The organism is Rhodococcus sp. MEB032 (genome assembly GCF_030208925.1).
Taxonomy (GTDB): Bacteria; Actinomycetota; Actinomycetes; order Mycobacteriales; family Mycobacteriaceae; genus Rhodococcus_F; species Rhodococcus_F qingshengii.
Genome location: NZ_JARVSY010000025.1, coordinates 115,343 through 173,013, shown reverse-complemented (window position 1 = coordinate 173,013; position 57,671 = coordinate 115,343). Strand labels below are relative to the sequence as shown.

General features: G+C 63.5%; 52 protein-coding genes (2 of these 52 running past the window's edge). 17 read left to right on the top strand and 35 right to left on the bottom strand.

From position 1 onward, the window contains the following. The 3 genes from QRN54_RS23600 to QRN54_RS23595 form a co-directional block, all read right to left on the bottom strand. Positions 1–729, bottom strand: the 5' portion of a protein-coding gene (locus QRN54_RS23600) for a sulfate ABC transporter substrate-binding protein (protein ID WP_003944569.1). 303 nt of this gene lie to the left of the window's left edge; the window shows 729 of its 1,032 coding nt (coding positions 1–729); its start codon is at positions 727–729; its stop codon lies off the left edge, out of view. Between the two features lie 196 nt (positions 730–925). Then, on the bottom strand, positions 926–1,015 hold the full coding sequence (locus QRN54_RS33650; RefSeq protein ID WP_309599318.1) for an Ms4533A family Cys-rich leader peptide: 90 nt from the start codon (positions 1,013–1,015) through the stop codon (positions 926–928). 123 nt (positions 1,016–1,138) lie between these two features. After that, a complete protein-coding gene (locus tag QRN54_RS23595) occupies positions 1,139–1,345 on the bottom strand; it encodes a hypothetical protein (RefSeq protein ID WP_003944489.1) in 207 nt (68 codons plus the stop codon). Between the two features lie 82 nt (positions 1,346–1,427). Between QRN54_RS23595 and QRN54_RS23590 the strand changes: the two genes are divergently transcribed. Then, complete coding sequence (locus QRN54_RS23590; RefSeq protein WP_003944557.1) at positions 1,428–3,386, top strand: glycoside hydrolase family 15 protein; 1,959 nt, start codon at positions 1,428–1,430, stop codon at positions 3,384–3,386. 56 nt (positions 3,387–3,442) lie between these two features. Here the strand turns inward: QRN54_RS23590 and QRN54_RS23585 are convergent, their stop codons facing one another. The 3 genes from QRN54_RS23585 to lepA form a co-directional block, all read right to left on the bottom strand. Continuing rightward, complete coding sequence (locus tag QRN54_RS23585; RefSeq protein WP_230587579.1) at positions 3,443–4,423, bottom strand: ABC transporter substrate-binding protein; 981 nt, start codon at positions 4,421–4,423, stop codon at positions 3,443–3,445. A gap of 80 nt (positions 4,424–4,503) precedes the next feature. Then, positions 4,504–5,433 (bottom strand): NAD(P)H-dependent flavin oxidoreductase, encoded by a 930-nt coding sequence (locus QRN54_RS23580; RefSeq protein ID WP_234551436.1) that lies wholly within the window; start codon positions 5,431–5,433, stop codon positions 4,504–4,506. A gap of 6 nt (positions 5,434–5,439) precedes the next feature. Beyond that, positions 5,440–7,332: a translation elongation factor 4 gene (gene lepA / locus QRN54_RS23575; RefSeq protein WP_003944564.1), complete on the bottom strand. Its 1,893-nt coding sequence runs from the start codon at positions 7,330–7,332 to the stop codon at positions 5,440–5,442. A gap of 72 nt (positions 7,333–7,404) precedes the next feature. On the opposite strand from lepA, the gene QRN54_RS23570 reads away from it, so the two are divergent. Further along, entirely contained in the window at positions 7,405–7,938 is a 534-nt protein-coding gene (locus QRN54_RS23570) for a type II toxin-antitoxin system PemK/MazF family toxin (protein WP_007731034.1), read from the top strand. A gap of 30 nt (positions 7,939–7,968) precedes the next feature. On the opposite strand, the gene QRN54_RS23565 is transcribed toward QRN54_RS23570, so the two are convergent. The 4 genes from QRN54_RS23565 to QRN54_RS23550 are packed head-to-tail and all read right to left on the bottom strand — an operon-like array spanning position 7,969 to position 12,294. Continuing rightward, the gene (locus QRN54_RS23565) at positions 7,969–8,742 is read right to left on the bottom strand and encodes an aquaporin (RefSeq protein WP_003944482.1); all 774 of its coding nucleotides are present in this window, start codon (positions 8,740–8,742) and stop codon (positions 7,969–7,971) included. 59 nt (positions 8,743–8,801) lie between these two features. Beyond that, complete coding sequence (locus QRN54_RS23560; protein WP_007731033.1) at positions 8,802–9,632, bottom strand: transglutaminase family protein; 831 nt, start codon at positions 9,630–9,632, stop codon at positions 8,802–8,804. Between the two features lie 8 nt (positions 9,633–9,640). Beyond that, positions 9,641–10,612, bottom strand: coding sequence for an alpha-E domain-containing protein (locus QRN54_RS23555; RefSeq protein WP_003944483.1), 972 nt, complete (start codon positions 10,610–10,612; stop codon positions 9,641–9,643). Between the two features lie 56 nt (positions 10,613–10,668). Next, positions 10,669–12,294 (bottom strand): circularly permuted type 2 ATP-grasp protein, encoded by a 1,626-nt coding sequence (locus tag QRN54_RS23550; protein ID WP_047270788.1) that lies wholly within the window; start codon positions 12,292–12,294, stop codon positions 10,669–10,671. A gap of 197 nt (positions 12,295–12,491) precedes the next feature. On the opposite strand from QRN54_RS23550, the gene rpsT reads away from it, so the two are divergent. Both rpsT and QRN54_RS23540 read left to right on the top strand, forming a co-directional pair. Beyond that, positions 12,492–12,752, top strand: coding sequence for a 30S ribosomal protein S20 (gene rpsT / locus QRN54_RS23545; protein ID WP_003944567.1), 261 nt, complete (start codon positions 12,492–12,494; stop codon positions 12,750–12,752). Positions 12,753–12,910: 158 nt separating this feature from the next. Beyond that, positions 12,911–13,336 carry a hypothetical protein gene (locus QRN54_RS23540; protein ID WP_285183146.1) on the top strand — a complete coding sequence of 142 codons (426 nt, stop codon included), beginning with the start codon at positions 12,911–12,913 and terminating at the stop codon, positions 13,334–13,336. 87 nt (positions 13,337–13,423) lie between these two features. On the opposite strand, the gene holA is transcribed toward QRN54_RS23540, so the two are convergent. The 11 genes from holA to QRN54_RS23485 form a co-directional block, all read right to left on the bottom strand. Further along, on the bottom strand, positions 13,424–14,401 hold the full coding sequence (gene holA / locus QRN54_RS23535; protein WP_003944476.1) for a DNA polymerase III subunit delta: 978 nt from the start codon (positions 14,399–14,401) through the stop codon (positions 13,424–13,426). Then, the gene (locus tag QRN54_RS23530) at positions 14,398–16,758 is read right to left on the bottom strand and encodes a ComEC/Rec2 family competence protein (RefSeq protein ID WP_064689235.1); all 2,361 of its coding nucleotides are present in this window, start codon (positions 16,756–16,758) and stop codon (positions 14,398–14,400) included. The genes holA and QRN54_RS23530 overlap by 4 nt, the downstream gene beginning before the upstream one ends. Beyond that, complete coding sequence (locus QRN54_RS23525) at positions 16,755–17,633, bottom strand: ComEA family DNA-binding protein (protein WP_050654644.1); 879 nt, start codon at positions 17,631–17,633, stop codon at positions 16,755–16,757. The genes QRN54_RS23530 and QRN54_RS23525 overlap by 4 nt, the downstream gene beginning before the upstream one ends. Positions 17,634–17,714: 81 nt before the next feature. After that, positions 17,715–18,557, bottom strand: a complete 843-nt coding sequence (locus tag QRN54_RS23520) for a DegV family protein (protein ID WP_209447729.1) — start codon at positions 18,555–18,557, stop codon at positions 17,715–17,717. A 4-nt stretch (positions 18,558–18,561) separates the two neighbouring features. Further along, positions 18,562–19,359: a diglucosylglycerate octanoyltransferase gene (gene octT / locus QRN54_RS23515; protein WP_124569244.1), complete on the bottom strand. Its 798-nt coding sequence runs from the start codon at positions 19,357–19,359 to the stop codon at positions 18,562–18,564. Beyond that, positions 19,346–20,020: a histidine phosphatase family protein gene (locus QRN54_RS23510; RefSeq protein WP_075833651.1), complete on the bottom strand. Its 675-nt coding sequence runs from the start codon at positions 20,018–20,020 to the stop codon at positions 19,346–19,348. The genes octT and QRN54_RS23510 overlap by 14 nt, the downstream gene beginning before the upstream one ends. Next, positions 20,017–20,463, bottom strand: a complete 447-nt coding sequence (gene rsfS / locus QRN54_RS23505; protein WP_003944502.1) for a ribosome silencing factor — start codon at positions 20,461–20,463, stop codon at positions 20,017–20,019. Before rsfS ends, QRN54_RS23510 begins: the two co-directional genes overlap by 4 nt. A gap of 46 nt (positions 20,464–20,509) precedes the next feature. Next, positions 20,510–21,226, bottom strand: coding sequence for a nicotinate-nucleotide adenylyltransferase (nadD, locus tag QRN54_RS23500; RefSeq protein ID WP_003944462.1), 717 nt, complete (start codon positions 21,224–21,226; stop codon positions 20,510–20,512). A gap of 18 nt (positions 21,227–21,244) precedes the next feature. Then, positions 21,245–22,708, bottom strand: a complete 1,464-nt coding sequence (locus tag QRN54_RS23495) for a vWA domain-containing protein (protein WP_064689238.1) — start codon at positions 22,706–22,708, stop codon at positions 21,245–21,247. Positions 22,709–22,716: 8 nt separating this feature from the next. After that, positions 22,717–23,628 carry an AAA family ATPase gene (locus QRN54_RS23490; protein ID WP_003944506.1) on the bottom strand — a complete coding sequence of 304 codons (912 nt, stop codon included), beginning with the start codon at positions 23,626–23,628 and terminating at the stop codon, positions 22,717–22,719. 39 nt (positions 23,629–23,667) lie between these two features. Further along, positions 23,668–24,954: a glutamate-5-semialdehyde dehydrogenase gene (locus QRN54_RS23485; RefSeq protein WP_285183145.1), complete on the bottom strand. Its 1,287-nt coding sequence runs from the start codon at positions 24,952–24,954 to the stop codon at positions 23,668–23,670. Between the two features lie 149 nt (positions 24,955–25,103). Between QRN54_RS23485 and QRN54_RS23480 the strand changes: the two genes are divergently transcribed. The 9 genes from QRN54_RS23480 to QRN54_RS23440 all read left to right on the top strand — a co-directional run bounded on the left by QRN54_RS23480 (position 25,104) and on the right by QRN54_RS23440 (position 35,128). After that, complete coding sequence (locus tag QRN54_RS23480; RefSeq protein ID WP_070161359.1) at positions 25,104–26,207, top strand: NADH:flavin oxidoreductase/NADH oxidase; 1,104 nt, start codon at positions 25,104–25,106, stop codon at positions 26,205–26,207. A gap of 243 nt (positions 26,208–26,450) precedes the next feature. Further along, positions 26,451–27,893, top strand: a complete 1,443-nt coding sequence (locus tag QRN54_RS23475) for an MFS transporter (protein ID WP_003944479.1) — start codon at positions 26,451–26,453, stop codon at positions 27,891–27,893. Beyond that, positions 27,890–28,771: a ribokinase gene (locus tag QRN54_RS23470; RefSeq protein ID WP_030536629.1), complete on the top strand. Its 882-nt coding sequence runs from the start codon at positions 27,890–27,892 to the stop codon at positions 28,769–28,771. Before QRN54_RS23475 ends, QRN54_RS23470 begins: the two co-directional genes overlap by 4 nt. A gap of 53 nt (positions 28,772–28,824) precedes the next feature. Next, positions 28,825–29,646 (top strand): MerR family transcriptional regulator, encoded by an 822-nt coding sequence (locus QRN54_RS23465; protein ID WP_007731010.1) that lies wholly within the window; start codon positions 28,825–28,827, stop codon positions 29,644–29,646. Between the two features lie 39 nt (positions 29,647–29,685). After that, the gene (locus QRN54_RS23460) at positions 29,686–31,785 is read left to right on the top strand and encodes a RecQ family ATP-dependent DNA helicase (RefSeq protein ID WP_030536630.1); all 2,100 of its coding nucleotides are present in this window, start codon (positions 29,686–29,688) and stop codon (positions 31,783–31,785) included. 160 nt (positions 31,786–31,945) lie between these two features. Continuing rightward, positions 31,946–32,461 (top strand): diaminobutyrate acetyltransferase, encoded by a 516-nt coding sequence (gene ectA / locus QRN54_RS23455; RefSeq protein WP_003944572.1) that lies wholly within the window; start codon positions 31,946–31,948, stop codon positions 32,459–32,461. Between the two features lie 48 nt (positions 32,462–32,509). Next, on the top strand, positions 32,510–33,772 hold the full coding sequence (ectB, locus tag QRN54_RS23450; protein ID WP_003944528.1) for a diaminobutyrate--2-oxoglutarate transaminase: 1,263 nt from the start codon (positions 32,510–32,512) through the stop codon (positions 33,770–33,772). Positions 33,773–33,787: 15 nt separating this feature from the next. Beyond that, complete coding sequence (locus tag QRN54_RS23445) at positions 33,788–34,186, top strand: ectoine synthase (RefSeq protein WP_003944463.1); 399 nt, start codon at positions 33,788–33,790, stop codon at positions 34,184–34,186. Between the two features lie 9 nt (positions 34,187–34,195). Next, positions 34,196–35,128: a D-isomer specific 2-hydroxyacid dehydrogenase family protein gene (locus QRN54_RS23440; protein ID WP_285183144.1), complete on the top strand. Its 933-nt coding sequence runs from the start codon at positions 34,196–34,198 to the stop codon at positions 35,126–35,128. A gap of 44 nt (positions 35,129–35,172) precedes the next feature. On the opposite strand, the gene QRN54_RS23435 is transcribed toward QRN54_RS23440, so the two are convergent. Then, a complete protein-coding gene (locus tag QRN54_RS23435; RefSeq protein ID WP_317829761.1) occupies positions 35,173–35,694 on the bottom strand; it encodes a VOC family protein in 522 nt (173 codons plus the stop codon). A 50-nt stretch (positions 35,695–35,744) separates the two neighbouring features. Here QRN54_RS23435 and QRN54_RS23430 point away from each other — a divergent pair, with 50 nt between their 5' ends. Then, complete coding sequence (locus QRN54_RS23430; RefSeq protein ID WP_042450219.1) at positions 35,745–36,602, top strand: NAD-dependent protein deacetylase; 858 nt, start codon at positions 35,745–35,747, stop codon at positions 36,600–36,602. On the opposite strand, the gene proB is transcribed toward QRN54_RS23430, so the two are convergent. The 9 genes from proB to QRN54_RS23385 form a co-directional block, all read right to left on the bottom strand. Then, positions 36,575–37,678: a glutamate 5-kinase gene (proB, locus tag QRN54_RS23425; protein ID WP_003944552.1), complete on the bottom strand. Its 1,104-nt coding sequence runs from the start codon at positions 37,676–37,678 to the stop codon at positions 36,575–36,577. The two genes, QRN54_RS23430 and proB, sit on opposite strands and share 28 nt — an antisense overlap. A gap of 44 nt (positions 37,679–37,722) precedes the next feature. Further along, the gene (obgE, locus tag QRN54_RS23420; protein ID WP_003944579.1) at positions 37,723–39,174 is read right to left on the bottom strand and encodes a GTPase ObgE; all 1,452 of its coding nucleotides are present in this window, start codon (positions 39,172–39,174) and stop codon (positions 37,723–37,725) included. 231 nt (positions 39,175–39,405) lie between these two features. Beyond that, positions 39,406–39,675 carry a 50S ribosomal protein L27 gene (gene rpmA / locus QRN54_RS23415; RefSeq protein WP_003944532.1) on the bottom strand — a complete coding sequence of 90 codons (270 nt, stop codon included), beginning with the start codon at positions 39,673–39,675 and terminating at the stop codon, positions 39,406–39,408. Between the two features lie 42 nt (positions 39,676–39,717). Beyond that, on the bottom strand, positions 39,718–40,029 hold the full coding sequence (gene rplU / locus QRN54_RS23410; RefSeq protein ID WP_003944533.1) for a 50S ribosomal protein L21: 312 nt from the start codon (positions 40,027–40,029) through the stop codon (positions 39,718–39,720). Positions 40,030–40,348: 319 nt separating this feature from the next. Beyond that, positions 40,349–43,594: a translation initiation factor IF-2 N-terminal domain-containing protein gene (locus QRN54_RS23405; RefSeq protein ID WP_285183142.1), complete on the bottom strand. Its 3,246-nt coding sequence runs from the start codon at positions 43,592–43,594 to the stop codon at positions 40,349–40,351. 448 nt (positions 43,595–44,042) lie between these two features. Next, positions 44,043–44,462, bottom strand: coding sequence for a nucleoside-diphosphate kinase (ndk, locus tag QRN54_RS23400; protein ID WP_003944527.1), 420 nt, complete (start codon positions 44,460–44,462; stop codon positions 44,043–44,045). A gap of 18 nt (positions 44,463–44,480) precedes the next feature. Further along, the gene (locus QRN54_RS23395) at positions 44,481–44,921 is read right to left on the bottom strand and encodes a DUF4233 domain-containing protein (protein ID WP_285183141.1); all 441 of its coding nucleotides are present in this window, start codon (positions 44,919–44,921) and stop codon (positions 44,481–44,483) included. Beyond that, positions 44,918–46,357 (bottom strand): bifunctional tetrahydrofolate synthase/dihydrofolate synthase, encoded by a 1,440-nt coding sequence (gene folC, locus QRN54_RS23390; protein WP_285183140.1) that lies wholly within the window; start codon positions 46,355–46,357, stop codon positions 44,918–44,920. Before folC ends, QRN54_RS23395 begins: the two co-directional genes overlap by 4 nt. Further along, complete coding sequence (locus tag QRN54_RS23385) at positions 46,354–49,035, bottom strand: valine--tRNA ligase (RefSeq protein WP_285183139.1); 2,682 nt, start codon at positions 49,033–49,035, stop codon at positions 46,354–46,356. The genes folC and QRN54_RS23385 overlap by 4 nt, the downstream gene beginning before the upstream one ends. A 172-nt stretch (positions 49,036–49,207) precedes the next feature. On the opposite strand from QRN54_RS23385, the gene QRN54_RS23380 reads away from it, so the two are divergent. After that, entirely contained in the window at positions 49,208–49,909 is a 702-nt protein-coding gene (locus QRN54_RS23380) for a hypothetical protein (protein ID WP_007730988.1), read from the top strand. A 71-nt stretch (positions 49,910–49,980) separates the two neighbouring features. On the opposite strand, the gene QRN54_RS23375 is transcribed toward QRN54_RS23380, so the two are convergent. From QRN54_RS23375 to QRN54_RS23365, 3 genes are all read right to left on the bottom strand, one after another. Continuing rightward, complete coding sequence (locus tag QRN54_RS23375) at positions 49,981–52,014, bottom strand: S9 family peptidase (RefSeq protein ID WP_285183138.1); 2,034 nt, start codon at positions 52,012–52,014, stop codon at positions 49,981–49,983. A 12-nt stretch (positions 52,015–52,026) separates the two neighbouring features. Then, positions 52,027–52,641 (bottom strand): GNAT family N-acetyltransferase, encoded by a 615-nt coding sequence (locus QRN54_RS23370; RefSeq protein WP_042450225.1) that lies wholly within the window; start codon positions 52,639–52,641, stop codon positions 52,027–52,029. Between the two features lie 63 nt (positions 52,642–52,704). Next, positions 52,705–53,712, bottom strand: coding sequence for an iron-siderophore ABC transporter substrate-binding protein (locus QRN54_RS23365; RefSeq protein WP_030536639.1), 1,008 nt, complete (start codon positions 53,710–53,712; stop codon positions 52,705–52,707). Between the two features lie 121 nt (positions 53,713–53,833). Here QRN54_RS23365 and QRN54_RS23360 point away from each other — a divergent pair, with 121 nt between their 5' ends. After that, entirely contained in the window at positions 53,834–56,143 is a 2,310-nt protein-coding gene (locus tag QRN54_RS23360; protein WP_285183137.1) for an FdhF/YdeP family oxidoreductase, read from the top strand. A 1-nt stretch (position 56,144) separates the two neighbouring features. Next, a complete protein-coding gene (gene fdhD / locus QRN54_RS23355; RefSeq protein WP_003944453.1) occupies positions 56,145–57,014 on the top strand; it encodes a formate dehydrogenase accessory sulfurtransferase FdhD in 870 nt (289 codons plus the stop codon). On the opposite strand, the gene QRN54_RS23350 is transcribed toward fdhD, so the two are convergent. Further along, positions 56,965–57,671, bottom strand: the final stretch of a protein-coding gene (locus QRN54_RS23350; protein WP_030536642.1) for a sugar phosphate isomerase/epimerase and 4-hydroxyphenylpyruvate domain-containing protein. The gene runs 1,207 nt beyond the window's last position; 707 of the gene's 1,914 nt are visible here — the last part of the coding sequence; the start codon falls outside the window, past its right edge — the gene reads right to left on this strand; its stop codon occupies positions 56,965–56,967. The two genes, fdhD and QRN54_RS23350, sit on opposite strands and share 50 nt — an antisense overlap.

Genomic DNA, 57,671 nt, shown 5'->3' with positions numbered 1-57,671 from the left:
GTGCTCGACCGGGTCGCCGTTGCCTTCGATGAACAGTGCCTCGTTCTCGTAACTGATCAGAACGTCACCGCTACCCTGCAGGAAGGCTTCCGAAGCCTCGCGTCCCGACTTGGGCTGGATCTTGACGTGGTCGTTGACCAAGGCGGTGACGTAGTCGAGACCCGCCTGCGGGTTCTTGCCACCGTCGCTCTTCGCGGCGTACGGCGCCAAGAGGTTCCATTTGGCCGAGCCGGAGCTGAACGGGTTCGGCGTGACGACCTCGAGGCCGGGCTGAAGCAGGTCGTCCCAGTCTTTGATGCCCTTCGGGTTGCCCGGACGCGTCACGATGGTGACTACCGATCCGAACGGAATTCCGTTGTAGGCGTCCTGGTTCCAGTTCTGATCGACCAGACCGGCATCGACCAGGCGGGTGATGTCGGGCTCGACGGAGAAGTTGACGAAGTCTGCCTCGGCGCCGTCCTTCACCTTGCGCGACTGGTCGCCCGAGGCGCCGTAGGAAGGATTGAAGTTGACGTTCTTGCCCTCGTCGGTCGCCTGGAAAGCTGCGGTGAGCTTGTCGAAGCCAGGCTTCGGCACGGCGTAGGCGAACAGGTTGATCGTGCCGGCGCTACCGTCGCTGGCGGCGCTGTCACCACCCACGGTGTCGCTCGAGCCACCACTGCACGCTGTGAGTACCACGGCCCCCATGGTCGCGATAGCAGTGAGAAGTGTGCGGGAACGGCGTTTCATTGCAGATACCTTCCTGAAAGGACTGACAAACGAGGGTTGGTCAAACGACAAGTCCGAGACCTCTGGGGCTGATTCCATCGGGATGTTCAGACATGGAGAGCCGACGGGCGATGAGCCCTGAATCGGGGGCGCGAGTTACGCGCAGAGAAGTTCGAGTGGGGTGCGCAGCACCACCGGAGAGGTCGAACTCAGGAAATCAACAACAGGCGACGTCAGCGACGTCGAGCATGCCGACAGCAATCAACGCCAACTGGTGGCGGATTACGGGAGCTGTTGCTTCGGACACGCGGTGGACTTTAGCAGAGCACCGGCGCCCGCTCTAATCGGGAGAACTAACGGGTGAGAAGCCACGCGACGATCACGAGGAGAATCAGGGCTATCAGGGCGAGAGTGACCCGTGAGCGGGGCATCAGCTTTCCTCTACTTCTCGAGAATTCCTACGCAACCAGCCGAAGAGCGGCAGAGCGAGAACGGCGGCCAACGCGCGATCCAGACCGATGGCCACCAGGCGGCACAGCGGAACGACGACGATCAGGACCAACGCGACCTGCGGGATGAACGGGAGCCCCGCCATCCACAGCTCGAAGCTGTCCCACCAATCCGCAATCCGATCCACGCCAACACCCTATCCTTCGGACGACGCGGTCCCGACAGCGTGTGGATTGGACGTGTGCCGATTCTGGCCGGATGATGGCCGAATGAGTGCTGACGACGAAGTGGTGCAGACGATTCCTCCCGCCTCCACGGGTCACCATCGAAGCAACTTTCCCCCGATCGACGACTATGCGTTTCTTTCCGATTGCGAAACCTCGTGCCTGATTGCCCGTAACGGATCTGTCGAGTGGATGTGCGTTCCCCGCCCGGACTCCCCCAGCGTGTTCGGTGCCATCCTCGACCGCAGCGCAGGCCATTTCCGTATCGGCCCCTACGGCCAGAACGTGCCGGCCGCTCGGCGCTATCTGCCGGGTGGACTCATTCTCGAGACCACCTGGCAGACCGAGACCGGCTGGCTCGTCGTCCGCGACGCCCTGGTTCTCGGTCCCTGGCACAACGTCGACAAGCGATCGAACACGCACAAGCGCACACCGACCGACTGGGATGCCGAACACACCCTTCTCCGTACGGTCAAATGCGTCAGCGGCACCGTCGAACTCGAGATGAGCTGTGAGCCCGCGTTCGACTATCACCGTGGCACGGCGAATTGGGAGTACACCGGAAAGGTCTACGAGGAAGCAACGGCAACGTGTCGCTCCGCCAAGCCCGGAGACCATCCCACTCTGCGCTTGACCACCGACCTACGACTGGGTCTGGAAGGTCGTGAAGCACGAGCGCGGACGCGACTGGTCGAAGGCGACAACGTGTACGTCGCGCTCTCGTGGTCGGATCTTCCCGCGCCGCAGACGTTCGACGAGGCCGCCGACAAGATGTGGCAGACGTCCAAGTCGTGGCGTGAGTGGGTGACGATCGGCAAGTTCCCCGATCACCCGTGGCGCGGATACCTGCAGCGCAGTGCGCTCACACTCAAGGGGCTCACCTACGCACCGACCGGAGCCCTGCTTGCGGCTTCGACGACCTCGCTACCGGAAACACCAGGCGGAGAACGTAACTGGGACTACCGCTACGCGTGGGTTCGCGATTCCACCTTCGCACTGTGGGGCCTCTACACGCTGGGGTTGGACCGTGAGGCCAACGACTTCTTCAACTTCATCTACGACGTGTCGAGTTCGGACAACGGTCAGCCGCATCCCTTGCAGGTGATGTACGGCATCGGCGGCGAGCGCACGCTCGAGGAATCCGAACTCAACCATCTGTCCGGCTACGACGGCGCCCGTCCGGTGCGTATCGGCAACGGGGCGTTCGATCAACAGCAGCACGACATCTGGGGCACCATGCTCGACTCGGTGTACCTCCACATCCGTACCCGCGAGCGCGTCCCCGAGGCGTTGTGGCCGCTGCTCAAGAAGCAGGTCGAGGAAGCGATCAAGCATTGGCGCCAGCCCGACCGCGGGATCTGGGAGGTGCGCGGTGAACCGCAGCACTTCACGTCGTCGAAGATCATGTGCTGGGTCGCTCTCGATCGCGGCGCCAAGCTGGCAGAGATGCAGGGCGAGAAGAGCTTTGCACAGCAATGGACGGCCATCGCGGACGAGATCAAGGCCGACATCCTCGCGCACGGTGTCGACTCGCGCGGAGTTCTGACACAGCGGTACGGCCACGATTCACTCGACGCGTCCCTCTTGTTGGCACCGCTGCTGCGCTTCCTGCCGGCCGACGATCCGCGCATCCGGGCGACGGTGCTGGCGATCGCCGACGAGCTCACCGAAGAGGGGTTGGTCCTGCGCTATCGCGTCGACACCACCGACGACGGATTGAGCGGAGAAGAGGGCACGTTCACCATCTGCTCCTTCTGGCTCGTCTCCGCCCTCGTCGAGATCGGCGAACTGGATCGGGCAAAGCATCTCTGCGAGCGTCTGCTCGGGTTCGCGAGCCCGCTCAAGCTGTACGCGGAGGAGATCGACGCGCACACCGGTCGCCATCTGGGTAACTTCCCGCAGGCGTTCACACACCTGGCGCTGATCAACGCCGTGGTCCACGTGATCCGCGCCGAGGAAGCTGCCGAAGCCGGAGCTTTCCAGCCCGCGCACAACGCGACCTAGACCCCTGCTGTGCGCCTTTATTAACCGCCCGCGGTTAATAAAGGCGCACAGCAGGTCTAGCCGGCCACCGCTTCGAGCTGCGGCGTGATCGATTCGAGCGAGTACTTCAGCGACAGCGACGACGGAGTGTTCAGGCCGGCAACAGTCGGATAGTCGACGATGGCCAATCCGCCACCCTTGACTGCAGGCAGGTCGGCAAACCCCGGCAGCTTCATCATGTCGTCGAGCGACCCGCCGTTGGGCAGCAGCACCACGACGTCGGCGCTGAGAGCGTCGACCCGTTCCGGGCTGAGTATCAGCCGGCCACCGGTCACACCGGCCTCGTCGACCAGCTTGGGCGGCAACGACATTCCCAGACGCGTGAACAGTCCCGAAGCACCGTCCTTGGGATCAGCGACGATCACCAACTGCGACGTCGGGAAGACGTACTGCGACAAAAGAGCGGTCTTACCCTTCAGCCCCGGCAACCGCTGTGCGAGCGCATCGATCTGCCCGTTTGTCGCCTCGACGATCTCGTCGGCTCGCGACTCCTTGTCGAGAACCCGGCCGAGAATCTCCACCTGGTCCTGCCACGGATCGACCTGGACGTCGGACAGACCGGCAATTGTCGGAGCGATCTTGCTCAACTGGTCGAAATCGTCCTGATCGGCGACGGAGAACCCGCCGAGAATCAGATCGGGATCCAAGGCTGCAATTTCTTCAGCTTTGAGCGGGACACCGAACTGCTGGATCGCCGAGCGATCGAGTTCCTTCGCCGACGCGTCCACGCCACTCTCCCACGGGAACAGACCACGCTCGTCGCCCATCGGGCCGGCAGCCAGGTACCCCACCGGCTGGATTCCGAGTTCGAGCAGAGCGTCGAGCCACTGGGTGTCGGCCGCGACGATGCGCGTCGGCGTCCCGGTGATCGTGGTGGCGCCGAACTTGTGGTCGATCGTGGTCACCCGACCGTCCGCGATCTCGTCGGCGTCCGAGGACGAACATCCGCTGATACCTACGACCAGCGCTCCCAAGAGAGCCACCGCCGAAAACTTCATCGCACGCACGAAAATACTCCTCCACTAGTTAGCAGAGGCTTACCTTCTCATATGGGACCCGGCTGTGTCCGACCTTGCTTTCAGGCGAAACGAGAGAGCAGACGCTCCGCATCGGCGCCGATGCGTCGAACCACGTCGCCGGCCGGATGGATTCCGTGTACGAGTCCGACAGCTTCTCCGGCGTAGACGACTCCGCTGTGGGGATCCGACGGGTCGTACGCCTTTGCCAGCATTTCCTCATCGGCGTCGACTCCGTGCCAGGCGGCAGTGAACTCGTTGGCCACCGCGCGGCCACCCCACCGCTGCGGCCACGGTTGACTGCGCGCTCGGTCGAACACCGAGGTGTAAATCGTGTCGGCACTTCCGGCTTCGACGACGCGGTCGCGGGCATAGTCCGGCCCGACCGTCTCCGGGCTGGCGAGCAGCGCCGTTCCGATCATCACGCCTTCCCCGCCGGCCGCCAGGACTGCGGCCAAACCGCGGCCGGTCCCGATTCCGCCGGCCGCCAGTACTGGAAGTGATGTCGTTTCGAGGATCTCCTGCAGCAGCGGCAAGGTTCCGATTCGGCCCGTGTGACCGCCTGCCTCACCGCCTTGCGCGATCACGCCGTCGACACCCGCGGCCTCGACAATGCGAAGATCTTCGAGCGTATTGATCTGTGACACAACGGGAATGCCCGCATCGTGGATTCGTCCGACATACGAGGCGGGATCACCGAACGACAAGGTGATCATGGTCGGCTCGACGGCAATCGCGGCGTCGAGCATCAACTCGTTCTCGGGCAGCGACCACGTCATCAGGCCGACTCCGAATTTTCCGCCGATCGAGCGGGCCACTTCGGCTTCGGCCTCGATCCACTCCGGTGTGTTGTACCGGGCCGCGCCGAGCAGACCCAACCCGCCGGCCGCCGATACAGCTCCGGCGAGCGCGCCGCCCGCGCGGCCACCCATGGGCGCCCCGAGAACCGGGATTTCGATTCCGAACTCTCGGGACAACCAGGTGGTGACCATGCGCTCCTACTTCTTGGGCTTCTCGCCGACCGATTCCGACGTCAGGGCCGCCACGAATGCTTCCTGCGGCACCTCGACGCGACCGATGGTCTTCATGCGCTTCTTGCCTTCCTTCTGCTTCTCGAGCAGCTTGCGCTTACGGCTGATGTCGCCGCCGTAGCACTTGGCGAGAACGTCCTTGCGGATTGCGCGAATGTTCTCGCGCGAGATGATCTTCGCGCCGATCGCGGCCTGGATCGGAACCTCGAACTGCTGGCGAGGAATCAGCTCACGAAGCTTCGACGTCATGCGTCCGCCGTAAGCGCCGGCGTTGGAACGGTGCACGATCGAGGAGAACGCGTCGACGGCCTCGCCCTGCAGCAAGATGTCGACCTTCACCAGATCGGCCTGCTGCTCACCGGCCTCCTCGTAATCGAGGCTGGCATAACCCTTGGTGCGGGACTTGAGGGCGTCGAAGAAGTCGAACATGATCTCGCCCATGGGCAGTTCGTAGCGCAGTTCGACGCGAGTCTCGGAGAGGTAGTCCATGCCGCCGAGCTCACCGCGACGGGACTGGCACAGCTCCATGATGGCGCCGACGTACTCACTCGGGGCGATGACGGTGCATTTGGCGACGGGCTCGTAGACCTCGCGAACCTTGCCTTCCGGCCAGTACGACGGGTTGGTGACGATGACCTCGGCCCCGTCCTCCATCACGACGCGGTAGACGACGTTGGGCGCGGTGGAAATCAGTTCGAGGCCGAACTCACGCTCGAGGCGGTCGCGGGTGATCTCCATGTGGAGCAGGCCGAGGAAGCCGCAGCGGAAGCCGAATCCGAGGGCAACCGACGTCTCGGGTTCATACGCCAGCGCCGCGTCGTTGAGACGGAGCTTGTCGAGGGCATCGCGCAGCACGGGGTAGTCCGAGCCGTCCATCGGGTAGAGGCCCGAGTAGACCATCGGCTTGGGATCGCGGTAGCCGACCAGCGGTTCGGTCGCGCCGTTGCGGGTGGTGGTGACAGTGTCACCGACGCGCGACTGGCGGACGTCCTTCACACCCGTGATGAGGTAGCCCACCTCGCCGACGCCCAGACCGATACTGGCCTTCGGCTCGGGCGAGATGATGCCGACCTCGAGCAGTTCGTGTGTGGTGCCCGTGGACATCATCGTGATCTTCTCGCGGGGACGGATCCGACCGTCGACCACACGCACGTAGGTGACCACGCCGCGGTAGGCGTCGTAGACAGAGTCGAAGATCATCGCGCGGGCGGGACCGTCAGCATCGCCGACAGGCGCAGGTACCTGCTTGATCACCTCGTCGAGCAGTTCCTTGACGCCCATACCGGTCTTACCCGAGACGCGCAGGACATCACCGGGCTCGCAGCCCGTGATGTGCGCGATCTCTTCGGCATAGCGGTCGGGATCCGCGGCCGGGAGGTCGATCTTGTTGAGGACGGGAATGATCTTGAGATCCTTCTCCATCGCCAGGTAGAGGTTCGCCAGCGTCTGAGCTTCGATGCCCTGAGCTGCGTCGACCAGCAGAATTGCACCCTCACATGCTTCGAGCGCGCGGGAGACCTCGTACGTGAAGTCGACGTGGCCGGGTGTGTCGATGAGGTGGAGGACGAACTCTTCGCCGTCGACGGTCCAGGGCAGACGAACGTTCTGGGCCTTGATGGTGATGCCGCGTTCACGCTCGATGTCCATGCGGTCCAGGTACTGCGCACGCATCGCCCGCTCTTCGACCACACCGGTGAGCTGAAGCATGCGATCTGCCAGCGTCGACTTACCGTGGTCGATGTGCGCGATGATGCAGAAGTTCCGGATCTGCGCAGGATCCGTGAACGTCTTGTCGGCGAAGCTGCTGATGGGAGACCCCTTAGTCGGACCGGCACCGGCCCGGATCCGGGCCACTGTCAACCCTCAGGATATCCAAGTCTCGGCGCCGCCGTACCAGGGGTTCCCACGGGTGGGTGATTATGCTCGAACGCTATGGCAAGCATGTGGAAGCAGATCGGCAGAACCCTCGGCGCCCTCGCGGTGGAGAAGGGCCCTGCGTTGCTGCGCCAGCTGCAGTCGTCCACGTCCCAGTCGTCTGCCTCGAAGCCGGGTCCGACCGGCCGCCCGATCGCCGCGCGAACGTCTCCGACCGCACATCGCGCCCGCAAGGTCGAGTACTCCCCCGACCTCGACGGCAAGGCCGATCCGGGCGAGATCGTCTGGACCTGGGTTGCCTACGAGGAGGATCCGACCCAGGGCAAAGACCGCCCGGTGCTGGTTGTCGGCCGCGACGGCGACACGCTGCTCGGCCTGATGTTGTCTTCGCAGAGTAAACGCGAGGGTGAGCGCGATTGGCTCGCAATCGGTTCGGGTCCATGGGACGGCGAGGGAAGGCCCAGCTGGGTCCGGCTCGACCGGGTGCTCGACGTTCCCGAGAGCGGGATCCGGCGCGAGGGCGCCGTCATGGATCACAAGAAGTTCGACGCGGTCGCGGCAAAACTTCGGGCCGACTTCAGCTGGAGCTGAAGCCGACCCGGACGATGGAAACAGTGTCGATCAGCTGTCCATACGGTTGAACCGTCCGAAGAGTGCTCGATAGATGAGTGCACCGAGCGCACCGCCGATGAGCGGGAACACGATGAACAACCACACCTGGCCGAGTGCACCGTCCTGGAACGGCGCGACAGCGAGGCTTCGAGCGGGGTTGACGGAGGTGTTGTCGATCGGGATCGAGATCAGGTGAATGACGGCCAGGGTGAAGCCGATGGACACCCCGGCGAGAGGCACGTCGGAGATCTGGTCGGTCGACGCGAGAACGACGAATACCAGCAGTGCTGTCAGCAGGATCTCGATGATCATGGCGGCACCGATGCCGTAGCCGTCGGAAACCACGTTTCCGAGAAGATTCTTCTCGGCAGACGGACTGTGTGCGCCCCAACCGTTTGCGCCCAAACCGTCAGCAGCACGGTTGTACGCCGGGAGACTGTTGGCCACCGTGTAGATCACGACGCCTGCGACCAAGCCGCCGATCACTTGCGCGACAACGTAAATCGCCGCATTGACGGCTGAGATTCGCCCGATCACGAATTGGCCGAGAGTCACGGCTGGGTTGACGTGGCAACCGGAAATCGGGCCGATCGCATATACGAGGAACAGCAGGGTCAGGCCGAATGCGAAGGCAACTCCGAGGTTGCCGACTTTCGCACCTGCAAAGACGGCAGTTCCGACTGCGGAGAACACGAGCACGAATGTTCCCACCGCTTCGGCCGCATACTTCTTCACATCCGAGATCGGTTCGATCTCAGTCAATTCCTGTGCAGTTGGAGACATATTCCCACCTTCTTCTCATCGAACGGTAGTAATGCTCACGCGCCTAGATTTGCCGGACTTTACGCAAGCCTGGTGATCTCCACAACAACTTCGAGATCTGTGGAGCGTCCACCGGAAAAGATTCCCTTCAATGGCGGCACATCCGAATAGTCCCTTCCTATTCCGACCGAGACATGCTGTTCATTCACAGCTATCGCATTGGTCGGGTCGTATCCCCACCACGCGCCGGTCCACGCTTCGATCCACGCGTGCGATTCGCCGACCACCGTGTCCCCGACTGCCGCATCACGTTTGGGGTGGAGATAGCCGGAAACGTATCGACACGGTATTCCCATCGTTCGAAGCAATACCAAGGTCAGATGCGCATAGTCCTGGCAGACGCCTTTCCGTGCCGACCACGCCTCGACCGCCGACGTATGCACTCCGGTCGTACCCGGAACATATGACATTTCGCCGTAAACCCATTGCGACGCAGCCACTACTGCATCTTCAGGTGATTTATCTTTGCGCAATTCCTTGGCAATTGTCGCCAGCTTACGATCACGCGGAACATATCTCGTGAAACTCAGTTGTTCGTTGAATCGATCTTTAATCGCGTTTCCCGACAATTCATCCCAGTCGACGGTTTCCTCGGGCTGAACGAACGGTTCGGTCTCCACCACCGACAGTCCGGTCACTTCGAGTTCCGTATGCGGGGCGTGCAAGTCGAAGGCGGTCACCGCGGTGCCCCAGTAATCGGTGTATCGGTAGGAACGCGTTGCCGGCTGGGTTTCGACGCGCGTGAGTATCACCGTCTGCCTGGTGTCGCCGCGAGGTGTCAATCGCGCTTCGTTGTACGACGACGTCACCGGGGCGTCGTACGCATATCCCGTGGTGTGCACGACCCTCATCCGCCAGCTCACAGCTCTCCCTCCACCGTCGACTCCGCATACGCGGCGCCGGCATCCGTCCACGCGACCCACGGCGCAGCGTGGAAGTACTGCAATGCAATTGCCTCACCCAGTTCGCGGCAGGTCTCCTGCCAACCGAGCAACCGTCCCTGCAGATCCTCGAGCAACACGCCCTGCGGCAGGAACTCGAGTTCGCTGCGTGCGCGGCCCAGAAGCCGCGGCGCCTCCGCCCGGATTCCGACGCGACTGCCCGGCTGCGGGTCGAGCTCCTGCAGGCACTTCTCGGCCTGCCTGATCGAGTGGAACACCGAGCGCGGAAAGAGCCTGTCCAACAAGATGAACTCGACGACGCGATTGGCGTCGAGTGCTCCGCGATACGTACGCAGATACGTGTCATGTGCGCCCGCCGAGCGAAGAACGCTGACCCATGCCGGCGACGACGGGCGGTCACCGGCGCGCGCCAGAAGCATCCGCACGATCATGTCGACACGTTCGATCGACCTGCCCAGCAGAAGGAACCGATAGCCGTCGTCGCGACTGAGCGTGGAATCCGCCAGGCCCGCGAACATCGCTGCGCGTTCCTCCACATAGCGGAAGAACTCGTGTGGCCCCAGCCTGCGTGAGGCACGTTCACGCTCGGCCAGTCCGTTGTACGTGGTGTTCAGGCACTCCCACATCTCACTCGACGTGACCTCACGCGCCCCGCGAGCATTCTCACGAGCACTTGCCAGCGAGTCCACGATCGAACCAACCTGGTTGCGGCTGAACGCAACCAGATCGGTGAGCGAGCGCACGTCGAGCTTGCCCTCCGGCGCCTCGATGCCGAGGACACGCAGGAGCAGACGCGACGTGCGGTCCGGGTCGACGGTGGCGTCGTCGAGCAATTGATGGACGGCGACGTCGAGGATCCGAGCAGTGTCGTCGGCGCGCTCGACGTAGCGGCCGATCCAGTAGAGGGACTCTGCGTTGCGAGCAAGCATCGGTCACCACGCTCCGTTCACTGATAGTTCTTGGTAGCTGGGCACTTCCGAGGTGTTCACTGTTGCTGCTGCTGTTGTTGCTGCGAGGTGCTCAGTTCGGGACCCTGCACCGGCTCCGCGGATTCCGGGGGCTCGGACACCAGTTCCTCGCCTGACAACTCTGGGTCTTCGTCAGAGGTGCGACTCGCAAGCACCCACGTGTCCTTGCTTCCGCCGCCCTGGCTGGAGTTGACCACCAGCGAACCTTCCGGAAGTGCCACCCGGGTCAGGCCGCCGGGCAACACCCACACGTCCTCACCGTCGTTGACGGCAAAGGGCCGCAAGTCCACGTGGCGCGGCGAGAGAACATCGTCGATCTTGGTCGGCACCGTGGACAACTGCACGAGTGGCTGCGCAATCCACCCGCGCGGGTCTGCCTTGATCTTGCGGGTGATCGCGGCCAGTTCCTTGGGGCTCGCGTCGGGTCCGAAGACGATTCCGTAGCCGCCGGACCCTTCCACCGGCTTGATGACCAGTTCGGCGACGCGGTCGAGGACTTGCTCGCACTCCTCGTCCAACCAACAGCGGAACGTGTCGACGTTCTGCAAGAGCGGCTTCTCACCGAGGTAGTAGTCGATGATCTGCGGAACGTAGGTATAGACGAGTTTGTCGTCACCGACTCCGTTGCCGACGGCGCTCGAGATCACCACGTTGCCCGCCCGCGCCGCATTCAGTAGGCCTGCGACGCCGAGAATCGAATCCGGACGGAAGTGCATCGGGTCGAGATACTCGTCGTCGATGCGGCGATAGATGACGTCGACCTGGCGCTCGCCTTCCGTAGTGCGCATGTACACCATGTTGTCGCGGCAGAACAGGTCGCGACCTTCGACGAGTTCCACACCCATCTGACGAGCGAGCAACGAATGCTCGAAATAGGCGGAATTGGCGATACCCGGTGTGAGAACAACCACTGTCGGGTCCGCTTCGTTGAGTGCAGCACCCGCACGCAGCGCCCTCAGCAGGTGTGTTGCGTAATCACCGACCGCCCGCACCTTGTGGGACATGAACAGATCCGGGAACACCCGAGTCATGGTGCGACGGTTTTCCATCACATAGGAGACACCGGACGGAGATCGCAGATTGTCCTCGAGAACTCGGAACTCTCCAGCCTCGTCTCGGACCAGGTCGATACCCGCGACGTGAATTCGCACACCGTTGGGCGGCACGATGCCTGCCGCTTCACGGTGGAAGTGCTCGCACGAGGTGACCAGGCGGCGCGGCAACACGTGATCGCGCAGGATTCGCTGCTCGCCGTAGATGTCCGCGAGAAACAACTCGAGCGCCTTCACCCGCTGTTTGATGCCCTTTTCCAGCCGCGACCACTCCTGGGCGGCGATGACGCGTGGCACCAGATCCAACGGGAAGGGTCGTTCCTGCCCGGACAGCGAAAACGTCACACCTTGGTCGATGAATGCGCGTCCGAGTGCGTCGGCACGCGCGGCGAGGTCGGCGCTGCTCGTCGGCGCCAGGGCTTTGTACACACCCTTGTACGGACCACGCACCGAGCCGTCGGGCTCGAACATCTCGTCGAAAGCCAACTCGTAGCGACCGATGTCTGAATATCCGTCGAACACTGCGGCAGGACGCGCTCGGGTGGTGGTCGAACCTGTTTTACTCGAACTTTTCGAAGGCGACGGCGTCATAGGGCAACATGCTGCTACAAGTGGGGCTATTCGGCAGCGCGGCGAGCAATCGGGCGCTCGGTGTACCCTTCTCGACAGACGCAACGTGCGACGGTTTGGGTTCTTGGGCCCTCGGCTGGTAATCTTGCCAGTCGGTGCATCAGTGCGCCCACAGCTTTCTCGACCGTAACCAGCTAAAGACGACAAGGATTTTACGCGTGGCCAACATCAAGTCCCAGGTGAAGCGAATCCGTACCAACGAGGCGGCCCGACTCCGTAACCAGTCGGTGAAGTCCTCGCTGCGTACCGCGATCCGTTCATTCCGCGAGGCTGCGGCAGCCGGTGACAAGGACAAGGCCAACGAGCTCCTCGTCTCCACCAGCCGCAAGCTCGACAAGGCAGCCAGCAAGGGCGTCATTCACGCCAACCAGGCTGCCAACAAGAAGTCTGCACTCTCGCAGGCTGCCAACAAGCTCTGACGTTTCCACTGTGACGGTTCGCCGTCACACTGGTTCGTCTCGATAGCCGCCAGGTCGAAAGACCAGGCGGCTATTTTGCGTATTCAATCGGGTCAGTGCGAAGACCCGCCATCCATGTCTTGCAGCGAATATGTGGAGCGGGCTGCAACCATCTGATGATGGCGATCAACGGGCACGGGAAGCGCCCTCGCAGCTGGTTGTTCACGACTGTCTTCTGGGCGGTCGTCGCTTTCGGCGTAGTGGCCGCCCTGGGAATCCCTCGTCGGTGGGAATCATTGACGGTTGCAGTCGTCGGAGGTGCCGCAAGCTACGGATGGTGTAAGCGCAGGCAACGTAGCGAATTCCGGATCTTCCTCGGCGTGATGTGTTCACTCGTTGCGATTCTGGCGTTTCTCGCCGTTGGACGAGCGCTACTCACCACCGTGAAGGTGCCGGTGGACAGCATCGGCCAAGAAACCATTGTCTGCGGCAGTGTGGTGAATCCGGTGTCGCACGACTCACTACGGGTGACCGACATCAGAACAGGTGAACCAACGACACGGCCTCAGGCCATTCCGCTACTCAGTTGGAGCAAGCCTGCGTGAAACGCCTCGACTACCGGGCGGGTGAGGCCACGGCCGCCACTGTCGTCGGACTACTTCTGGCCGGACGCGCAGTAGGCCACGTTGTACTCAGTTCTTCCGCAACGCGCACACTTTCCGCACTGCCATCTCCAGGGCGAAGGACGAGTCGACTGCGGCACCCTTCACGTCGGCATTGAGGGCGGCGACGATCTGCATCGCAGCGCCGATCGACGTGGGATCCCAGCCGCCGACCTCCTTGATCGCCTTCTTGACCTTCCACGGCGGCATTCCGAGATCCGACGCCAACCGGAACGGGTCACCGCCCCGTGCAAACGGGCCGACCTTCGCGATGGTGTGGACTGCGTCGGCGAGGGCATCCGCGAGCAGAACATGGGCTGTTCCGATCTGATCTGCCCATCGGAGCGCCTCGAGCGCACCCCGGGTATCGCCGACGATGACTTTGTCGGCCACGTCGAATCCGGAAACCTCGGCCTTGCCCGAGTAATACTTGTGGACTGCATCCACGTCGATCTTGCCGCCCGTATCTGCCGCCAATTGCGAGCAGGCCGACGCGAGTTCGCGGAGGTTGGAGCCGACGCTTTCGATCATCGCGGCGATCGCATCTGGCGCAACCCTGACGTCTGCGGTCCGAAACTCACCCCGGACGAAGTCGACAAGCTGACTCTTGTTCAGTTTTCCGCAGTTGTGAACCGTCGCCCCGAGCTTCTCGAGGGCCGGCGCCAACGCTTTCGCGCGACCGCCGCCCGAGTGCACGACGATCAGAACCACACCTTCTGCCGGCTCGCGTGCAGCCTCCAGGACAAGCGCTACGGCATCTTTGCCTGCTTCTGCAGCCGATTCCAAGACGATCACACGGTCTTCGGCAAAAAGAGAAGGGCTGAGCAACTCGGCCAACTCGGGAGCATTGGTGTCGCCCGCGCGCATCTTGGTCACCGGGAGATCCGAAATACCCTGGCCGCGGTCACCGCGGACAGCTCTGATGAGCTGCGATACCGTGCGGTCGATCAGGAACTCGTCGTCCCCGAGAACAAGATGCAGCGGATCGACTCCAGACGGATTACTCACCCGAAGATGGTCCCACGAGGAACCGACACGATCGACACAGACCCGCCGCCCCCGCCGTACACAGCGACGGTGCCGTCGACGTCGGTCCGAACCACCGCCCCGCCCAATGAATCCAGTTCATCGAGAACCTCCGCATTCGGGTGCCCGAAACTGTTGCCGACGCCGACGCTGATCATCGTCAACCTCGGACGCACCGCTTCCAGAAATGCCGACGACGTGGTCCGAGAACCGTGATGGGGCAGCTTCAACACATCGGCCTTCACGTCCGCTCCCGATCGGAGGATCGCCTCCTCCCCCGCAACTTCGGCGTCGCCCGTCAACAGAATTCGACCCGCGCCCGTGTGCGCCATCACCACCAGCGACTGATCGTTCGCGGCGTCCGCGCCGTCCCCCGCATCGCGGGGAGCCGGAACCAACGGACCGAGAACCTCCACGTTCACCGATCCCAACGTCAACTCCATACCTGCGCGCAACGAGACAACCGGAACGGCCTGCGAGTCGGCGGTATCCTTCACCGCCCGAAAACCTGACTCCGGCAACAACATCGACCCGACTCCGATCGCAGCGACCGAACGCCCACTCAGGACTGCTTCCAATCCACCGATGTGATCGGCATGAAAATGACTGATCATCAGCAACGCGATGTCGTTGACGTCCAACATGTTCAGGCAACGATCCATCGACGTGGGATCAGGACCGACATCGATCACGATCACCCTGCCGTCTCCAGTCGAGAGCACAAGACCGTCCCCCTGACCGACGTCGCACATCACCAGCGCCCACCCCGGAGCAAAACGGCCACCCCCGAACACGTGTTGAAAGATCAGGGCCAGAACAACTCCCAGAACAAGAACGCCGAGCACCCATCTCGAAATCCGATTCCACAGCGTCAGGGCCGCGGCCAGTAGGACTCCCACGACGACGAGGGCACCGATGAGTCCTGACGGCACTACCACCGACGCTCCGGGAAGCGCCGCCGCCCGCTCGGACACGCACAGCAGCCACCCCATCGGCGGCCGCACCAATGGCGCGACGAACACCGCGATCGGTGGACAGATCAGCGCACACAAGGCAATCACCGCACCGAACACCGTGATGATTCCGATCACGGGCGCCACCGCCATGTTCGCGGCAATCGTGACTACGCTGAAGGTTCCCGCCATGGCGCCCACCAACGGTGCAGTCACGACAAACGCAGCACCCGAGACAGCTGTCATCTCCGAAAACCAACGGGGCCAGCCTCTTCGGCGAAGCACGTCCACCCACACCGGCGCAATGATCACCAGCGCGCCCGTGGCAGTAGTCGACAGCGCAAACCCCCAGTCGACGGCCAGCTCGGGCATCACGACTACCAGAACGATGACGGCGGCGGCAAGCGCAGGCAGCGCCTGTTTGCGCCGACCAGTGACCAGACTGAGCAGGCCTACCAAGCCCATCACCGACGCGCGTAGAACACTCGGCGACGGCCTCGCGACGACAACAAAGGCAACGAGGGCTACCACCGCCAAAGCGGCGCCGACCCGTGGACTGAGCGCCGCGGCTCTGACCAACAGCAGAACGGCCCCGAGCAGAATGCTGATGTTGGCGCCGGACACCGCGGTGAGATGGGAAAGTCCGGCAACGGTGAAGTTGTCCTTCACCACCGGCGACAGCGCCGACGTGTCTCCGACGACGAGGCCAGGCAGCAGACCCGCCTGATCCGGCGGGAGTGCAGCCGAGCACGCAGCCGCGAAACGAATGCGCACCACACTTGCCCATCGCTGATACCAGGGCACTTCTCCCACCGCGACGGGAGGCCCTTCGGACGTGATCACGGCGAGCGTGGAATCGCTACGCCATGGCTGACTCGCCCGGCCACGAACCGTGAGGCTCTGCCCTGGAACAACTTCGAGCCACGACGAACTGGGCGCCCGGATGGTGACCAAGCCGCCTCCGGAGTACCTGCGGTTCTGGGCAGTCACCGAATTGACGGTTGCCCTGAAGACGACCTGACCTTGACCCACCGCGCCGGAGACCGCGTGCGGATCCTCCGAGGGTTCCACTTCGACACTCACCCAAGCTCCCTCGAGAGAAGCTCGGGTCAGTGGGTGCCTCTCCGCCTCGGACGCCCGCCACCCGCCGACGGCACTACACCCGGCACCGAACAGCAATGCAACCAACATGATTCGTACCCACCCCGCTGATGTCCGGCGCACAACCACGTAAGTGAGGAGTGCCGCTGGAACCGCACACGCCACCGCCAGTACCCACGCGGCGACCGGGCCGAACAGGATCCCCACCGCACTGCTCCCCCACACCGCGACGGCAGACGGAAGCAGTCGAGCGTCGAGGACCGGCGAGGCTTCCGGTTCGTTCACACCGACACCAGCACTCGCAATTTGGCCAACCTTGCCGGGCCGATCCCGTCGACTTCCCCCAATTGTTCTATGTCCGTGAATTTTCCGTTGGATGTGCGCCAGGAGATGATCGCCGCAGCCGTTACCGGCCCTACCCCGGGAAGCTCGTCCAGTTCGGCCTCGGTGGCGGTATTGAGGTTCACCAGCCCAGCCCCGCCGGATTCCCCCGTAGCTGCGGGGCTGGTCCCTCCTGCAGTGGTACTCGAAGAAACACCACCGGACTGATCGGCCGCACCAACCACGATCTGATCGCCGTCGACAAGTTTCTGAGCCAGATTCAGGCCCACCGTCTCCGCTCCGTCGAGCACGCCACCTGCCGCAGCAAGCGCGTCGGCGATGCGCGAGCCCGAATGAAGATTGACAAGCCCAGGCGTGCGCACGAGCCCGACGACACTGACCACCACAGCCTCGGGCGGCTGCTCTGCCACGACGCCGGTCGGTACAGGACTGGCTGATTCACCATCGCCGGCAGTCACATTCTTCTCCGTGACATTCTGGGGCGAGGGCAACGTTGGGACCGCCTGCATGCTCGGAGAATCCCACCACACGGCGAACAAGCCGATTCCCGTGGCCAGAACTGCAACGATCGCCAACACCCAGGTCGCCGACCGACTCGGGCGCCAACGTGTACCGCGCCAATGTTCGGGCAATCGGTCGAACCGTGACGAGTCGGGCTGAGCGTCGTAGTCGTCCTCGTCGAAGTCCCGAAGCCACTCGGGGGACCTCTCGAAAGACCCTGAATCCTCGAATTCGTCGACGGCCGGTCGCTGCCGGTAGTTTCCGTCCATCGCCGCGAGGCGATCACGCGCCCGCTCGCGCTCCTCGCTGATCCTCATGACTGGACGCTAACGAGAGACCTCGCCACCGAAGACGATGAATTTCGACCTGTGGAGAACTCGGGGATTGTGGAGAAACGATCAGGTGTTCGCGTCGATCTCCGGCAACGGGCACACCACAACACCGATCGCGCCGACACCGACGTGCGCTCCGATAACCGCGCTGAAGTCGGTAACCACGGATTCCGCTACATCGGGAATGCGCTCGGCCAACTGTTCCGCTATCCCGTCGGCACGCTCTCGTGCTCGCATGTGATGCACGGCTATCGCCACGCGGCCGAGACCGGCGCGCTCGACTGCCGAATCAACCAAGCGTGCAAGCGCTTTGGTGGTGGTGCGCGTTTTTTCGCCGAGCACGAGTTTGCCGTCCACCAGATGCAGGATCGGCTTCATCGCCAATGCAGTACCCAGCAACGCAGCGGCGGTTCCGATTCGTCCGCCCCGACGCAATTGATCAAGTTTGTCGACGACGATGTAGCAGCGCCCACGGCTGGCGACGTCGACCGCCCGGCCGTACGCCTCTTCGAGTGAAGCGCCCTTCTCGGCCAAGCGTGCAGCTTCGAGAGCCGGATAGCCCAAACCCATACCGGCGGACTGTGAATCGACGATCCGGACGGCGCCACCGAATTCCTGGGCTGCGACTCGTCCGGCTTCCCACGTTCCCGACAGTTGACGTGAAATGTGAACGGCGAGAACGCCGTCACCGTCGCTCATGTCCAGGGCGCGTGCATACGCTTCGGACAACTCGGCGGGCGACGCTCCGGCCGTTGTCACTCCCGACAGGTCGCTCGGCATTGCGTCGACGCCCTCTCGCAAGTCGCAACCGTCATGGAGCACGTGGAGCGGAACAACCTGAATGCCACATGCGTCGGCCGACTCCTGCGGGATGCAGGCGGAGGAATCCGTGACGACGACGACCGGCATTCTGCTACCCGACTTCGCTCGGCGGTGATACCAGTTCCGGCGAAACCAGTTCCGGCGAAACCGTTTTCTGCGACTCGACCCCGCGAATCGCAGCGATCATCGCGCGGGCTACACCGACGTGACCGTCCCAACCCCAGTGAATGCCGTCAGGATTGCCGTTCTCGGAAAAGACGTTGTCACGCACTGCATCTGCAAGGTCGACTACGGGAACGTCTTTCTCCGTAGCCCACTCGGTGATCGCGGACACCGCGGCAGGTCGTCCGGCATGCACGCTGGCGTAGGCATCACTGCGGTGCACTGACGGCAAGGTCGCGATCATCGGCAGTTCCGGCCGCATGTACTCCAACGCATTTCGCGAGCTTTCCAGATACTCGACGCTCAGCTTGGGAGGAAGTGCGACCGGGCGGCCCAGAGGTGCAAGCCGCGGCTGCAGCCATTGATAACCCTCGCGCACCACGCGTCGAAGCGCGGGTGGCCGAACGTAGCGAATGGTCTCGCGGAGCGCGGTAGGCAGCGGAGACGGTAGCGAGTCCATACCGCCGACCGCGAACACGACGGCGCCTGCCCGCGGCACCGCCGCCCACACACGAGGATCCTGAGTCAGTGCCCACCACGCATCGCGGCACGTCCAGCCGATACGGGCGACCAGCTCGACGTCCCAGCCGAGTTCGTCGGCCACGATGTTGGGCCAGATCCGTGGGTGGTCTGCCGCGAGGCCGCCTTTGGGGCCGAAATACGACAGCGAATCCGCGAGTACGAGGAGGACGGGGCGCTGCCCGTCGGCACTTTCAGAGGACGTCATTTGCGACACTCGCAGAAGCATTCCATACGTCGAGTCGCCACTCGATCGACTTGACGTCCCCGTGTCCGCTGAGTTGCACCCAACTGGTGTTTCCCAATCCGCCGAGGACGGCCCAGCGATCGACGGGTAGGTCGAGCAATGCCGCTGTCAGTGCCGCGATCAAGCCTCCGTGCGCCACCAGAACCACGGGCCGTTCGGCCCAGTCCGGGTGCGTCTCGAGCAATTCGTGAACTACGGGGAGGCTGCGATTCGCGACGTCGATTCGGCTTTCGCCGCCGGGCGGCGCCAACGTGGCATCCGCCCGCCAGGCAGATCGCACACCGGGAGTGCGCTCGTCGACGTCGTGATGAGTCAGGCCTTGCCATTCGCCCAGGTGTGTCTCACGCAGACGCGTGTCGGTGAGTACCGGAAGTCCGGCGGCATCACCGACTGCGACGGCCGTGAAGTACGCCCGACGCAGATCCGAGGACACGATCGTCAACGGCCTGCGATCGGCGATCACCGGACCTGCACTCTTGGCCTGCGTGCGTCCCAACTCCGACAGGTCGGTGTCGAGTTGCCCCTGCATCCGAGAGTCGGCGTTGTATTCGGTCTGTCCGTGACGCAGCAGGATGAGCCGGCGGACAGGGTTCGACGCCGCACTGGGCGCCGGCGAAGTCACAGCGAGGGATCCTGCGCGTCCGGCTCGGAAACCGTGTCGGTCTCGAACACCGTGTTGGCGTCGGCGGGGCCGGGACGGTTCTGTCCGAGGCCTTCGACCTCGACCGTCGGGCAGTCCTTCCACAGACGATCGAGAGCGTAGAAGTTGCGCTCCTCGTCATGCTGGACGTGGACGACGATGTCGGCGTAGTCGAGCAGTGCCCAGCGGCCCTCGCGGGTGCCTTCACGGCGGACCGGCTTGTGTCCCGCTTCGCGGAGACGGTCTTCGATGTTCTCGACAATCGAGTTGACCTGACGCTCGTTCGTCGCAGATGCGATGACGAAGCAGTCCGTGATGACCAGCTGTTCGGACACATCGAGCACCACCACTTCGGTGGCCAGCTTCTCGTCGGCTGCCAAGGCCGCGATGCGTGCCATGTCGATGGCTTCGGTGTTTGCGCTCACTCGATGTTCTCCAGTTTCGTCTTCAGAAAGTACTTGTTGTGCTCGGCTAGCTCGATTCGGCGCCCGGGACGGCTTCCGACTTCCCCGGTGCGGGCTCCGACATCGTTGTAGCTCCGTCGCGGCGCTCCGCGTCGACAGGTCGATACAGGTTCCGCTTCGAGATGTACTGCACCACTCCGTCCGGCACCAGGTACCAGACGGGGCGGTCTTCACTTGCCCGACGCCGACATTCGGTCGACGAAATGGCAAGTGCCGGAATCTCTATCAACGTGACCGCGTCGGCGGGCATGGTGTCGAGGTGACCGGCCAGGTGCTCTGCATTGAGATCGAAACCCGGTCGCGATACCCCGACGAACTTCGCCAATGCGAACAACTCTTCCCAATCTTGCCAGGAAAGGATGCTGGCCAGCGCATCGGCACCGGTGATGAAGAAGAGTTCGGCGTCAGGGTGGTAGGCCCGGAGGTCTCGCAGCGTGTCCACGGTGTACGTCACTTTTTCACGGTCGACGTCGACCCGAGAGACGGAAAACCGCGGGTTGGAGGCGGTGGCGATGACCGTCATGAGGTACCGGTCCTCGGCAGGACTGACGCCCTTCCCCTGCTTCTGCCAGGGCCGCCCGGTGGGGACGAAGATCACTTCGTCGAGTCCGAACCGGTCGGCGACCTCACTGGCCGCAACGAGGTGGCCATGGTGAATGGGGTCGAAGGTGCCACCCATCACTCCTAGGCGTCGAGCACGTTCCACCGATAGTCCCTTCTGCACGAGTGTCGAGCTTACGGGTCAGACCGGCAGCAGACGGGACACGACGTCGGCAAGCTGCTGGGCCGAGCGGCACTCGTGCATGCTGATGACCTCGTTGTAGACCTTCGCCGCGGAGTCACCCGTTCCCCATTGCCCCTTCGGCTCGGGGTTGAGCCAGTGCGCGTGCTTGGCTACTGCCACCATCTGCGACAGCGACTGAAGGTTGGGATCGCGGTAGTTGTTGCGACCGTCGCCGAGTACCAGTAGCGACGTGCGACTGGTGATCGACTGCGCGAACTTCTCCTGGAACACTCCGAAGGCGTGTCCGTAGTCTGAGTGGCCGTCGTAGGTGATCAGTTCGGCCTCACGCACCATCCGTGACATCGCTGATCCGAGGTCTGCGTTCGAGTCGAAGAACCGCGTGACCTCGTCGGTCGTGTCGATGAACGCGAACACCCGCACGCGCGAGAACTGCTCACGCAAAGCGTTCACGAGCAGCAGAGTGAAATGGCTGAACCCCGCCACCGAGCCGGATACGTCACACATCACCACAAGTTCGGGCCGCGCCCGCTTCGGCTTGCGCTGCACCAGATCGATCGGCACTCCGCCCGTCGACATGGACTTGCGCAACGTACGACGTAGGTCGATCGAACCCGCGCGAGAGCGGCTACGACGCACGGCGAGACGACTGGCCAACAAGCGAGCCAAGGGTGCGACGTTCTTCTTCAGCGTGGTGAGTTCGGCATCGGACGCTCGCAAGAAGTCGACTTCCTCGGCGAGTTTCGGAACGCCGTACGTGGCGACCCGCTCCTTGCCCAAATTCTCGGCTGTGCGTCGACGCGTTTCCTTCTCGACCATCTTGCGGAAGTCCGCGATGCGCTGCGCTGCCGTGCGCTTGGCGACCTCGGACTGATAGTCGGAGTTGTCCTTGCCCTCTGACCCGGAACCCTCCTGGTTGCCGAGCAGGCCCTGCAGGATCTTGTTGAGCAACGTCTCCGGGGCGACGTCGCGCAGCGCCTGGTAGGCGGAGAACGACGGGCCGTTGCTCGACTGGTACTGCCCGAGTTCCTCGACCATCGCGGCGGTCAGGAGTTCGGTCATCTCCATCGCCTTGTCACTGCCGTCTGTCAGCAGTTCGGCGATCAGCTCACGCAATGCCTGCAGGTCGATCGAGCCGTCTGGCTTGCGCGGCAGTGTGACGTCGACGTCGCCGACCGCACGGTCACCGATCGCCTTGGGGAACCACAGGTCGAAGACGGCGTCGAACGTCGCCCGGTGGGTCGGCCTGCGCAGGAGCGAGCATGCCAGCCCTTCACGAAGCGCTTCACGATCGAGCAGGTCGAGAACAGACATGACCTGACCGGCGTCGACTGTCTCGGACGGGCCGACCATGATTCCGCGTCGTCGCAGAGCCTCGACAAAATCGACGAGGTGACCGGGAATCCCGTGCGGCGCTGCCAGGCCGCCAGGTGAGAGCGGCGACGTCGATGCTGCGGGAGCCATGTCAGACCTCAGTTCAGCCGAAGTTCAGCGGCAGCACGCACCTGGTCCGACTGGTGCTTGAGGATCACGCCGAGCGTGGCGCGAACGGCATCGTCGTCGAGAGTGTCCATGCCCAGAGCAAGAAGGGTGCGTCCCCAGTCGATGGTCTCGGATACCGAAGGGACCTTCTTGAGCTGCATTCCGCGAAGAACACGAATGGTGTTGACCAGCTGCTCGGCAATCGCTTCAGGAAGCTCCGGCACACGGCTTGCGAGGATGCGACGCTCGAGGTCGGCGTCCGGGAAATCGAGATGCAGGAAGAGGCAACGACGCTTCAGAGCCTCCGAGAGTTCACGAGTGGCATTCGAGGTCAACACCGTGAACGGCTTGCGGGTGGCGGTGATCGTTCCGAGCTCGGGGATCGTGACCGCGAAGTCGCTGAGCACTTCGAGGAGCAGACCTTCGATCTCGACGTCTGCCTTGTCCGTCTCGTCGATCAACAGCACCGTCGGGTCCTCGCGGCGAATGGCCTTGAGCAGTGGACGTGCGAGCAGGAACTCCTCCGAGAAGACATCCGCCTTCGTCGAGTCCCAGCTGTGGTCGACCGCGACATCACCCCTCGCTCCGCTCGCCCCGCCCGACTGAATCCGAAGAATCTGCTTCGCGTGGTTCCACTCGTACAGCGCACGAGCCTCGTCGACGCCCTCGTAGCACTGCAGACGCACCAGTTCTGCGCCCGTGGTCTGGGCGACTGCGCGGGCGAGTTCCGTCTTTCCGACACCGGCCGGGCCCTCGATGAGCAGCGGCTTGCCCAGACGATCGGCCAGGAAGACTGCCGTCGCGGTGGCCTTGTCGGACAGATAGCCGGTTTCGGCCAGCCGTTCGATCACGTCGTCGACGGTCGAGAAGAACGGCGTCGTGTCGGGAAGTGCTCGGTCCACGGTTAACTCCTTGAGAGGTGGGGCAAGTCTGGTGAACTTTCAGGCGGGTCGGGTATGCCCGTCGCCCCAGACGATCCACTTGGTGGACGTCAGTTCCGGTAGCCCCATGGGGCCACGCGCGTGCAGTTTCTGGGTGGAGATGCCGATCTCGGCGCCGAACCCGAACTGCTCACCGTCGGTGAAGGCAGTCGACGCATTGACCATCACTGCCGCAGCGTCGACTCGAGCGGTGAACTCGCGGGCAGCCGAGAGATCGGACGTCACGATGGCTTCGGTGTGGCCGGTCCCGTACTGGTCGATGTGCTCGACGGCAGCGTCCAGGTCCTTGACGACCTTGAGGGCGACGTCGAGGGTGAGGTATTCCTTCGACCAGTCGTCCTCGGTCGCGGGAACCAGTCCCGGCAGATCACCGTGCACGACGACGTCGTGCATCTGAAGCGCTTGGAGCAGCTTCGGCACGGCCGTCTCGGCAATAGCGGCGTCGACCAGCACCGTCTCTGCCGTGTTGCACACACTGGGCCGACGGGTTTTGGAGTTGAGAAGAATCTTCTCGGCCATCAGTAGATCGGCGGCCGAGTGAACATAGACGTGGCAGTTACCGACACCGGTCTCGATGGTGGGCACGGTGGCATCACGCACGACGGCGCTGATCAAGCCGGCACCGCCGCGCGGGATGACGACGTCGACGAGGCCGCGGGCCTGGATGAGGTGCGTGACCGTCGACCGATCCGCACTCGGCAGAAGTTGAACGGAATCCTCGGGCAGTCCCTGGTCAATCAACGACGCGCGCAGAGCCGCCACTAACGCTTCGTTGGACTTGACTGCCGAGGACGAACCACGAAGCAGCGCAGCATTTCCCGACTTGAGAGTCAGCCCGAAAGCGTCGACGGTAACATTGGGGCGAGCCTCGTAGACCATGCCGACGACACCGAGCGGAACGCGCTGCTGGCGTAGCTCCAAACCGTTCGGCAAAGTGGATCCACGAAGCACTTCACCGATCGGATCGGGTAATCCGGCAACCTGACGCAAACCCGACGCGATGCCCTCGATCCGGTCAGCGGTCAGGCGAAGACGGTCGAGCAGCGATTCCTCGGTGCCGCCCGCCTTCGCGGTGTCGATATCGAGAGCGTTGGCCGCGAGAATCCGATCACTTGCCGCGAGTACCGCGTCGGCTGCGGCGTTGAGCGCAGCATCCTTCTGCGCGGTGGTCAGCAGAGCCAGGACGCGCGAAGCCTTACGGGCTCGGCGTGCGGCGTCGTGCACGACGGACTTGGTGTCGGACGCGTTCGAGTCGACGGTTTCTGCGTTGGAAGTCACAGCGGTCATGAATACACATTAACCACCCACCGTGACGGCCTGCTCGGCGGAACGAGGCTGTGACCACCCGGGACCATTCCGGCGGACCGCCGGGGAACAATTCCGATGCGGGGCGCTGTTGCACCCACCGACCTTCTTCTTCGAGTCAGGAGCCATCCGTGAGTGTGTTGTTCGAGCCTTTGACCCTGCGCGGCGTCACCATCCCGAACCGCGTCTGGATGGCACCGATGTGCCAGTACTCCGCTGACGTCATCGGCGACCAGGTCGGAGTGCCCAACGAGTGGCATCGCACGCATCTGGTGAGCCGTGCAATCGGCGGCACCGGCCTGATTCTCACCGAGGCGACGGCCGTCAATCCCGAAGGCCGCATATCGGCAGCTGATCTGGGGATCTGGAACGACACGCAGGCGCAAGCCTTCGCCGAGATCAACGCGCAACTCGCGTACTTCGGCGCAGTGCCCGGAATTCAGCTGGCCCACGCCGGACGCAAAGCGTCGACGCAGGTTCCGTGGCGCGGCGGCAAGAGTCTGCCCGCCGACGACCGACTCTCGTGGCAGACGGTTGCCCCGAGCGCGGTTCCGTTCGGTCACCTTGCCGATCCGGTCGAGCTCACCACGGAAGGCATCGAGAAGGTCGTCGCGGACTTCGCAGCGGCGGCTACCCGCGCATTGAAGGCCGAATTCAAGGTCGTGGAAATTCACGCGGCCCACGGATACCTGATCCATCAGTTCCTCTCCCCCGAGAGCAACAAGCGAACGGACCGCTACGGAGGCAGCTTCGAGAACCGCATCCGATTGCTCCTCGAAATCCTGAGCGCAGTCCGCGAGGTGTGGCCGGCCGAGCTACCGCTCTTCGTCCGGGTCTCGGCGACCGATTGGCTCACGGAAGAACGTGGGCTCGACGTCGACAGCTGGACCGCGGATCAGACCGTTGCCCTCGCCAACATCCTCTCCGACTACGGCGTCGATCTCGTCGACGTGTCCACCGGCGGTAATTCACCGGCGGCCAAGATTCCGGTGGAGCCGGGATACCAGGTTCCGTTCGCCCGTCGCCTGCAGAACGAGAGCCTGCTACCGGCCGCCGCCGTCGGCCTCATCACCGAACCCGAACAGGCCGAGAAGATCGTCGAAGACGGAAGCGCAGTGGCGGTGCTCCTCGGCCGCGAACTGTTGCGTGATCCCTACTGGGCGCGCCGGGCGGCCCGTGAACTGAACGCCGAGGTAGGACCGCATATCCCGTCGCAGTACGCCCGCGCCTTCTAGCCCGAAAATCGGCTCCCGCGCACAACTTTGATAGCGTAAGCGTCTTACTTGCCGGTAGTCCGGAGCCCTGTGGGCTCCGGACACTGCCGCGGGCCAGAGCCGTGCGACGGGGGTCGCAACGAGCCACAGGGCACGCGGACGCTCGATTTCCCGACCGGCTCATCGGCGAGTGGGCAACGAAAAGATGCGTGCATCAGGTACGTGCCCCGCTCGGTTCGATGATTGCGCTGGGGAGCGCATGTCATGACTACACCAGAGAACTCGATCAGCGCTCTCGAAGTGGCCGAATCACCCGATGTCTGCGTCACCGACAATGCGTCCGTCAAGCGCGCTGTCAAGGCAACGATGCTCGGAAATGCCATGGAGTGGTTCGATTTCGGCGTTTACGCATATCTAGCTACCACTATAGGAAAAGTGTTCTTCCCGGACGCGAGCGGCAGCGCTCAACTCCTCTCTACCTTTGCAATTTTTGCGGCAGCCTTCATCGTCCGCCCACTCGGCGGATTGTTCTTCGGTCCACTCGGTGACCGCATCGGACGCAAGAAAGTCCTGGCCACCACCATCATTCTGATGGCGGGCAGCACCTTCGCCATCGGCCTCATCCCGAGCTACGAATCCATCGGTATCGCCGCCCCGATCCTGCTGGTACTCCTACGCCTACTGCAGGGCTTTTCCACCGGCGGCGAATACGGCGGAGCCAGTACGTTCGTCGCCGAATACGCACCGGACAAGCGCCGCGGTTTCTTCGCCAGCTTCCTCGAATTCGGGACTCTGGCAGGATATGTGGCGGCAGCGGGCATCGTGACGATCATCCAGACCGTCGTCAGTGCCGAGGACCTACTCCAGTGGGGCTGGCGCATCCCCTTCCTCATTGCCGGACCTCTGGGTCTCATCGGCCTGTACCTCCGTCTGCGTTTGGAGGAAACCCCCGCATTCCAGATGATGGAGCAGGCCGAAGAGCGCTCCCTCGCAGATGAATCCACAGGCAAGAAACTACGCGAAACTCTCGTCGACAACTGGCGTCCGCTTGTTCTGTGCATCGTCCTGGTGGCCACGTACAACATCGCTCACTACGGACTGCTCAGCTACATGCCGACGTATCTGACCAACACGTTGGGTTACGACGAATCCCACGGACTCGTTCTGATGATCATCGTCATGATCGTGATGATGATGGGAATCAGCTACGTCGGAAAGTTCTCGGACCGCGTCGGGCGTAAACCCTTGCTGCTCAGCGGTTTCATCGGATTCTTCGTCCTGTCCCTGCCTGCCTACCTTCTGATCGGCGTCGGCAACTACGTGACGGTCTTCCTGGGACTCGCAATTCTCGGCGGCTTGCTCCTGCTGTTCGTCGGCGTGTTCCCGTCCGTGCTTCCCGCACTGTTTCCGACCGGAATCAGGTACGGCGGCTTGGCAATCGGATACAACCTCGCGGTCTCCATCTTCGGCGGGACCACTCCCCTGGTGCTCACCGCCCTCGAAAGTGCAACGGGCAGCAACTTGGTCGCACCGATGTACATGATGATCGCCGCCGTGATCGGCGGTATCGCAGTCCTGATGATCCCCGAGACCGCACGCAAGCCACTCGACGGCTCTCCGCCCTCCGTCGCCACCGACGAGGAAGCACGTCGGATCATCCGCAAGGTTCGTCGAAAGAGAATGAAGGCCGATAACCTCGAGGTATGAGCACGCCTCGAATCGTCGTCGTCGGCAGTATCAACATGGATCTGACCACGTCAGTGTCCAGATTCCCAGCTCCGGGAGAAACGCTGCTCGGCACTGCCTTTGCCACCGCGGCGGGAGGCAAAGGCAGCAACCAGGCCATCGCCGCCGCGAAGGCCGGTGGGGACGTGTCGTTCGTCGGCGCGGTCGGCGACGACGGTTTCGGCACCCAATTGCGCGAGACCCTGCAAGACGCCGGGGTCGACACCGCGTTGCTTCGTAGTGTCGACGGCCCGAGCGGCGTTGCCGCCATCACCGTGAGCGAGGACGCGGAGAACAACATCATCGTCGTCCCGGGCGCCAATTCCTCGGTCACCTCGTTGTCCGAAGTAGACCTCGACGCGATCGCACACGCCGACGTTCTCCTGTGCCAACTCGAAATACCCCTCGACACGGTCACCACAGCGGCCCGGCACGCGCGTGCCAACGGAACAACTGTCATCCTCAATCCTTCACCGGTACAAGACCTTCCGGGCGCCCTGATCGAGTCTGTCGACATCCTGATCGTCAACCAGACCGAGTCGGAGCAGTTGGCCGCGGTCACCGGTCGCGTCCGATACCTCGTCACGACGCTCGGGGCCGGCGGCGCGGATCTCCGGTCGGGCGAGGAGACAATCCACGCCGACTCCCCGGCCGTGACACCCGTGGATACAACTGGCGCAGGCGATGCTTTCACCGGCGCCTTCGCCGTGGAGTGGGTGCAGGGCCAGGACCGCGCCCTGCAGTTCGCTGCCACGGCGGGAAGTCTGGCGACGACGGTCCGCGGCGCGTCGGTGTCGTCACCCACTCGCGCTGCGATCGAAAAAGTCCTGAACCGACAGCTTGACTCTGACACCGTGTGAGGTCGTAAACCTGTAGGTATCGGGTTTGTGAGAGAGAAACGGGGCGAGCAAGGATGTTGAGCATCGGAGACTTCGCGAGAGCAGGTCGTGTGTCGGTGCGCATGCTCCGCCACTACGACGCCATCGGTCTGCTCAGACCCGCGAGGGTCGACGCATCCACCGGGTATCGCTCGTACACCGCGGGCCAGTTGGCGCTGCTCAACCGCATCGTCGCTCTCAAGGAGTTGGGCCTGACTCTGGCCCAGGTCCAGCAAGTGGTGGAGTCAGCGGTCACCGTCGACGAGATCCGCGGGATGCTCACGCTTCGCCGAGCAGAACTCGAAACCCGAATCCAGGAAGACACCGCGCGGCTGGCGCATGTACAGGCGCGCCTACGGATCATCGAAAGTGAGGGACAGATGTCCGCATACGAGGTTGTGATCAAGTCAGTTCCGGCGCTGCGGGTCGCGGAGTTGACCGGTACCGCCAAGACGATGGATCCGTCGTCGATCGGCCCGGTGGTTCGCGGGTTGTACGAGCGCCTTTGTACCGGTTTGGATCGTGCCGGTATCGCCGCGATCGGACCCGCTGTCGCTTACTACGAGGATGCCGGTGACGACGAGAACGTCGTCGTCCATGCGGCGCTACCGGTAGACGCGAATCCCGATGGCGACTACGAGTTCGCTGTGGTGGACCTGCGGGCCGAAGAGCACGTGGCCTCGCTGCTGCACAAGGGTTCGATGGACAACTGCCTGCCCGCTTATCAGGCGTTGGCCCAATGGATCGACGCAGCGGGATACCGCAATGCCGGCCCCAGCCGTGAGGTGACGCTGGCGTGCCCGGAGGATGTCGACGGCTGGGTCACCGAACTGCAGGAACCTGTTGCCAAGGCCTGAAGCCCGCACGTGTCGGCAGGGTCGTGCACCATGGGGTCCATGACCACCGCCACTGCCCCAGCCATGCGCGACGAAGCCGAGCGGCTGCTCCGCGAACTCGCGGGGCCGGATGCCCGCCTACGCGAGGACCAGTGGACGGCCATCGAGGCGCTGGTGGTGCAGCGCAAACGCGCGCTCGTCGTACAGCGGACCGGCTGGGGCAAATCTGCGGTCTACTTCATCTCGGCGAAGCTGCTCCGGGCAACGGGCCACGGCCCCACCGTCATCGTCTCTCCGTTGTTGGCCCTGATGCGAAACCAGGTCAGTTCTGCCGAACGTGCCGGAGTGCGCGCCGCAACCATCAATTCGGGCAACGTCACCGAATGGGACGACATCCATGCCCGCGTCGCAGCCAATGATCTCGACGTCCTTCTGGTCAGCCCCGAGCGCCTGAACAACCCTGACTTCCGCGATCAGGTACTCCCGGCCCTGGCAGCTGATGCCGGCCTGGTCGTAGTCGACGAGGCTCACTGCGTTTCCGACTGGGGCCACGACTTCCGTCCCGACTACCGCCGCATCAGGACCTTGATCGCCGAACTCGGCGAGGGCATTCCCGTCCTCGCAACCACGGCGACGGCCAACAACCGCGTCGTCGAGGACGTGTCCGCCCAACTCGGCGTCGGCGGTGAGGAAACCCTCGTCCTTCGCGGCGGGCTCGAACGCGAATCGCTTCACCTCTCTGTAGTCCACATTCCGGAGGCGACGGCGCGCGCTGCCTGGCTTGCCGACATGCTCGAGACGCTGCCGGGTTCGGGCATCATCTACACGCTGACGGTTTCGGCCGCGCGCGACCTCGCAAGCCTGCTCTCCGAGCGCGGCCATACCGTCGCCGCCTACACGGGCCAGACCGATCCCACTGAACGTGAATCTCTCGAGCAGGACTTGTTGGGTAATCGCGTCAAGGCTCTGGTGGCCACCTCGGCACTCGGGATGGGCTTCGACAAGCCTGATCTCGGGTTCGTCGTCCACCTCGGCGCACCGTCGTCGCCGATCTCGTACTACCAGCAGGTGGGCCGCGCCGGTCGTTCCACCGACAGGGCAGACGTGATCCTCCTGCCTGGCGCCGAGGACAAGCAGATCTGGAGTTACTTCGCCTCGGTCGCCTTCCCCCGCGAGCACCTGGTCCGCAGCGTCATCGAACACCTCGACACCGAAAAGGCCACGTCGACACCGGCACTCGAACCTCTGGTGGAGCTCAATCGCACGCGTCTCGAGATGGTCCTCAAAGTCCTCGACGTCGACGGCGCGGTCAAACGCGTCAAGGGCGGGTGGATCAGCACCGGCGAACCCTGGGTGTACGACGCCGAGCGCTACGGCCGACTCGACGACGCTCGCCAGGCCGAGCAGGCCGCAATGGTCGAGTACCAGAGCATCACGACGTGTCGAATGACCTTCCTGCGTGAACAACTCGACGATCCTGGTCTGACCTCGGAGAACTCACAGTGCGGTCGCTGTGACAACTGCACAGGCAATCGCTACGACACCACTGTCGACACCGCTGCCCTCGACGAGACTCGGGCGCGCTTGCAGCGCCCCGGATTCGACCTGGAGCCGCGCAAGATGTGGCCGACCGGCCTGAGCAAGCTGGGCGTCAAGCTGTCCGGGAAGATCACCGAGGGGCCCGAAACTGGGCGCATTCTCGGACGGATGTCGGACCTGGGCTGGGGTCAACGTCTCCGCGCGCTTTTCGACGGTCCCGACGCCGAGGTACCCGATGCGGTGGTCAGCGCGTGTATCAGCGTTCTGGCGGCCTGGAATTGGGCCGAGCGCCCCACCGGTGTCATGGCCCTCGAATCCACGACGCATCCGTTGCTGGTGTCGAGCCTGGCTGCCAAGCTGGCCGAGGTCGGGCGATTGACCGACCTGGGCACCCTTCGCTTGCGCCCCGACCACCCTCCGGTGTCGGCAGCGAACTCCGCCTATCGCGTGTCCGGACTGGTCGATGTTTGGGAAGTCCCGGACATGAGCATCCACCAGGGACCGATACTTCTTGTCGACGCAATCGCCGATACCGGTTGGACTTTCACGATGGCCGCACGCGCACTTCGACAGGCTGGTGCTCACTCTGTACTTCCGTTGGCGCTCGCAAGCCCGAAATAGCGAGTTTTTGCCCGAAATAGTCGCTCCGACAACGGCAAAAGTTACATAATGTGAGCACCATCACATTCATGTCCTCACCTGGGGCGCAACGGGTTCCACACGGCCCGAAACGGACATCTGCATGACTTCGACAGCAATGATTGTTACGTTCAGATGACCGATGAAGCCTGTTGATACGAGAGCTATCCCGACCACCGCGCCGGACGCGGTGTTGTTCAGAAGCCCACAGATCGATGACGGAGTCCGGCTCTGGGAGATCGCACGTGATTCGAAGGTGCTCGACCTCAATTCGAGTTATGCATACCTGTTGTGGTGCAGGGATTTCAGCGCGACGTCCATCGTCGCGGAGGTAGACGGCCGCGTAGTCGGATTCGTTTCCGGTTATACCCGTCCCAGCGCTCAGGAAACCCTGTTCGTGTGGCAAGTTGCGGTCGACGAAGACCAGCGCGGCAAGGCAATTGCTGCCCGCATGCTGTCCGACTTGATGGATCGCACTGCCCCACTGGGTGTTACACATCTGGAGACCACGATCAGCCCCGACAACGAGGCTTCGATCGCACTCTTCACCGCGCTCGCACGTCGGCGCGAAGTACCGATAACCAGGCAGACCTTGTTCTCGCCCAACGATTTTCCCGATGGACACGAAGCCGAAGATCTTTACACGATCGGCGCCTAGCGCACTTCGCGCTCGGCATACAGCATGCCCCGGAGGAACAAAGAAGATATGAATATCAACGAAGCAAGCATTTTCGAAACCCTCGAGTCCGAGGTTCGCAGCTACTGCCGTGACTGGCCCGCAGTGTTCACCAGCGCATCCGGATCCTGGATTCGTGACGAGAACGGACGCGACTACCTCGATTTCTTCGCCGGCGCCGGCGCACTCAACTACGGTCACAACAACCCGGTGCTCAAGTCCGCACTGGTCGACTACATCATGAACGACGGCATCACGCACGGCCTCGACATGTCCACTGTCGCCAAACGCGAATTCCTCGAGACCTTTCAGCGCAACATCCTCGAGCCACGCGGACTGGACTACAAGGTCCAGTTCCCCGGCCCGACCGGCTCGAACACCGTCGAGGCTGCATTGAAGCTGGCTCGCAAGGTCACCGGACGTTCGGCAGTCATCAACTTCACCAACGCATTTCACGGAATGACACTTGGTGCACTCTCCGTGACCGGTAACTCGATGAAGCGCGCGGGCGCCGGTGTCCCCCTCGTGCACACGACACCGATGCCCTTCGACAACTACTTCGACGGCGTCACCGAGGACTTCCAGTGGTTCTCCCGCGTTCTCGATGATTCCGGCAGTGGAATCAACCGCCCCGCGGCAGTGATCGTCGAAACCGTGCAGGGTGAAGGTGGCGTCAATGTCGCTCGCCCCGAATGGCTTCGGGCGCTGGCAACACTGTGCTCGGATCGCGGAATCCTGTTGATCGTCGACGACGTCCAGATGGGTTGCGGCCGTACCGGCCCGTTCTTCTCCTTCGAAGAGGCCGGAATCGTTCCCGACATCGTCACGTTGTCCAAGTCGATCAGCGGCTACGGAATGCCGATGGCGCTCACGCTGTTCAAGCGTGAACTCGACGTCTGGGGACCGGGCGAGCACAACGGCACATTCCGCGGCAACAACCCGGCGTTCGTCACCTCCAAGGTGGCACTCGACCACTACTGGTCCGACGACGCCCTCACCAAGACGACGCTGAAGAAGGGCGCACGCATCAGCGAATGCTTCGCCAACCTCTCCGATCAGTTCCCCGGCGAGGTCTCGCACCGCGGGCGTGGCTTGGTTCAGGGCCTCGTCTTCGAACAGCCCGAGCGCGCCGGCAAGGTCTGCCAGTTGGCATTCGACGAGGGATTGCTCGCCGAGACCTCCGGACCCTCCGACCAGGTTGTGAAACTGCTTCCCGCACTGACGATTACCGACGACGAGCTCGAGCACGGCCTCTCCATCCTGGCCGAGGCGACACTCAAGGTCTGCAGCTAGAGGAAGGACTCTCCCATGATCGTTCGCACCACCACCGAGATCACCGACACCGACCGCGACATCACGAGTGAGGACGGAAACTGGCGCAGCAAGCGCATCGTCCTCGGCGGCGACCGCGTCGGGTTCTCGTTCCACGAGACCACCATCAAGGCGGGTTCGGTCAACGAGTTCCATTACGCCAACCACGTCGAGGCTGTCTGGCTCGTCGAGGGCACCGGCAAGCTGATCGACCTCGACAACAACAAGGAATACGATCTCGCACCGGGGTCGATGTACCTGCTCAACGGCCACGAGCGTCACCGCGTCGAGCCGGACACGCAGATGCGCATGCTGTGCGTGTTCAATCCGCCGGTCACCGGGCGTGAGGTGCACGACGAGAACGGTGTCTACCCACTGGTGGAGGTCCCCGCGTAGCGTCTAGTCATGGCGACTGACACCTCTCCACGCGTAGCGATCGGCCCCGTCCCCGATGCACTGCTCGACAGCGCGGTGCTTCGGGGCGGTGGTCTGATCAGTCCGATCGACACTGCGGACGCCCTGATCTGGGCGGGCTCACCCGAGACCTTTCCGTCGGAGTTACCGGCGTCGGTCAGGTGGGTGCAGCTTCCGTCGGCGGGAATCGAGGATTGGTTCGACTCCGGTGTGATTCCGAAGAACACAGAAATCACGTGGACCTCGGCGGCCGGTGCGTTTTCGGCGTCGGTGGCCGAGCATGCACTCATGCTTCTCTTGGCCGGAGTTCGCCACTTGCCTGCACACATCGAGGCTCGAACGTGGCGTCAGTTCGAGTTCTTTCCCAAGATCGGCACCCTTCGTGGCTCGACGGTTGCGATCATCGGCGCAGGCGGTATCGGCCGCGCGCTGATTCCGATGCTGGCCGCGCAGGGGGCGGACAGCATCGCAGTCAATCGTTCCGGTAGCCCGGTCCCCGGGGCGATCTCGACGTACCCCGCATCCAGGATGGATGAAATCTATTCTCGCGCAGATCACTTCGTGATTGCTGCGCCCGCCACCCCGGCCACCCGCCACCTCGTGGGCCGTGCGCAGTTGGCGGCGATGCAACCCCATTCCTGGGTGATCAATGTCGCGCGCGGATCACTGGTCGACACCGACGCACTGGTCGAGGCCATCGAGTCGGAACAGATCGGCGGCGCCGGTCTCGACGTCACCGATCCCGAACCCCTCCCGGACGGTCACCCACTGTGGGATCTGACGAATGCGATCATCACACCCCACGATTCCAATCCGCCAGGCGTTCGCCCCGCCGCGTTCGCGGATCACGTCTCCAAGAACGTGACCCGCTTCGCGAAGGGTGAGGCGCTGGCTGCCCTCGTGGACCCAGTAGCCGGATACTGAGCACGCCGCCGAAGCTCGAATGCTCGGACGACGGTTGCCACAAATTACTGTGGCGACTGCGTCTCCGGAAAGAAAAGCGCCCGCGCCCGGCGAGCGACCTCTTCGGCAGGTACATCCTCGACCTTCGTGCATACTGCCCACCTGTGGCCGAACGGATCGAGAAACACTCCATGCCGGTCGCCCGAAAATGTATCGGCCACAGCCGTGACCAGCGTGCCTCCCTCGGCGACTGCCCGAGCGACAAACTCGTCCGTGTCCTCGGTGTAGACGACGATCGACGAATGCACCCAGCCGTCCTGCGGTGATTTGAGACCGAAGTCCGGCATCTCCTGCGAAAGCTGCAGCATCGAATCGCCGATCCGGATCTCCGCATGCATGAGGGAGCCGTCAGGTGCGTTCATCGCATCGACTATCTCAGCTCCAAGTGCTCGTTTGTAGTAGTCGAGTGCGGCATGGCCGTCCGGCACCGCAAGGTAGGGAGTGATCGTGCGGTAACCAGCAGGGATTGGGTTCACTGTGTTCATGTATACGAGTATTGGCGATCGCACACGTGTTCTATTGAACATTTCGGACTTCCTCCGCGCCTCCGTCTCGCACACGCGCCTATCCTGGAACGGTGCCTACCGACAACAGCCGCCTCGACGCCCTCCCCGAGCTCCTGGCCGGCCGTCGCCTGGCAGTTCTGACAGGCGCCGGCATCTCCACCGACTCCGGAATCCCGGACTACCGCGGCCCTGATTCGCCACCGCGCAATCCGATGACGTTCCAGCAGTTCATCGGCGATCCGGCGTTTCGGCGGCACTACTGGGCTCGCAACCACATCGGCTGGCGATACATGGACAGCTCCCGCCCCAACCAGGGCCACCGGGCCGTCGCGGCGCTGGAACGAACAGGGCGAGCCGTCGGCGTGATCACCCAGAACGTCGACCTCCTGCACACCAAGGCCGGCGCGCGAAACGTCATCGACCTCCACGGCACCTACGCGCAGGTTCGATGCCTGAGCTGCCAGCGGCTGATCTCCCGCACCACTCTCGCGGAGAGGCTGGAAGAAGCCAATCCCGGATTCGCCGAAACAGTCGCTGCTGCAACAGGAGTCGAAATCGCACCCGACGCAGATGCCGTGATCGAATCCACCGCACACTTTCGCGTCGTGGATTGCGCCGTGTGCGGTGGCTTACTCAAACCGGACATCGTCTACTTCGGCGAATCCGTCCCCAAGGAACGCGTCGCCCGTGCATACAGCCTTGTCGACCAATCCGACGCACTGTTGGTAGCCGGGTCGTCGTTGACCGTGATGTCCGGCCTACGTTTCGTCCGGCATGCCGCCAAGACCGGGAAGCCGATCGCCATCGTCAATCGAGGCACGACTCGCGGCGACGAATTCGCCGACCTCAAGCTCGAAGTCGGTTGCGCTGAAGCACTTTCCGCCCTCGTTGAGCACGAAAGCTACAGCGCCACCAAGTCGTCCGCGTGAACGACAGGACGCTGCATGTCGGCCGGCAGATCGGTGGTGGAGCGCCCCAGGATCTCCTCGATCTCCGCAGCGTCGAACGCAACGACACCCCGGGCGACGGGCTTCTCCCCCGGCCCCATCAGGGACACGACGTCGCCGGCGTGGAAGTCACCGGATACACCGACGATGCCAGCGGACAGAAGGCTTCGACGCTTGGACACGACCGCGCGGACGGCGCCTTCGTCGAGGTGGAGGTCACCCGATGTGTCAGCGGCGTGACGAACCCAGAATCGGCGGGCCGACAATCGCGTCGGCCGGGGCGCAAATGCCGTTCCGACATCGGCACCACTGAGTGCCTGCGCAGCGTCCGATGCGGCCGCGAGCAGAACCGGCACGCCGGAATCAGCGGCCAGGCGTGCTGCTGAGAGCTTCGACGCCATGCCTCCGGTACCGAGGGCGCCACCCGAACCGGCAACCACACCGTCGAGATCCTCGGGACTGTTGACCTCGGGAATCAGTGTGGCATCGCCCTTTCGGGGATCCCCGTCGTACAGTCCGTCCACATCCGACAACAGGATCAACGCGTCGGCGCCGACCAGATGAGCAACCAGTGCAGCCAGCCGATCGTTGTCACCGAATCGAAGTTCGGTGGTGGCAACGGTGTCGTTCTCGTTCACGATCGCCACCGCGTGCAATGCCCGTAGACGATCGAGTGTCCGTTGGGCGTTGCGGTGCTGCGTCCGTCGAGCGATGTCGTCAGCCGTGAGTAGAACCTGCCCGACGGTACGCCCGTAACGGGCGAACGACGTACCCCAGGCGTGAGCCAGAGCCAACTGACCGACGCTGGCCGCAGCCTGCTTGGTCGCGAGATCCCGCGGCCGCTTGGTCAGTCCCAGCGGCGCCAGTCCGGCGCCGACGGCACCGGACGAGACGACGACGACATCGGAACCCGCACGCATGCGAGCCTCGATGGCATCGGCCAACAGATCGAGTCGGTGAGTATCGAGTCCCGCCACCAGACTGGTGAGCGCAGACGACCCGATCTTCACGACGATACTGTGAGCCGACGCTATCGACTCCCTGGTGGACCCGAGCACAGTCCCGTTCCCTCTCTTCGGTTTTCGTCCTGAAATCGCGTGGGTCAGGCGTCTTCGTCGAGCAAGCCGCGGCGGACACGACGCGCGTGCTTGCGCTCGTCCGCGCCGATGCGCTCCACCTGATCGAGACGCGGGTCGGTTCCACGGCCCGTGCGGGTCAGATCGATACCGGCCGGCGTCATCGGCTCCCACTCGAAGCTGACGTCACCGATGGTGACGGAAGCTCCTGGCTGAGCGCCCTTCTTGACCAATGCGTCCTCGACGCCCAATCGAGCAAGACGGTCGGCGAGGTAACCAACGGCCTCGTCGTTGTCGAAGGCGGTCTGACGAATCCACCGCTCCGGGCGGGTGCCTCGGACGACGAACCCACCGGGAATATCGGGATCCTTCTCGATGGTGAAGCTGGAATCCTTGACCTTGACCGGGCGAATGACCTGGCGCTTCGGCTCGGGCTTCGGATGAGCTTCGCGGTAGTCGCGGACCATCTTCGCCAGCGCGAATGTCAACGGTCGCAATCCTTCTCGGCTCACCGCCGAGATGGTGAAGACCGGCCATCCGCGAGCTTCGATCTCAGGCGTGACCATTTCGGCCAATTCGGCGGCCTCGGGAACGTCGGTCTTGTTGAGGATGACGACGCGCGGGCGCTTGTCGAGGTCACCGAGTCCCGAATCGCCGGAGAGCGCAGGCGTGTACGCAGCCAGCTCTGCTTCCAAGGCGTCGATGTCGGAGATCGGGTCACGTCCCGGATCGAGGGTGGCGCAGTCGATCACGTGCGCCAATACGGCGCAGCGTTCGATGTGGCGCAGGAAGTCCAGGCCCAAACCGCGGCCTTCGCTGGCACCGGGGATCAGCCCGGGCACGTCGGCGACGGTGAAGGTGGTGTCGCCGCTCGAGACGACGCCGAGGTTGGGGACCAGAGTGGTGAAGGGGTAGTCGGCGATCTTCGGCTTGGCCGCAGAGAGAACGGACACAAGCGAAGACTTACCGGCGGAGGGGAATCCGAGCAGACCGACGTCGGCTACCGACTTGAGTTCGAGAACCAGGTCACGCTCGACACCGTCCTCACCGAGGAGTGCGAAACCGGGAGCTTTGCGGGCTTTCGAGGCGAGTGCAGCGTTGCCGAGTCCGCCGCGGCCGCCCTGAGCGGCGTCGAAGCGTGAACCGACTCCCACGAGGTCGGCAAGCACGTTGCCGTCGGTATCGAGAACCACAGTTCCATCCGGAACCTTGAGGATGAGGTCTTCACCGTTTGCACCCTCGCGGTTGCTGCCGGCGCCCTGCTTGCCGTTGGTCGCCTTCGCGTTGGGATGGAAGTGAAAGTCGAGGAGGGTGTGGATATTCTCGTCGACCACGAGGATGACGTCGCCACCGCGACCTCCGTTGGCACCGTCCGGACCGCCGAGCGGTTTGAACTTCTCGCGGTGTACGGAGGCGCAACCATTGCCGCCTTTTCCAGCGCTGACGTGCAGCACAACACGGTCAATGAATCGGGACATGACTGCCGGATCCTTCCTCAGTCAATTGCGGGTCTCACGCGATGAGCTGAACTTCTGGTGAGCAGGGTTGCTCGGGGCAAAACGGGTACTGCTTAAACAAACGATAGGGGCGGACCGGGTTATTTCAACCCTGGTCCGCCCCTATCGGGAGCTTGGAACGCGTCACTCTCTTACCGAAAGCAGAACCGGCTTACCGAAGTAGAACCGATGACGCACAACTAGCGAGAAAGACTAGACCTCAGCCGCAACAACGGCCGGAACGATGTTCACGGTCTTGCGTCCACGCTTCTGGCCGAACTCGACTGCGCCGGCAGCGAGAGCGAACAGGGTGTCGTCGCCGCCACGGCCGACGTTGACGCCGGGGTGGAAGTGCGTGCCGCGCTGGCGAACCAGGATTTCGCCTGCGCTGACCGACTGGCCGCCGAAGCGCTTCACGCCGAGGCGCTGGGCGTTTGAATCGCGACCGTTACGGGAGCTGGATGCACCCTTCTTATGTGCCATGCTATTGACCCTCCTCGGGTGAAATTAGCTAGAAAGAACTGGTTACTTGATGCCCGTGACCTTGAGCACCGTGATCGGCTGCCTGTGGCCCTGACGCTTGTGGTAACCGGTCTTGTTCTTGAACTTGTGGATGCGGATCTTCGGGCCCTTGGTGTGCTCGACGATCTCACTGGTGACTGCGACCTTGGCCAGCTTGGCCGCGTCGGTGGTCAGGTCAGATCCGTCGACCACGAGAACGGGAGCAAGCGAGACAGCAGTGCCGGGCTCACCCTCGATCTTCTCGACCTTGACGAGGTCACCAACAGCGACCTTGTACTGCTTTCCGCCGGTCTTGACGATCGCGTACGTTGCCATCGGAGGGCTACCCCTTGCTTCTTCGAACTTGCTCGCGCTGCTGCCTGAGGCTTCAAATGCATCGCGACTGGTCTGGTTTATGTCACCTCGGCTCGGCACTGACGTACCGGGACATTCACGCGCACTCTAGGCACACGGAATCTCTACCGCCGGGTGGCGACCCTCCAAGGTTACGGGAAAGCAACCGTCAGGGTCAAACCGCCCCGCCGAGGGGTGGTGCTTACTACTCTGTACTGCTTCTACCAGCTGAAACTTCGGATAGCGGTTGGATGTCCTCGCTCATCGCGAAGTCATCCAACCGACCGAAAGCCAGTAGTTCTTACTCTCCGTCTACCGGAGGACCTGCGGGACGTGCTGCTGCACGCCTGCGACGGGGTCTCTTGACGACGACAACTGCTTCCTCAGCCGGAACTTCGGTGGCCGGAGCCGGAACGTTTTCCGCGACCGCGTCCACCACGGGTTCCGGAGTCGGAATCACGAAGACCGTGCCCACCTCGGGAGCTGCCTCGGCAACAGGTGCCGACGCTGCCCGCGACGCCCGGCGACTACGCCGACGACCGCGCGGAGCTGCTTCGGTCGAAGCTGCGGCCGACTCGTTGTCCACTGCGGATACTTCTTCCGCAGCAGAGTCCACAACAGGAACGTCATGGTGCTCAGCAGCAGCAGGAGTATCGATCGGCCGATCTTGTTGCCGATCGGCACTTTTGGATGCATCGTCCCCCGAAGACACACCGGCGGAATCAGACTCGGTCGAGTCGGCCGCGACGGTCTCGTCGTCGTCGTGGTGATGCGAGGCCATCGCCAATGCCACCGGATGAGCCCGCTTGACCGTCGCGTCGACGGCCGGAACCTCCGGCGCCGGAGCTTCCTGTCCGTTGGACTCGGTCGAAGCCGACTTGTCTCCGCGGCCACGCTTGTTCTTGCGCGAGGTACCGGAATCACTGCGCTGCGAGCCCGAACGCGATCCTCCGTCATCCGAGGACTTCACCTCGACGGGCTCGGAATGGACGATGATGCCGCGGCCGTGGCAGTGCTCACAGGTGGTCGAGAAGGCCTCGACCAATCCGGTGCCCAACTTCTTGCGCGTCATCTGCACGAGCCCGAGTGACGTGACCTCCGACACCTGATGGCGCGTGCGATCGCGACCCAGGCATTCGGTGAGCCGACGCAGGACCAGGTCCCGGTTCGATTCGAGAACCATGTCGATGAAGTCGACGACGATCATTCCGCCGATGTCCCGCAGGCGCATCTGGCGAACGATCTCCTCGGCCGCTTCGAGGTTGTTACGGGTGACGGTCTCTTCGAGGTTTCCGCCGGCTCCGGTGAACTTGCCGGTGTTGACGTCGACGACGGTCATGGCCTCGGTGCGGTCGATCACCAGGGTGCCGCCGGACGGCAGCCACACCTTGCGATCGAGTGCCTTGGCCAACTGCTCGTCGATACGGCGAGCCGCGAAGACGTCGATACCGTTGTTCGGCGTGTACTTCTCGAGCCGCGGAAGCAGGTCGGGCGCAACGGAGTTGATGTAGTTCTCGACCGTCGTGTGCGCCTTCTCGCCCTCGATGACCAGCTTGGAGAAGTCCTCGTTGAACAGATCACGAATGACCTTGACCAGCATGTCAGGCTCTTCGTACAGCGCCTGCGGGTTGCCGGACTTACCGGTGTCCGCAGCCGCAGCCTGCTCCTCGATGCCGGCCCACTGAGCCTGCAGACGAGTCACGTCGCGCGCCAACTCTTCTTCGCTGACGCCCTCGGACGCCGTGCGAATGATCACGCCGGCGTCGGCGGGAACGATGTCGCGCAAGATTTCCTTGAGACGCTTGCGCTCGGTGTCCGGAAGCTTGCGGCTGATACCCGTGGACGTACCACCGGGCACGTAGACGAGGAAACGACCGGCAAGCGAAATCTGTGTGGTCAGTCGAGCACCCTTGTGACCGACCGGATCCTTGCTGACCTGAACGAGCACCTGATCGCCCGGCTTGAGGGCCTGCTCGATCTTGCGCGAGTTGCCACCGAGACCGGCAGCCTCCCAGTTGACCTCACCGGCGTAGAGAACACCGTTGCGGCCACGTCCGATGTCGATGAACGCAGCTTCCATGCTGGGGAGCACGTTCTGGACACGTCCGAGGTACACGTTGCCGACCATCGACGCGGACGCCGAGTTGGTGACGAAGTGCTCGACCAGCACTCCGTCTTCGAGGACTGCTACCTGTGTAGTCGCATGCGGCTGACCGCTGTCTGCCCGATCGCGCACAACCATGACGCGATCGACGGCCTCACGACGCGCGAGGAACTCCGACTCGGTCAGGATCGGTGGGCGACGTCGGCCGGCGTCACGACCGTCGCGGCGACGCTGACGCTTCGCTTCCAGACGTGTCGAACCACTGATGCCCTGGACCTCGTCCTTGACGCGGGTCTTGTTGCGAGGTTCGCGCTCGTGAACGACGGTGTTCGGCGGATCGTCCTCGGACGTCGCAGTCGCGTCGGTGGCGCCGTCGGTGCCGGTCTTGCGACGACGACGACGACGGCGACGGCGGCTCGATCCGTCGGCATCGAGATCGGAATCGTCGGCATTCTCGGAATCCGCATCAGCGGTGGACTCGGACTTATCACCGGATTCTTCGCCGCCAGCGTCGTCGGTTTGCTTCTCGACTGCCGCAGGGGCAGATTCCTGCTCCGATTCGGTAGCGGTATCCGACTCTTCGTCCGAACCCTGCTCGCCACCCTGTTCACCGCGACCACGTCCACGTCCACGGCGTCCACGACGACGGCGACGCGGCTGATCGTCGTCCTCGTCCTCGGACTCGGCGCTCTCGCCCTCGGTTTGCGGTGCGGTCACAGCCGGCTCTTCGACGGCAGGAACTGCAACCGGCGCTGCCTCGGGAACGACGGTTTCGGCTTCCGCGGTTGTCTGCTTCTCTTCGACGACCGCCGGTGCAGCAGGCTCGCGGCGTGCGCGACGGCGACGCGGAGCTACCTCGGCGGCTTCGAGATCCGGCTGCAGGAACAGCGGGACCTGCGGCGCGGCGGGAGCCACCTCGGGCTGATGGGTCTGCGGCGCCTCGAAGGAAGTGAACAGATCGGACTGCTCGGCTTCCTTGCTCTGCAGCGCAGCAGCGGCGTCGAGTCCAGCGCTGATCTCGGCGACAGCCGGATCCACTGCTTCTTCTGCTGCAGGTTCTTCGACGACGACCTTTTTGCGGGTGCGACGAGCCCTGACAGGCTTCTCGGCCGGAGCCTCTGCAACAGGAGCCTCCACGGGAGCTTCTCCAGCAGGCTCCTCGACAACAGGCGCCTCGACAACCGGGTCGATGAGGGTGTCGAGCTCGGCGACGACGGGCTCGATGGCCTCGGCCGCGGAAGCCAACGAGGCGTGAATCCGCTGAGCGACGTCACGGTGGAGACTCGACTGCGCGCTGCGCAATTCGGTACCGAGCGCTGCGGCTTCGGCAAGGACCTGCTTGCTGGTGACGCCGAGCAACTTCGCCAGCGCGTGTACGCGCATCTTGTCGGGAAATTCCGGGGTGGTGCTGGAATCTGATTCGGTTGGGGATTGATCGGCCACGTAAGTCTCCTCAGCCCCCGGGCGCGTCCAACCCAGAAGTCGAGTTGTCACGCGGCCACGCGGGAGCGTGCTGTGTGTACTCGCACTCAGAAGTGAGTACGAGATTGTAAGGTCTCGCTCCGCATGGTCCGCAATGCCCGTTATTCACTGCGAGCACATGAAGTGCCTGGCTGGATGGCCGTTGTCCTGTGCGCGAGCGCCTGATCATCCAGCGTGCAGAGGTCCAGGGATTTCCTGTTGACCTGGAGCAGCGATGAAAGGGCATCGAACCTAGGTGTCATCCGGTTGAACGTGCGTAAAACAAATTGCGGTTCAACTGAAAGCAGTATCCCACACCAACGCGCCTGCAACTGCAAAGGGCGCACCGATGTGGGATACGTGCCGAGAATTCGCTGTGGAGATGTGGGCCGAAGGCCCGTTCATGTGGGCCAGAGGCCCGATCGGAGATTCAGATGGACGACAGCGCGGGGAACCACAGAGCGATTTCACGCTCTGCCGACTCCACGGAGTCGCTGCCGTGAACGAGGTTCTGCTGCGCTTCGAGTCCGAAGTCGCCGCGGATTGTACCCGGAAGAGCCTTGTCGACCGGGTCGGTTCCGCCGGCCAACTGACGGAAAGCAGCGATGGCTCGGGGGCCTTCGAGCACTGCGGCCACCAGCGGACCGGAGGTGATGAACTCCAACAAGCTCGGGTAGAACGGACGCTCGGCGTGTTCTGCGTAGTGGCTACCAGCCACCTCTTCGGAAGCTACGCGGAGGTCGAGTGCTGCAATTGTCAGGCCTTTGCGCTCGATACGGCTGAGGATTTCTCCTACGTATCCACGGGCAACGGCGTCGGGCTTGATCAGTACGAGGGTGCGCTCAGTCACAGCGGACAGCCTAAATGGTCAGTCCCGCTGACCGGGAAGCAGGCCCTTGTCCATCCGGCGATTGATGTCTCTCTGCAGGTAGACGAGGTATCCCCAGACGATCCCGAAGGTGATCGCCACACCGGCGATCGACGGGTGGACGAAGAAACCGAACAGAAGGATCACCTGCAGCGCGACGTTGAACCCCATCGCCCACGGCTTGCCCTGGATGCCCGCACCCAGAATCATCAGTACCGCCAACCCGATGATGAATCCCGCGGAGGCCGCGGTGAGGCCTCCGCCGACGACCGCGACAACCGGCAAAGCCAGCAGCACGACGATCGCCTCGAGGATCAGGGTTCCGGCCATCACTCCGCGGAAGCTTTTCCACGGGTCCTTGGTCGGCGGCCCGAACTCGCCGGCAGTGTCTCCGGGCTCGTGGTCTCCGGACTCGGGATCGGCATCTGACGGGGTACTCACGCGGGGTCCTTTCCGAACAGCGTGCGGGCGGCGCCTGCGGTCACGACGGATCCCGTCACCACCACACCCGCCCCTGATACGGCCTCACCGGGTTCGGCGACCTGCTCGGCGATTTCGATCGCGACTTCCAAGGCGTCGGCAAGCACCGGCGCAACGACGACGCGCTCGTCGCCGAACTTCGCGACGGCGATGTTCGCCAGTTCTTCGACGTCCATCGCCCGGGGTGACCCGTTGTGGGTGACGACGATCTCGTCGAAGACGGATTCGAATGCAGTCAGGATGGCGTCGACGTCCTTGTCCGCCATGACGCTGACCACTCCCACGAGCTTGCGGAAGTCGAACTCGGCGGACAGTGCGGCCGCGAGAGCGCGGGCACCGTCTGGATTGTGGGCGGCGTCGAGAAAGACCGTCGGCGCACTCCGAACACGTTCGAGGCGACCAGGATTGACGATCGAGGCGAACCCGTTGCGGATTGCATCCTGATCCAGTTGTCGATCCGGACCGGCACCGAAGAACGCTTCTACGGCAGCGAGCGCGAGCGCGGCGTTGCGCGCCTGATGCTCACCGTGAAGGGGGAGGAAGATGTCGGTGTACACACCGCTCAAGCCTTGAAGTTCGAGCTGCTGTCCGCCCACCGCGATCTGGCGAGCAAGCACCTTGAACTCCGAGCCTTCACGAGCGACCGCGGCCTCCACCTCGACAGCACGCCGCAGCAATACCTCCATGACTTCGGGAGTCTGCTCGGCGATGATCGCGACGGTGTCCACCGGAACCAGGTCCTCGCGGCCCTTCTTGATGATCCCGGCCTTCTCCTCCGCGATCCCGGCCAGGTCGGTGCCCAGGTACTCGGCGTGATCGAGGCTGATCGGGGTGATCACCGCAACCTGCCCGTCGATCACGTTGGTGGCGTCCCAGCGTCCGCCGAGGCCGACCTCGACCACGGCGACGTCGACCGGCGCCTCCGCGAAGGCCGCATAGGCCATGGCGGTGAGCACTTCGAACTTGCTCATCGCCGGTCCCCCGGCTTCCTCCGACTGTGCGTCGATCATCTGCACGTACGGCTCGATCTCGCGGAACGTGTCCACGTAGAGCCGCGGCGAGATCGGATGACCGTCGATGCTGATCCGCTCGGTCGCGATCTGCAGATGAGGGCTGGTGGTTCGCCCGGTGCGACGATGCAGAGCCGTCATCAACGAATCGATCATGCGCGTCACCGACGTCTTACCGTTGGTTCCCGTGACGTGCACCGACGGATAGTTGTGCTGAGGCGAGCCCAGGACATCCATGAGCGCCTCGATACGAGTCAGTGACGGCTCGATCTTGGTCTCGGGCCAACGCTTGTCGAGTTCTGCTTCCACCAGCGCCAGTTCGGCGATGTCGACCGGAGTCGGAACCGAACTCTGAGCGTCGAATTGGGACGGCTCGTACGAACTCACTTGTCGGCCAACTCCTTCAGACGTCCCGTGATGCGCTCGATCTCTTCGACGGCGATCTGGCGACGTGTCTTGATCTTGTCGACGACGGCATCGGGCGCCTTCGCCAGGAAGGCCTCGTTCGCCAGCTTGTTGTCAGCGGTGACGAGTTCCTTCTGCGCTGCCGCGAGGTCCTTTTCGAGCCGCTTCTTCTCGGCGCCGAGGTCGATGGTGCCCGAGGTGTCGATGTCGACAGTGACGGTGCTCTGGCTCAGGCGCACCTCGACGGAGATCGACGCGGTGAATCCCTCTTCGGGTTCGGTCAGCTTGGCCAGCGCCGCCACGTAGGCGAACTGGCCGTCCATGCCGGCCTCCGAGAGCCCGGACGCACGAGCCGGGACCTTCTGGGAAGGCTTGAGTCCCTGATCGTTTCGGAATCGTCGCACCTCGGTGATCAGCTTCTGCGTGTCTTCGATCCTGGTTGCGGCCTGGGCGTCGACTGCCTCACCGGACAACGTGGGCCATTCGGCGACGACGACGGACTCGCCGCCGGTGAGCACCTTCCACAGGGTTTCGGTCACGAACGGAATGACCGGGTGCAGGAGGCGGAGCAGTGCATCGAGAACGTTGCCGAGCACGGCGCGGGTGTTCGCGGCGACGGCCTCGTCGGCGGCGAACTGCACCTTGGCGAGTTCGAGGTACCAGTCACAGACCTCGTCCCACGCGAAGTGGAACAGGCCTTCGCACGCCTTGCTGAACTCGTAGCGATCGAATGCGGCGTCCGCCTCGGCCTGGACCGTGTCGAGACGGTCGAGGATCCAACGATCGGCGTCGGTCAGTTCGCTTCGAGCGGGCAGCGGCGCGGGAGCAGCGCCGTTCATCAGAGCGAACTTGGTCGCGTTGAACAACTTGGTCGCGAAGTTGCGCGAGGACTGCGCCGAGTCCTCACCGACGGACAGGTCGCTGCCCGGGTTGGCGCCGCGTGCAAGTGTGAATCGCAGGGCGTCGGCGCCGAAACGATCGACCCAGTCGAGTGGGTCGATACCGTTGCCGCGAGACTTCGACATCTTCTTGCCGTACTGATCGCGGACCAGTCCGTGCAGGAACACGTCCTTGAACGGCATCTGCGCGCCGGACTTACCCGGACCGGCGGTGATCGACTCGTCCTCGGACACGTAGGTGCCGAACATCATCATGCGGGCGACCCAGAAGAACAGGATGTCGTAGCCGGTGACGAGAACGCTGGTGGGATAGAACTTTTCGAGTTCGGGCGTATTGTCCGGCCAGCCCATCGTCGAGAAGGGCCACAGTCCGGAGGAGAACCAGGTATCGAGGACGTCGGGATCCTGGACCCAGCCTTCCGGCGCCGTTTCGTCAGGACCGAAGCACGCAACTTCACCCTCGGGGCCGTACCAGACCGGAATGCGGTGACCCCACCAGAGCTGACGGGAAATGCACCAGTCATGCATGTTGTCGACCCAGTCGAACCAGCGTGGCTCCTGGCTCGCCGGGTGAATGACGGTGTCCCCGTTGCGAACCGCGTCACCCGCAGCCTTGGCGAGCGTCTCGACCTTGACCCACCACTGCAACGAGAGACGAGGCTCGATGGCCTCGCCACTGCGCTCGGAGTGCCCGACGCTGTGCAGGTACGGGCGCTTCTCGGCGACGACGCGTCCCTGCTCGGCGAGAGCTTCGCGAACCTTGACGCGAGCCTCGAAGCGGTCCATTCCGTCGAATTCGGTTCCGGTGTCGGCAATCTTGCCGGTCTTGTCCAGGATGGTGGGCATCGGCAGGTTGTGCCGCAGGCCCATCTCGAAGTCGTTGGGATCGTGAGCCGGCGTGATCTTCACAGCGCCGGTTCCGAACTCGGGGTCGACGTAGTCGTCGGCGATGATCGGGATCTGACGCCCGGTGAACGGATGATCGAGAGTGGTGCCGATGAGGTGCTTGTAGCGCTCGTCCTCGGGATGGACCGCTACTGCGGTGTCACCGAGCATTGTCTCGACGCGAGTGGTCGCGACGATGACGTGCGGCTCGTAGTCGTCGAGCGAGCCGTAGCGCAGGGAAACCAGCTCACCCTCGACGTCCTCGAACTTCACCTCGATGTCGGAGATCGCGGTCTGCAGCACCGGCGACCAGTTCACGAGACGCTCGGCGCGGTAGATCAGGCCCTCGTCGAACATGCGTTTGAAGACTGTCTGGACTGCGCGGGAGAGGCCCTCGTCCATCGTGAAACGATCACGACTCCAGTCGACGCCGTCACCGATGCGCCGCATCTGGCCACCGATGGTTCCACCGGATTCGCGCTTCCAGTCCCAGACCTTGTCGATGAACAGCTCGCGGCCGAAATCTTCCTTGGTCTTTCCGTCGGCAGCGAGTTGCTTCTCGACGACGGACTGCGTGGCGATACCGGCGTGGTCCATGCCTGGCAGCCACAGCACCTCGTAGCCCTGCATCCGCTTGCGACGGCTGAGCACGTCCATGAGGGTGTGATCCAGGGCATGGCCCATGTGCAGGCTGCCGGTGACGTTCGGGGGCGGCAGCACGATGGAGTAGCCGGGCTTGTCGCTGGTCGCGTCGGCCTGGAAGTACCCGGCGTCTACCCAGCCTTGATACAGATCGGCCTCTACCGCGCTGGGGTCCCAGCTCTTGGGTAGGGCGTCGGCGGGGGTCTGGGGGTTCTCTGGAGCTGCACTGGTCACCACTTGATCCTAATGACTCCCCCGTCGTGAACGAATTCGCCCGTCGGCCGCCGCAGCGCACACGAACGACTGCCCCGCAGTCCGGGGTCAGCCGAACAAACGATATTCACCGATCCGCTCCGCTGACAGGATCGCTCTGAAGGACGACCGACCAACGACCTGTGGAGCAAATATGTTGAACAACTGGAGTTCTCGCCGTCCCGGCGTTCGAACCTTGGCGGCGGCCGCGACGATCGGAGCGGCGGTTGCCCTCGTGCTTCCGGCGACTGCGTCTGCTGCCCCCGGCATCGAAGAAAGTGTGCAAGGAAGCATCGACAGTGGCAGCGCCACGATCAACGGAAGCGTCGGCGATATCGGGAACGACATCGCAAACGGCATCGCCAGCGGCAGCGTGGGCGACATCGTCGGCGGGATCGCCACTGGGAACCTCAACGACGTCCTCGGCGGCCTGAACGCCGGCTCGACCAGCGCGATGGACATCGTCAACGGCCTGGCCAGTGGCAACGTCAGGGACATTCTCAGTGGCCTGGCCAGCGGCAGCGGCGGCGGCGGATCGTTTGCGCCCACGCAGCGCTGCGACGCCTCGACCGTCTCGGGCGGCGCAGGAATCACCAGCACCAAGCACGAACTCGGCCGCGGTGGCCCGACCTCGTTCGTGCTCGGCTACGAGACCGAAAACGTCCCGGACCTGATCGAGGTGTACTACGAAGGTCGGTTGATCCACAGCACCGGATACATCGGCGACAACATCAACGAGGGAACTGGTTCAGCTGTCGTCAACGTGCCCGCCGGTGGGGCGTCGTCCGTTCTGGTTCGCGTCACGGGCCCTGACCACACCGAGTGGTCGTACACCGTTCGTTGCCCCGGCGCCTGATTCCGGTCCGGATCCACGCGAAGACGCTCGTGCCTCGTTCGGTGTTTCATCCGAACGAGGCACGCGCGGGTTCAGCCCAGAATCTCCGGTAGCGCGACATCTTCGCCGAGAACGTGCTCGGAGAGGAACGCGGTGACCACCTCGTACCAGATCTTGGTGTGCTGCGGCATGAGCACCCAATGATTCTCGTCGGGGAAGTAGAGGAAGCGATGGTCCGTTTTCCCGTCGTCGTCGGCGGGCAGACCTGACTCGGCAAGCAGTTCGTACCAGAGTCGCAAGCCCTCACCGATCGGAACCCGGTAGTCCTTGTCGCCATGGATGACCAGCATCGGAGTCGTGATGTCCGCGACGTACAGATGCGGCGAATTCTCGACGGCCATCTCAGGCGACATCTCGCGCTGCCAGTACCAGGCAGCGTCCGTCGTCGGGCCGAATTGATCGAGTGCCCACAGACTCGCGTGGGTGACGATGGCGTCGAAACGGTTGGTATGTCCGGCAATCCAGTTGGCCATGTAACCACCGAACGAACCACCCATCGCGCCGGTTCGCTTGGGGTCGATCTCGGGCTGGGCGACAGCAGCATCGGTGATCGCCATCAGATCGGTGAAGGGCGCCTTGCCCCACTGACCCCACCCCCGCTGGACGAAGTCCTGGCCGTATCCGGTCGAGAGCGCGGGATCTGGTAGCAGTACTGCATAGCCCTTGGCGACGAGCAGCCACGGATTCCACCGCCAGGACCAGGTGTTCCACGAACCGAGTGGGCCGCCGTGGACCCAGAGAAGCAATGGCACCGGTGCATGCGGCGCGGCGCCCGTCGGCAGCGCCAACCAGCTACGCACCGTCGAACCGTCCTCGGCACGCGCGGTGATCTCGGTCAGTGTTCCCGGCAGCTCCGGCAAAGTGTCGGGCCCACGAAGTGCGGTGATCTCACCTGATCGCAGATCGACCCGCACCACGTGCGGGGGCGCTTCGTACGAGGCTCGCAACGCGTAGATCGACTCACCGTCCGGCGCCACTCGAACGTCGGTGTACGCCGCGTCGTCGGCTGTCAGGCGCACTGGTTGGCCCCACAGGTCGATGGTGAAGATCGGACCGCGGCCGCCGTCGTCAGCGGTGACGACCAGCCCGGATCCGTCGGGTAGCCAGGCAAGTGAGGTAGGCCAGCGATCCCAGCCGTCGGCGACGCCGGTCACGGCACCGGATCCGAAGTCGTAGAGCTGCAGAGTCATTCGTGGTGCGGACTCCGGTGTGGTGAGTGTCTCCCGGATGAACGCGAGCTTGGTTCCGTCCGGCGAGAGCACCGGGTTGTAGACGTCCGCGTCGGCCTCGTCGACAAGCGTGACTCGGTCACCGGTCACCGTATCGATCCGAACCAACGTCGATCGGCGGGCGGCACTCGCATCGCCGACAGTCCACGTGGTCACGACGAAGAGACCGTCGTCGGAAATCGTGGTCGACGTCTCCCGCAGCGCTGTGCCTGCCGTCGGTGTGATGTCCCGCAACTCGACGGATTCCTTCGAATCCGTCTCGGCCACAACCAGATGCGGATGATCGGGGCCCAGGTCGTGGTCCCAGTGGCGCACCGGATAACCGGTGTGCAGCATCGCCGTGACTTTCTTGTCCTTGCGCGCCGATCGCACCTGATCGTCCTGGTCGAGGCTGATCGCCGAAGCCATGACCGACGTCTGGGCCACGAACGTCGGCGCCGCCTTCGCCGCTGATACCGACGAGACACCACCGGGACGCGAGATCAGCAGCTGAGCTTCTCCGCCCGCCGCTGGTAGGCGCCAGAGTGCTGGTTGCGGATCACTCTCGCCCGGCACGGCTCGCGTGGCAGTGAAGAGCACGTCGCCGTCGAACGCGAAGGCAGCACCGGACTCGCTGGTCGAACCCCAGGTCAACCGACGCGCAGGACGCCGGCCTTCCGGGTCGATCTCCCACAACGAGGACACGTATTCGGCGCTCTTGTCGTCGAGAACGGCGCGCGCGCAGATCAGCAGCGAGCCGTCAGGTGACAACACCAGGCCGGACAACCTGGCCAGAGCGATGTAGTCGTCGAGTTCGTCGAACGGTGTGCCTGCGTGGAGCTCGGGAATCTGGGTCACCACTAGTTCGTATCACGCGCCCCGCGGTTGACGCATCATTGCGTAGATCGTCGGCCCGCCGCCTGGCATGACGATGTCACGGGTCACTTCGAAACCGAAGCGGTTGTAGTACGGGATGTTCGATTCCTTGCTGCTCTCGAGGTAAGCGTCGACATGTTGACGGTCACAACGCTCCAACCGAGAGTTCAGCAGCGCTTTGCCGTATCCCCCACCGCGCGCCGCGCTGCCGGTCCCGACGGTCGCGAGATACCAGTGCGGCGAATTCGGGTGTGCTCCTTCGAGAACGGAGCTGACCTCGGCCGCGTGTCGAAGCCCCCTGCCGAAGACACGCACCATTGCGGGCAGGCTCACGAGCCCGGAAATCCACGACTGCTTCCACCGCCCCGGCGGATCCCACAGAGTTGCCCCGCCGATCAGGCCGTTGTCGTCGGTGGCCACCTCGACGCCGCCCCCGGCGAGGTGGTGGTAACGAGCTTCTGCGGCAAACAGTTTCGTCAGGCGATCAGCCCTGGTGGCCTCGTCCGGCAACATCCACGCCATCAAGGGATCATCTTCGAACGCCTCGGCCAACACTGCCGATAGTGCCGGAATATCGGATCGGACAGCCGGCCGTACGTGTACACCCATGAGGCGAGAGTACCGCCGACTGTCCGAATCACTGGACTTTGAACAGCGCTGTCCTTGAACCGATCAGACGAGCAAGCCCGCAATCCGCGGCGGAATCTGTTCGAGCGCGTACGGCAAGCTCAGTACGGTGCTCCACGTCATGGCTTCGGCAGCAGCGTCTTCCAGAATGATCGCGCGGCCGTCCTTCACGACGTCGAGTTCCTGGTAGATCGGGGTCTTGTCCAGCTCCGCGCGAAGCTTGTCGCCGTAGCCGCCACCGGCGTACCAGACGAGTACGTCGACGTCCGCGAGCGAGAGTTGCTCGGTGCTGATCTCGGCGAAGTTACCCGTGATCTGATCGGTGACAGGCGGATTCACGAATCCGAGTTCGGTGAAGAACCGCACCTTCGGGTCTTCCGGTCCGTAGACCCCGAACTGCCCCGGCCCCTTCAACGCGCCGACCAGAACGGTCTTGCCGGCAAACGCCGGATTGGCCGTCTTCACGTCGGCGAACTTCTGGTCGACGCCGGCGATCAGCTCGGTGGCCTTACCCTGCTGCCCCAACGCTTCGCCGATGATGGTCGTCTGGTTCTGCCAGGGGATTCCGTAATCCGCGAACTCCTTGGGCTGCGCCACCGTCGGCGCAATGGCACTGAGTTTGTCGTATTGCGCCTGAGTGAGCCCGGAGTAGGTGCCGACAATGAGGTCGGGTGTCGTGGCAGCGACCTTCTCCATCTGAATGGTGGTGCCCGCAGTTCCGATGATCTCGGGAGTCGCCCCGTTCAGCAGCGGCTGCGCCCAGGGCCACACTCCGTAGGGGTAATCGCCGTACCAGTCGAAGGTTCCGACCAAGGTCCCACCGAGCGCCAGGATCGCATCTTGATCGTTGTATCCGACACTGACGATCCGCTGCGGATCCTTGGGCAACTCCGTAGCCCCGAACTTGTGGGTGATCGATTCCGCAGAGTCACCGCTGGGAGGTGTGTCCTCGTCGTTCGAACTGGAGCAGGCTGCGGCGAATGCCAGCAACGCTCCCGACGTGCCGATCAGAAATCCGCGCCGGGTCAGCCGACCTGCGTCCGTTCGATCCATGTTCCTACCCCTTAAAGTCTGCTGGTTCGGTAGGTAAGGCTAGCCGATGAAAGCTTCATTCCGGCTAGTTCGACCGGCCCATTCGATGGCAGTACCGCGCCGTTCGGGCCACTATGGAGACATGACGCGCCAGGGCCCCTCGAAGGACATCGACGAATCGGATCTCGAAGTCACGCACCCCAAGGACTACGCCGCCGGAGTTCCGGCCGTTCTGGTGTCGCTGCAACGAGGAATCGAGCAGATGGGAGCCTTGCGGACCGCCCGAACGCTCACCAGACTCAACCAGCGACACGGCTTCGACTGCCCGGGGTGTGCGTGGCCGGAGACTCCCGGACATCGCAAGCCCGCCGAATTCTGCGAGAACGGAGCGAAAGCTGTTGCCGAGGAAGCAACGCTTCGCACCGTCACACCCGAATTCTTCGCGGAGCACTCGATCGCCGATCTCGAAGGCAAGACCGACTACTGGCTCGGACAGCAGGGGCGACTGACGCACCCGATGGTCCTGACGCCGGGAGCAACCCATTACCGGCCGATCGACTGGGACGGCGCGTACGCACTGATCGCCGAACATCTGAACGGCCTCGCATCGCCGGACGAAGCGGTGTTCTACACCTCCGGTCGCACGTCCAACGAAGCCGCGTTTCTCTACCAGTTGATGATTCGCAGCTACGGCACCAACAACATGCCCGACTGTTCCAACATGTGTCACGAGTCGTCCGGAAGCGCACTGACCGAATCCATCGGCATCGGCAAAGGCTCGGTGACGGTTCCCGACCTCGAGAACGCCGATCTCATCCTCATCGCCGGACAGAACCCCGGCACCAACCACCCTCGAATGCTCTCCACACTCGAGAAGGCAAAGAGCAACGGCGCCAAGATCATTGCCATCAATCCTCTGCCCGAGGCGGGATTGCGCAGGTTCAAGGATCCACAGAAGGTGTCCGGCGTGATCGGGCACGGAGTCGACATCGCGGACGAGTTCCTGCAGATCCGGCTGGGCGGCGACATGGCGCTGTTCCAAGGCCTGGGGAAGCTGCTGCTCGAGCAGGAAGATCGCGCTCCCGGGACGGTCGTCGACCGTGCCTTCGTCGACCGGTACTGCGCCGGTTGGGACGAATACGAGAAGCACATCCGCGCGGTCGATCTCGACACGGTACTCGAGGCAACGGGTCTGTCGATGGCACAGCTCGAGGAAACGGCGGCCGCACTTGCCCGATCCGAGCGAACCGTCACCTGCTGGGCCATGGGCATCACTCAGCACACACACGGAGTCGCCACCATCGAAGAAGCAGTCAACCTGCTGCTCATGCGTGGAATGATGGGCAAACCCGGTGCCGGGGTCTGTCCGGTGCGAGGACACTCCAATGTCCAGGGTGACCGCACGATGGGCATCTGGGAAAAGATGCCGGAAGAGTTCCTGGCCGCGCTCGACACCGAGTTCTCGATCTCGAGCCCCCGCAAGCACGGATGGGACACCGTCGACGCGATCCGCGCCATGAACGCAGGCAAGGCAAGCTTCTTCATGGCGATGGGCGGCAACTTCATCCAGGCCAGCCCGGACACCGCAGCGACTGAAACAGCGTTGCGTCAATGCGAACTCACCGTGCAGGTGTCCACCAAGCTGAACCGCAGTCACGTCGTCCACGGGCAGACCGCGATCATCCTCCCCACCCTCGGACGCACCGACCTCGACGTCCAAGCCGGCGGAAAGCAGCTTGTCTCCGTGGAGGATTCGATGTCCATGGTGCACCTGTCGCGCGGACGCCTCACACCGGTCAGCCCCTACCTGCGTAGCGAAGTCGCCATCATCTGCCAACTCGCCCGCGAACTACTCGGCAACGATCACTCCGTCCGCTGGTCGGCCTTCGAGGGCAACTACGATCTGATCCGCGATTCCATCTCACGGGTAGTGCCAGGCTGCGAAAACTACAACTCCCGCGTTCGAGAGCCAGACGGATTCCAACTCCCCCACCCGCCGCGTGACTCGCGTGAGTTCCGCACGCACACCGGCAAAGCCAACTTCGGCGTGAACGACCTGCACTGGATACCCACTCCGAGTGGGCGCCTGATTCTGCAGACGATGCGCAGCCACGACCAGTACAACACCACGATCTACGGCCTCGACGACAGATACCGCGGCATCAAGGGCGGACGCAAAGTCATCCTCGTCAACGCCGAAGACATCACCGCGCTCGGATTCCGTGACGGCGATCTCGTCGACATCGTGTCCGAGTGGACAACACCCGACGGCACAGTCGAAGAGCGTCGGGTCACGGAATTCCGCATCGTCTCCTACGACACCCCGCGCGGCAATGCTGCGGCGTACTACCCCGAGACAAATCCGCTCGTTCCCCTCGAACACGTTGCAGCCAAGTCGAACACGCCGGTGTCGAAGGCCGTCACCGTTCGACTCGAAGCATCGGGCGCCTGAGATGGGACGAGTCACCGCACGAACACCGGTCGTTCGAATCTCGGGTGATCGGGTCGTCACGCGCCCCGACACGCTGGCCGTCGAGGAACCACTCGAAATGAGAGTTGGCGGTCAGGTGCTGGCAGTGACGATGCGGACCCCCGGCAACGACGTCGATCTCGTGCACGGATTCCTTCTCAGCGAAGGTGTCATCGCCACCCGCGACGACGTGAGCGTCGTCCGCTACTGCGACGGCGTCGACGAATCCGGTGCGAACACGTACAACGTCCTCGACATCGCTCTCGCTCCCGGAGTGCCGTTGCCCGACCACACCACCGACCGCAACACCGTCGTCAGTTCCGCGTGCGGAGTGTGCGGCAAGACCTCGCTCGACGCCGTCCGAACCACGACGCGACATCCGCTGGTCGGTGACACGACTTCCGTCACCTCGACCATCCTGTCGGCCATGCCGGTCACACTGCGGGAGAGCCAACGGATCTTCGAGCGCACCGGTGGCCTGCACGCGGCCGGATTGTTCACCGCCACCGGCGAACTCCTGGCACTGCGCGAGGATGTCGGCCGTCACAACGCCGTCGACAAGGTGATCGGTTGGGCCATCACCGACGGCCGAGTGCCCCTCTACGACACGATCTTGATCGTCAGCGGTCGGGCGTCGTTCGAACTCGTCCAGAAGGCCGTCATGGCCGGCATTCCGATCCTCGGTGCTGTCTCCGCGCCGTCGTCGCTGGCCGTGGAACTAGCGCAGGAGTCCGGGCTGACTCTCGCCGGTTTCATCCGCGGCGATTCGATGAACGTCTACTCGCACCCGCACCGAGTCGAGGTCACGTCGAACTCGCACGCAACTGAGCCGACAGTCGCACAGCGGAGTTGACTTCCCCGTAGCCCTCGTATCCACCCACCCGCTGCACGACCTCGAAGAACAGGTCTCCCCCGACGGTCGGGGTGAACAGGTGGAAGAACTCGCCGTGAGCGTCTGCGTCGTAAAGAATTCCGGTGCTGCGCATCCGGTCGAGCAGTTCCGGATTCAGTCCGAAACGCGCGTCCAGATCGTCGTAGTAGTTCGGGGAAATGGGTAGCGGAGCAAATCCCCAGTCCTGCATGGACGCAGCGGCACCGAAGATGTTCTCACACGCGAAGGCGACGTGGCTGACGCCGCCGCGACGGACCGTCGGCAGCCCACTTCGACTTCCCTCCACCATGTTCAGCGAGATGCGCAGGGTATGTCCGTCACCGCCTTGAACGAGCGTGAGCGCCTGGCTTCGCATGAGGCCGACAGAATCGGTGACGTCCTGCCCCTCGTGTGGTTGCATCTCGAACACGGACCGCAGGAGCAGCATGATGCCGTCCCAGCTCTCGGCCGGAACCGCCAGTGCCACGTGGTCGATCCCGGTGAACACTGCGCCCTGTTCACGATTGCGCTCGGCGGGCAGCGGGTAGATCTCGAATGCCGATTCCCACGCTGCAGCGCTGCCGGGGCCACGAAGGTCGATCGATGTCGCATCTGTGACCTTCAGGCGTACGACGTCCG

Excerpts from the sequence above, each read along its gene's own strand:
- QRN54_RS23590 (WP_003944557.1), top strand. The coding sequence starts at position 1,428 with ATGAGTGCTGACGACGAAGTGGTGCAGACGATTCCTCCCGCCTCCACG.
- QRN54_RS23585 (WP_230587579.1), bottom strand. The coding sequence starts at position 4,423 with ATGAAGTTTTCGGCGGTGGCTCTCTTGGGAGCGCTGGTCGTAGGTATC.
- QRN54_RS23580 (WP_234551436.1), bottom strand. The coding sequence starts at position 5,433 with ATGGTCACCACCTGGTTGTCCCGAGAGTTCGGAATCGAAATCCCGGTT.
- QRN54_RS23570 (WP_007731034.1), top strand. The coding sequence starts at position 7,405 with ATGGCAAGCATGTGGAAGCAGATCGGCAGAACCCTCGGCGCCCTCGCG.
- QRN54_RS23565 (WP_003944482.1), bottom strand. The coding sequence starts at position 8,742 with ATGTCTCCAACTGCACAGGAATTGACTGAGATCGAACCGATCTCGGAT.
- QRN54_RS23560 (WP_007731033.1), bottom strand. The coding sequence starts at position 9,632 with ATGAGGGTCGTGCACACCACGGGATATGCGTACGACGCCCCGGTGACG.
- QRN54_RS23555 (WP_003944483.1), bottom strand. The coding sequence starts at position 10,612 with ATGCTTGCTCGCAACGCAGAGTCCCTCTACTGGATCGGCCGCTACGTC.
- QRN54_RS23550 (WP_047270788.1), bottom strand. The coding sequence starts at position 12,294 with ATGACGCCGTCGCCTTCGAAAAGTTCGAGTAAAACAGGTTCGACCACC.
- QRN54_RS23540 (WP_285183146.1), top strand. The coding sequence starts at position 12,911 with ATGGCGATCAACGGGCACGGGAAGCGCCCTCGCAGCTGGTTGTTCACG.
- QRN54_RS23525 (WP_050654644.1), bottom strand. The coding sequence starts at position 17,633 with ATGAGGATCAGCGAGGAGCGCGAGCGGGCGCGTGATCGCCTCGCGGCG.
- QRN54_RS23520 (WP_209447729.1), bottom strand. The coding sequence starts at position 18,557 with ATGCCGGTCGTCGTCGTCACGGATTCCTCCGCCTGCATCCCGCAGGAG.
- octT (WP_124569244.1), bottom strand. The coding sequence starts at position 19,359 with ATGACGTCCTCTGAAAGTGCCGACGGGCAGCGCCCCGTCCTCCTCGTA.
- QRN54_RS23495 (WP_064689238.1), bottom strand. The coding sequence starts at position 22,708 with ATGGCTCCCGCAGCATCGACGTCGCCGCTCTCACCTGGCGGCCTGGCA.
- QRN54_RS23485 (WP_285183145.1), bottom strand. The coding sequence starts at position 24,954 with ATGACCGCTGTGACTTCCAACGCAGAAACCGTCGACTCGAACGCGTCC.
- QRN54_RS23475 (WP_003944479.1), top strand. The coding sequence starts at position 26,451 with ATGACTACACCAGAGAACTCGATCAGCGCTCTCGAAGTGGCCGAATCA.
- QRN54_RS23470 (WP_030536629.1), top strand. The coding sequence starts at position 27,890 with ATGAGCACGCCTCGAATCGTCGTCGTCGGCAGTATCAACATGGATCTG.
- QRN54_RS23465 (WP_007731010.1), top strand. The coding sequence starts at position 28,825 with ATGTTGAGCATCGGAGACTTCGCGAGAGCAGGTCGTGTGTCGGTGCGC.
- QRN54_RS23460 (WP_030536630.1), top strand. The coding sequence starts at position 29,686 with ATGACCACCGCCACTGCCCCAGCCATGCGCGACGAAGCCGAGCGGCTG.
- ectA (WP_003944572.1), top strand. The coding sequence starts at position 31,946 with ATGAAGCCTGTTGATACGAGAGCTATCCCGACCACCGCGCCGGACGCG.
- ectB (WP_003944528.1), top strand. The coding sequence starts at position 32,510 with ATGAATATCAACGAAGCAAGCATTTTCGAAACCCTCGAGTCCGAGGTT.
- QRN54_RS23445 (WP_003944463.1), top strand. The coding sequence starts at position 33,788 with ATGATCGTTCGCACCACCACCGAGATCACCGACACCGACCGCGACATC.
- QRN54_RS23440 (WP_285183144.1), top strand. The coding sequence starts at position 34,196 with ATGGCGACTGACACCTCTCCACGCGTAGCGATCGGCCCCGTCCCCGAT.
- QRN54_RS23435 (WP_317829761.1), bottom strand. The coding sequence starts at position 35,694 with ATGTTCAATAGAACACGTGTGCGATCGCCAATACTCGTATACATGAAC.
- obgE (WP_003944579.1), bottom strand. The coding sequence starts at position 39,174 with ATGTCCCGATTCATTGACCGTGTTGTGCTGCACGTCAGCGCTGGAAAA.
- rpmA (WP_003944532.1), bottom strand. The coding sequence starts at position 39,675 with ATGGCACATAAGAAGGGTGCATCCAGCTCCCGTAACGGTCGCGATTCA.
- rplU (WP_003944533.1), bottom strand. The coding sequence starts at position 40,029 with ATGGCAACGTACGCGATCGTCAAGACCGGCGGAAAGCAGTACAAGGTC.
- QRN54_RS23380 (WP_007730988.1), top strand. The coding sequence starts at position 49,208 with ATGTTGAACAACTGGAGTTCTCGCCGTCCCGGCGTTCGAACCTTGGCG.
- QRN54_RS23370 (WP_042450225.1), bottom strand. The coding sequence starts at position 52,641 with ATGGGTGTACACGTACGGCCGGCTGTCCGATCCGATATTCCGGCACTA.
- QRN54_RS23365 (WP_030536639.1), bottom strand. The coding sequence starts at position 53,712 with ATGGATCGAACGGACGCAGGTCGGCTGACCCGGCGCGGATTTCTGATC.
- QRN54_RS23360 (WP_285183137.1), top strand. The coding sequence starts at position 53,834 with ATGACGCGCCAGGGCCCCTCGAAGGACATCGACGAATCGGATCTCGAA.
- fdhD (WP_003944453.1), top strand. The coding sequence starts at position 56,145 with ATGGGACGAGTCACCGCACGAACACCGGTCGTTCGAATCTCGGGTGAT.